This window comes from Aeromonas bestiarum, from assembly GCF_028751155.1.
Classification (GTDB): Bacteria; Pseudomonadota; Gammaproteobacteria; order Enterobacterales; family Aeromonadaceae; genus Aeromonas; species Aeromonas bestiarum.
Genome location: NZ_CP064746.1, coordinates 4,150,270 through 4,204,926, shown reverse-complemented (window position 1 = coordinate 4,204,926; position 54,657 = coordinate 4,150,270). Strand labels below are relative to the sequence as shown.

63 protein-coding genes, 2 pseudogenes and 1 riboswitch (2 of these 66 cut by a window edge) are annotated in these 54,657 nt (G+C 60.3%); of the genes and pseudogenes, 19 read left to right on the top strand and 46 right to left on the bottom strand.

Features of this window, described 5'->3' with window-relative positions; translation table 11 throughout:
* Together IU367_RS19485 and IU367_RS19480 are read right to left on the bottom strand one after the other, a co-directional pair.
* Positions 1-135, bottom strand: the start of a protein-coding gene (locus IU367_RS19485; protein ID WP_274452860.1) for a B3/B4 domain-containing protein. It extends 558 nt beyond the left edge of the window; only the first 135 of its 693 coding nucleotides appear in the window; it begins with the start codon at positions 133-135; its stop codon lies beyond the left edge, outside the window.
* A 335-nt stretch (positions 136-470) separates the two neighbouring features.
* Positions 471-1,484 carry a chemotaxis protein gene (locus IU367_RS19480; RefSeq protein ID WP_043554378.1) on the bottom strand — a complete coding sequence of 338 codons (1,014 nt, stop codon included), beginning with the start codon at positions 1,482-1,484 and terminating at the stop codon, positions 471-473.
* 208 nt (positions 1,485-1,692) lie between these two features.
* Between IU367_RS19480 and IU367_RS19475 the strand changes: the two genes are divergently transcribed.
* Complete coding sequence (locus tag IU367_RS19475) at positions 1,693-2,412, top strand: SDR family NAD(P)-dependent oxidoreductase (RefSeq protein WP_274452858.1); 720 nt, start codon at positions 1,693-1,695, stop codon at positions 2,410-2,412.
* Here IU367_RS19475 and IU367_RS19470 read toward each other — a convergent pair.
* Both IU367_RS19470 and IU367_RS19465 read right to left on the bottom strand, forming a co-directional pair.
* Positions 2,399-4,462 carry a tRNA(Met) cytidine acetyltransferase TmcA gene (locus IU367_RS19470; protein ID WP_274452857.1) on the bottom strand — a complete coding sequence of 688 codons (2,064 nt, stop codon included), beginning with the start codon at positions 4,460-4,462 and terminating at the stop codon, positions 2,399-2,401. The two genes, IU367_RS19475 and IU367_RS19470, sit on opposite strands and share 14 nt — an antisense overlap.
* On the bottom strand, positions 4,459-4,773 hold the full coding sequence (locus IU367_RS19465; protein ID WP_274452856.1) for an HlyU family transcriptional regulator: 315 nt from the start codon (positions 4,771-4,773) through the stop codon (positions 4,459-4,461). The genes IU367_RS19470 and IU367_RS19465 overlap by 4 nt, the downstream gene beginning before the upstream one ends.
* A gap of 137 nt (positions 4,774-4,910) precedes the next feature.
* Here IU367_RS19465 and IU367_RS19460 point away from each other — a divergent pair, with 137 nt between their 5' ends.
* From IU367_RS19460 to IU367_RS19445, 4 genes are all read left to right on the top strand, one after another.
* Positions 4,911-5,117, top strand: a complete 207-nt coding sequence (locus tag IU367_RS19460) for a bacterioferritin-associated ferredoxin (protein WP_274452854.1) — start codon at positions 4,911-4,913, stop codon at positions 5,115-5,117.
* 145 nt (positions 5,118-5,262) lie between these two features.
* Positions 5,263-5,742 carry a bacterioferritin gene (gene bfr / locus IU367_RS19455; protein WP_005314068.1) on the top strand — a complete coding sequence of 160 codons (480 nt, stop codon included), beginning with the start codon at positions 5,263-5,265 and terminating at the stop codon, positions 5,740-5,742.
* A 203-nt stretch (positions 5,743-5,945) separates the two neighbouring features.
* On the top strand, positions 5,946-8,051 hold the full coding sequence (locus tag IU367_RS19450; protein WP_241279613.1) for a DUF885 domain-containing protein: 2,106 nt from the start codon (positions 5,946-5,948) through the stop codon (positions 8,049-8,051).
* An 88-nt stretch (positions 8,052-8,139) separates the two neighbouring features.
* Positions 8,140-8,598: a methylglyoxal synthase gene (locus IU367_RS19445; protein ID WP_043554384.1), complete on the top strand. Its 459-nt coding sequence runs from the start codon at positions 8,140-8,142 to the stop codon at positions 8,596-8,598.
* 213 nt (positions 8,599-8,811) lie between these two features.
* Here IU367_RS19445 and IU367_RS19440 read toward each other — a convergent pair whose 3' ends face one another.
* The gene (locus tag IU367_RS19440; protein ID WP_042868087.1) at positions 8,812-9,399 is read right to left on the bottom strand and encodes a superinfection exclusion B family protein; all 588 of its coding nucleotides are present in this window, start codon (positions 9,397-9,399) and stop codon (positions 8,812-8,814) included.
* Between the two features lie 203 nt (positions 9,400-9,602).
* Positions 9,603-9,710, top strand: a riboswitch (yybP-ykoY riboswitch).
* Between the two features lie 88 nt (positions 9,711-9,798).
* Here IU367_RS19440 and IU367_RS19435 point away from each other — a divergent pair.
* The gene (locus IU367_RS19435) at positions 9,799-10,785 is read left to right on the top strand and encodes a sodium:calcium antiporter (protein WP_043554385.1); all 987 of its coding nucleotides are present in this window, start codon (positions 9,799-9,801) and stop codon (positions 10,783-10,785) included.
* A 95-nt stretch (positions 10,786-10,880) separates the two neighbouring features.
* On the opposite strand, the gene ansB is transcribed toward IU367_RS19435, so the two are convergent.
* From ansB to IU367_RS19420, 3 genes and pseudogenes are all read right to left on the bottom strand, one after another.
* Complete coding sequence (ansB, locus tag IU367_RS19430; protein WP_043137257.1) at positions 10,881-11,939, bottom strand: L-asparaginase 2; 1,059 nt, start codon at positions 11,937-11,939, stop codon at positions 10,881-10,883.
* Between the two features lie 131 nt (positions 11,940-12,070).
* On the bottom strand, positions 12,071-12,265 hold the full coding sequence (locus IU367_RS19425; protein WP_043137256.1) for a heavy-metal-associated domain-containing protein: 195 nt from the start codon (positions 12,263-12,265) through the stop codon (positions 12,071-12,073).
* Between the two features lie 210 nt (positions 12,266-12,475).
* Positions 12,476-13,426: pseudogene (locus tag IU367_RS19420) on the bottom strand (AEC family transporter).
* 282 nt (positions 13,427-13,708) lie between these two features.
* Here IU367_RS19420 and treR point away from each other — a divergent pair.
* The 5 genes from treR (at position 13,709) to IU367_RS19395 (ending at position 19,308) form a co-directional block, all read left to right on the top strand.
* A complete protein-coding gene (gene treR, locus IU367_RS19415) occupies positions 13,709-14,656 on the top strand; it encodes a trehalose operon repressor TreR (RefSeq protein WP_274452853.1) in 948 nt (315 codons plus the stop codon).
* Positions 14,657-14,847: 191 nt separating this feature from the next.
* Positions 14,848-16,278 (top strand): PTS trehalose transporter subunit IIBC, encoded by a 1,431-nt coding sequence (gene treB / locus IU367_RS19410; RefSeq protein WP_274452852.1) that lies wholly within the window; start codon positions 14,848-14,850, stop codon positions 16,276-16,278.
* Between the two features lie 66 nt (positions 16,279-16,344).
* The gene (treC, locus tag IU367_RS19405; protein WP_274452851.1) at positions 16,345-18,006 is read left to right on the top strand and encodes an alpha,alpha-phosphotrehalase; all 1,662 of its coding nucleotides are present in this window, start codon (positions 16,345-16,347) and stop codon (positions 18,004-18,006) included.
* A gap of 3 nt (positions 18,007-18,009) precedes the next feature.
* Positions 18,010-18,633: a sugar O-acetyltransferase gene (locus IU367_RS19400; protein WP_274452850.1), complete on the top strand. Its 624-nt coding sequence runs from the start codon at positions 18,010-18,012 to the stop codon at positions 18,631-18,633.
* A gap of 342 nt (positions 18,634-18,975) precedes the next feature.
* Complete coding sequence (locus IU367_RS19395; RefSeq protein ID WP_274452849.1) at positions 18,976-19,308, top strand: hypothetical protein; 333 nt, start codon at positions 18,976-18,978, stop codon at positions 19,306-19,308.
* A 203-nt stretch (positions 19,309-19,511) separates the two neighbouring features.
* Here the strand turns inward: IU367_RS19395 and IU367_RS19390 are convergent, their stop codons facing one another.
* A complete protein-coding gene (locus IU367_RS19390; protein WP_274452848.1) occupies positions 19,512-20,111 on the bottom strand; it encodes a Yip1 family protein in 600 nt (199 codons plus the stop codon).
* A gap of 330 nt (positions 20,112-20,441) precedes the next feature.
* On the opposite strand from IU367_RS19390, the gene coxB reads away from it, so the two are divergent.
* The 4 genes from coxB to IU367_RS19370 are packed head-to-tail and all read left to right on the top strand — an operon-like array spanning position 20,442 to position 24,676.
* Positions 20,442-21,632, top strand: a complete 1,191-nt coding sequence (gene coxB / locus IU367_RS19385) for a cytochrome c oxidase subunit II (RefSeq protein WP_337999323.1) — start codon at positions 20,442-20,444, stop codon at positions 21,630-21,632.
* 9 nt (positions 21,633-21,641) lie between these two features.
* On the top strand, positions 21,642-23,228 hold the full coding sequence (ctaD, locus tag IU367_RS19380) for a cytochrome c oxidase subunit I (protein ID WP_098981988.1): 1,587 nt from the start codon (positions 21,642-21,644) through the stop codon (positions 23,226-23,228).
* Positions 23,229-23,237: 9 nt separating this feature from the next.
* Positions 23,238-23,792, top strand: a complete 555-nt coding sequence (locus IU367_RS19375) for a cytochrome c oxidase assembly protein (protein WP_274452847.1) — start codon at positions 23,238-23,240, stop codon at positions 23,790-23,792.
* A gap of 2 nt (positions 23,793-23,794) precedes the next feature.
* A complete protein-coding gene (locus IU367_RS19370) occupies positions 23,795-24,676 on the top strand; it encodes a cytochrome c oxidase subunit 3 (RefSeq protein WP_043554395.1) in 882 nt (293 codons plus the stop codon).
* A 7-nt stretch (positions 24,677-24,683) separates the two neighbouring features.
* Here IU367_RS19370 and IU367_RS19365 read toward each other — a convergent pair whose 3' ends face one another.
* Complete coding sequence (locus tag IU367_RS19365; protein ID WP_043554396.1) at positions 24,684-24,893, bottom strand: DUF2909 family protein; 210 nt, start codon at positions 24,891-24,893, stop codon at positions 24,684-24,686.
* A gap of 27 nt (positions 24,894-24,920) precedes the next feature.
* Here IU367_RS19365 and IU367_RS19360 point away from each other — a divergent pair, with 27 nt between their 5' ends.
* Genes IU367_RS19360 through cyoE form a run of 4 tightly spaced genes read left to right on the top strand, consistent with a single transcriptional unit; the run spans position 24,921 to position 28,027 of the window.
* Positions 24,921-25,637, top strand: a complete 717-nt coding sequence (locus IU367_RS19360) for an SURF1 family protein (protein WP_274452846.1) — start codon at positions 24,921-24,923, stop codon at positions 25,635-25,637.
* On the top strand, positions 25,630-26,109 hold the full coding sequence (locus IU367_RS19355; RefSeq protein ID WP_274452845.1) for a hypothetical protein: 480 nt from the start codon (positions 25,630-25,632) through the stop codon (positions 26,107-26,109). The genes IU367_RS19360 and IU367_RS19355 overlap by 8 nt, the downstream gene beginning before the upstream one ends.
* A complete protein-coding gene (locus tag IU367_RS19350; RefSeq protein ID WP_274452844.1) occupies positions 26,106-27,125 on the top strand; it encodes a COX15/CtaA family protein in 1,020 nt (339 codons plus the stop codon). Before IU367_RS19355 ends, IU367_RS19350 begins: the two co-directional genes overlap by 4 nt.
* Positions 27,122-28,027: a heme o synthase gene (gene cyoE, locus IU367_RS19345; RefSeq protein ID WP_274452843.1), complete on the top strand. Its 906-nt coding sequence runs from the start codon at positions 27,122-27,124 to the stop codon at positions 28,025-28,027. Before IU367_RS19350 ends, cyoE begins: the two co-directional genes overlap by 4 nt.
* Before the next feature lie 113 nt (positions 28,028-28,140).
* On the opposite strand, the pseudogene IU367_RS19340 reads toward cyoE, so the two are convergent.
* The 36 genes and pseudogenes from IU367_RS19340 to IU367_RS19165 all read right to left on the bottom strand — a co-directional run.
* Positions 28,141-28,416, bottom strand: a pseudogene (locus IU367_RS19340) (aldehyde dehydrogenase family protein); the annotation flags it as partial.
* A gap of 113 nt (positions 28,417-28,529) precedes the next feature.
* Entirely contained in the window at positions 28,530-31,052 is a 2,523-nt protein-coding gene (locus IU367_RS19335; RefSeq protein ID WP_274452842.1) for a hypothetical protein, read from the bottom strand.
* A 2-nt stretch (positions 31,053-31,054) separates the two neighbouring features.
* Positions 31,055-31,636: a YmfQ family protein gene (locus IU367_RS19330; RefSeq protein ID WP_274452841.1), complete on the bottom strand. Its 582-nt coding sequence runs from the start codon at positions 31,634-31,636 to the stop codon at positions 31,055-31,057.
* On the bottom strand, positions 31,621-32,688 hold the full coding sequence (locus IU367_RS19325; RefSeq protein WP_274452840.1) for a baseplate J/gp47 family protein: 1,068 nt from the start codon (positions 32,686-32,688) through the stop codon (positions 31,621-31,623). Before IU367_RS19325 ends, IU367_RS19330 begins: the two co-directional genes overlap by 16 nt.
* Positions 32,678-33,130: a phage GP46 family protein gene (locus IU367_RS19320; RefSeq protein ID WP_236267648.1), complete on the bottom strand. Its 453-nt coding sequence runs from the start codon at positions 33,128-33,130 to the stop codon at positions 32,678-32,680. The genes IU367_RS19325 and IU367_RS19320 overlap by 11 nt, the downstream gene beginning before the upstream one ends.
* Before the next feature lie 6 nt (positions 33,131-33,136).
* A complete protein-coding gene (locus IU367_RS19315) occupies positions 33,137-33,679 on the bottom strand; it encodes a phage baseplate assembly protein V (protein ID WP_274452839.1) in 543 nt (180 codons plus the stop codon).
* Positions 33,673-34,752 (bottom strand): phage baseplate assembly protein, encoded by a 1,080-nt coding sequence (locus IU367_RS19310; protein ID WP_236267651.1) that lies wholly within the window; start codon positions 34,750-34,752, stop codon positions 33,673-33,675. Before IU367_RS19310 ends, IU367_RS19315 begins: the two co-directional genes overlap by 7 nt.
* Positions 34,745-36,151, bottom strand: coding sequence for a DNA circularization protein (locus IU367_RS19305; protein WP_274452838.1), 1,407 nt, complete (start codon positions 36,149-36,151; stop codon positions 34,745-34,747). The genes IU367_RS19310 and IU367_RS19305 overlap by 8 nt, the downstream gene beginning before the upstream one ends.
* A gap of 11 nt (positions 36,152-36,162) precedes the next feature.
* A complete protein-coding gene (locus IU367_RS19300) occupies positions 36,163-37,920 on the bottom strand; it encodes a phage tail tape measure protein (RefSeq protein ID WP_274452837.1) in 1,758 nt (585 codons plus the stop codon).
* A 139-nt stretch (positions 37,921-38,059) separates the two neighbouring features.
* Positions 38,060-38,431 (bottom strand): phage tail assembly protein, encoded by a 372-nt coding sequence (locus tag IU367_RS19295; protein WP_274452836.1) that lies wholly within the window; start codon positions 38,429-38,431, stop codon positions 38,060-38,062.
* 2 nt (positions 38,432-38,433) lie between these two features.
* On the bottom strand, positions 38,434-38,790 hold the full coding sequence (locus IU367_RS19290; RefSeq protein WP_274452835.1) for a phage tail tube protein: 357 nt from the start codon (positions 38,788-38,790) through the stop codon (positions 38,434-38,436).
* 10 nt (positions 38,791-38,800) lie between these two features.
* On the bottom strand, positions 38,801-40,291 hold the full coding sequence (locus IU367_RS19285) for a phage tail sheath subtilisin-like domain-containing protein (RefSeq protein ID WP_274452834.1): 1,491 nt from the start codon (positions 40,289-40,291) through the stop codon (positions 38,801-38,803).
* A 2-nt stretch (positions 40,292-40,293) separates the two neighbouring features.
* Positions 40,294-40,476, bottom strand: a complete 183-nt coding sequence (locus IU367_RS19280; protein ID WP_274452833.1) for a DUF2635 domain-containing protein — start codon at positions 40,474-40,476, stop codon at positions 40,294-40,296.
* A gap of 8 nt (positions 40,477-40,484) precedes the next feature.
* A complete protein-coding gene (locus IU367_RS19275) occupies positions 40,485-41,102 on the bottom strand; it encodes a hypothetical protein (RefSeq protein ID WP_274452832.1) in 618 nt (205 codons plus the stop codon).
* Positions 41,099-41,656, bottom strand: coding sequence for a phage virion morphogenesis protein (locus IU367_RS19270; RefSeq protein WP_274452831.1), 558 nt, complete (start codon positions 41,654-41,656; stop codon positions 41,099-41,101). Before IU367_RS19270 ends, IU367_RS19275 begins: the two co-directional genes overlap by 4 nt.
* Complete coding sequence (locus IU367_RS19265) at positions 41,656-42,090, bottom strand: gp436 family protein (RefSeq protein ID WP_103259304.1); 435 nt, start codon at positions 42,088-42,090, stop codon at positions 41,656-41,658. Before IU367_RS19265 ends, IU367_RS19270 begins: the two co-directional genes overlap by 1 nt.
* Positions 42,091-42,093: 3 nt before the next feature.
* Positions 42,094-42,642, bottom strand: a complete 549-nt coding sequence (locus tag IU367_RS19260) for a hypothetical protein (protein ID WP_274452829.1) — start codon at positions 42,640-42,642, stop codon at positions 42,094-42,096.
* 34 nt (positions 42,643-42,676) lie between these two features.
* Positions 42,677-43,186 (bottom strand): tail needle knob protein, encoded by a 510-nt coding sequence (locus IU367_RS19255; protein ID WP_274452828.1) that lies wholly within the window; start codon positions 43,184-43,186, stop codon positions 42,677-42,679.
* A 3-nt stretch (positions 43,187-43,189) separates the two neighbouring features.
* The gene (locus IU367_RS19250) at positions 43,190-43,444 is read right to left on the bottom strand and encodes a hypothetical protein (RefSeq protein WP_274452827.1); all 255 of its coding nucleotides are present in this window, start codon (positions 43,442-43,444) and stop codon (positions 43,190-43,192) included.
* Between the two features lie 111 nt (positions 43,445-43,555).
* Positions 43,556-44,455 carry a Mu-like prophage major head subunit gpT family protein gene (locus tag IU367_RS19245; protein WP_274452826.1) on the bottom strand — a complete coding sequence of 300 codons (900 nt, stop codon included), beginning with the start codon at positions 44,453-44,455 and terminating at the stop codon, positions 43,556-43,558.
* 15 nt (positions 44,456-44,470) lie between these two features.
* Complete coding sequence (locus IU367_RS19240) at positions 44,471-45,421, bottom strand: phage protease (RefSeq protein WP_274452825.1); 951 nt, start codon at positions 45,419-45,421, stop codon at positions 44,471-44,473.
* Between the two features lie 351 nt (positions 45,422-45,772).
* A complete protein-coding gene (locus tag IU367_RS19235) occupies positions 45,773-46,564 on the bottom strand; it encodes a phage head morphogenesis protein (RefSeq protein ID WP_274452824.1) in 792 nt (263 codons plus the stop codon).
* A complete protein-coding gene (locus tag IU367_RS19230) occupies positions 46,557-48,125 on the bottom strand; it encodes a DUF935 domain-containing protein (protein WP_274452823.1) in 1,569 nt (522 codons plus the stop codon). Before IU367_RS19230 ends, IU367_RS19235 begins: the two co-directional genes overlap by 8 nt.
* Positions 48,122-49,717, bottom strand: coding sequence for a terminase large subunit domain-containing protein (locus tag IU367_RS19225; RefSeq protein ID WP_274452822.1), 1,596 nt, complete (start codon positions 49,715-49,717; stop codon positions 48,122-48,124). Before IU367_RS19225 ends, IU367_RS19230 begins: the two co-directional genes overlap by 4 nt.
* Positions 49,717-50,295: a DUF3486 family protein gene (locus IU367_RS19220; protein ID WP_274452821.1), complete on the bottom strand. Its 579-nt coding sequence runs from the start codon at positions 50,293-50,295 to the stop codon at positions 49,717-49,719. Before IU367_RS19220 ends, IU367_RS19225 begins: the two co-directional genes overlap by 1 nt.
* 2 nt (positions 50,296-50,297) lie before the next feature.
* Positions 50,298-50,429, bottom strand: coding sequence for a hypothetical protein (locus tag IU367_RS19215; RefSeq protein WP_265344171.1), 132 nt, complete (start codon positions 50,427-50,429; stop codon positions 50,298-50,300).
* Positions 50,426-50,665 carry a hypothetical protein gene (locus tag IU367_RS19210; RefSeq protein ID WP_274452820.1) on the bottom strand — a complete coding sequence of 80 codons (240 nt, stop codon included), beginning with the start codon at positions 50,663-50,665 and terminating at the stop codon, positions 50,426-50,428. Before IU367_RS19210 ends, IU367_RS19215 begins: the two co-directional genes overlap by 4 nt.
* Positions 50,666-50,682: 17 nt before the next feature.
* A complete protein-coding gene (locus tag IU367_RS19205; RefSeq protein ID WP_337999321.1) occupies positions 50,683-50,979 on the bottom strand; it encodes a VpaChn25_0724 family phage protein in 297 nt (98 codons plus the stop codon).
* Between the two features lie 11 nt (positions 50,980-50,990).
* Positions 50,991-51,314, bottom strand: a complete 324-nt coding sequence (locus tag IU367_RS19200; RefSeq protein ID WP_274452819.1) for a DUF2730 family protein — start codon at positions 51,312-51,314, stop codon at positions 50,991-50,993.
* On the bottom strand, positions 51,304-51,546 hold the full coding sequence (locus tag IU367_RS19195; protein WP_274452818.1) for a TraR/DksA C4-type zinc finger protein: 243 nt from the start codon (positions 51,544-51,546) through the stop codon (positions 51,304-51,306). Before IU367_RS19195 ends, IU367_RS19200 begins: the two co-directional genes overlap by 11 nt.
* Positions 51,546-52,151 carry a hypothetical protein gene (locus IU367_RS19190; RefSeq protein ID WP_274452817.1) on the bottom strand — a complete coding sequence of 202 codons (606 nt, stop codon included), beginning with the start codon at positions 52,149-52,151 and terminating at the stop codon, positions 51,546-51,548. The genes IU367_RS19195 and IU367_RS19190 overlap by 1 nt, the downstream gene beginning before the upstream one ends.
* Positions 52,139-52,453: a hypothetical protein gene (locus tag IU367_RS19185; protein WP_103259292.1), complete on the bottom strand. Its 315-nt coding sequence runs from the start codon at positions 52,451-52,453 to the stop codon at positions 52,139-52,141. The genes IU367_RS19190 and IU367_RS19185 overlap by 13 nt, the downstream gene beginning before the upstream one ends.
* 1 nt (position 52,454) lies before the next feature.
* Entirely contained in the window at positions 52,455-53,036 is a 582-nt protein-coding gene (locus IU367_RS19180; protein WP_274452816.1) for a glycoside hydrolase family 108 protein, read from the bottom strand.
* Positions 53,037-53,199: 163 nt separating this feature from the next.
* Positions 53,200-53,667 (bottom strand): Mor transcription activator family protein, encoded by a 468-nt coding sequence (locus IU367_RS19175; RefSeq protein WP_274452815.1) that lies wholly within the window; start codon positions 53,665-53,667, stop codon positions 53,200-53,202.
* A gap of 89 nt (positions 53,668-53,756) precedes the next feature.
* The gene (locus IU367_RS19170) at positions 53,757-54,227 is read right to left on the bottom strand and encodes a hypothetical protein (RefSeq protein ID WP_236267756.1); all 471 of its coding nucleotides are present in this window, start codon (positions 54,225-54,227) and stop codon (positions 53,757-53,759) included.
* Between the two features lie 23 nt (positions 54,228-54,250).
* Positions 54,251-54,657: the 3' portion of a gp16 family protein gene (locus tag IU367_RS19165; RefSeq protein ID WP_274452814.1), read on the bottom strand. 220 nt of this gene lie beyond the right edge of the window; 407 of the gene's 627 nt are visible here — the last part of the coding sequence; the start codon falls outside the window, past its right edge; its stop codon occupies positions 54,251-54,253.

The window sequence follows — 54,657 nt, the reverse complement described above, 5'->3', positions numbered from 1 at the left end:
GGAGGCTTGTTCCAGAGCCCGCGTCCCCACTGTGGGGTCTGCAATGGCAGCCGCCTGGACAGTGATGCTCAAGGCCCGGAATCCGGGAGCCATATCGGTTACTTCAGGGGTGATTAACGGCTTGAACAACGGCATAGCGACTCCAGGAGATCCATTGATAGAGACGACATTTGATGTCTCGATAGCGCATGGCATCAGCCACATCAAACTCAATTTGAGAGCCATCTTGCTTGGGCGATGGCAATAAGAAAATTTACAAAATCTTAAGGCCAATAAGGATTTGGAATGACAAGCAGCCTGTCAGTGAAGGATTGGCATGGGAGCTCGATCCAGTAAAGAAGCTCTGCCTTTTCGTTGATCTCTCGCGAAATGGGATGAGCGGCTCAGGAGCGCTATCTCTGATGCTGCTGAAAAACATCAACAACAAGGGCGCCGAGGCGCCCGTTTGCTTGAGTGTCAGGCTGACGACATTACAGATTGCCCGGTTTGGGGATGGGGATGCCGAGCAGGAAGTTGTCCATCATGCCGACCATGCGTCCCAGCTCGGGTTTGGTGATGGTGTCGTTGGCCCCCAGCTGCAGCGCCTTCTGGCGGTTGTCGTCACTCATCAGCGACGAAAACATGACGATGGGGGTGGTCTTGAAGGCAGGGGTATCCCGCAGCCGTTTGAGCAGGTGCATGCCGTCCATGCGGGGCATCTCGACGTCTGTGATGATGCCGCTGACGAACTCGGCCACCGGGATCTTCTCCTCCTGCGACAGGCGGTCGAACTCCATCAGCATCTCCAGCCCGTCGCCCCCATCCTTGGCGGTCACCACGTTGTAGCCCGCGGTGCGCAGCGTGGTCTCTATCATCTTGCGGATGAAGGCGGAGTCGTCGACCACCAGCACCGTCTTGGCCTGGCGAAGTGCCATCATGCGATCGTCTATGAGGACCTTGCGATCCTGGGTCACATCGTACTTCTCCATGCTCAGCTCTGGGTTGATGTCGGCGATGATCTTCTCGAAGTCGAGGATCATGATGAGGTTGCCATCGCGCCTGACCACGGCCACCACGCAATCATTCTCGCCCGCCTCCAGAAACTGGCTGGGGGACTCCACATCCTCCCAGGAGACCCGGTGGATCCTGCTGACACTGTCGATGAGGAAGCCGTTCGCCATCTTGTTGAAGTCGGTGACTATGACCACCTTGTTGTTGGGGTCCGGGTTGGTCTTGATGCCAAGCCAACCCGCGAGATCCACCAGCGGGATCAGCCGCTCGCGCAGGGAGAAGACACCCACCATGTGGCGCTGGGCATTGGGGTAGTCTGTGGTGTCAGGTACCCGGATCACCTCGCGCACCTTGGCGACGTTGATGCCGTAATAGGCGATCTTTTCCCTGCCATCGGGTAGCTGCTTCTTGAGGTGAAATTCGATGATCTCGAGCTCGTTGGTACCGCTCTCGGTCAGGATGGATTTACGCTCTTCCCCGTCTTTGGACATCATGGCGACTCTCGTGCTTCTGGTTGCGCTGGCAGCACCGGCTGCGGTTTTCCCTCAGTATAGGAATGGATCCGCCCACACCGGGGAGATCCACACAAGATGGCCCTCATAACTGCTTGATCCGGCAGACAGGAAGGCGCGTAACAGCTTAACAGGGAAAGAAAGAGGTGATGGAGAAGGGCATCACACTCACCGCAAACAGGAGCCGAGCATGAACGAGGGCATGGTGGTGATAGGAGCCGGGGGCGCTATAGGTCAGGCGCTGGTGGCCCACTGGCTGGCGACTGGGGCCGGTTCCGTCATGGCGGTCAGCAGGCAGCCGGCCCCAGTCGGGTGTGAGGATCCCCGCCTGCATTGGCTGGCTTGTGATTACAGCGATCAGCAGATGGCTGACGTGGTGGCCCGTATCGCCACTCTGGCCCCGAGGCCGCAGCGGCTGGTGATCTGCAATGGCATCCTGCATCAGGGGGAGATCAAGCCGGAAAAGCGGCTGGAAGCACTCGATGTCGAAGCCATGACCCGCCTCTACCAGATCAATGCCTTGCTGCCGCTGCGCTGGATCAAACAGCTGCTCCCGCTGCTTGGCGCCACGCCCTGCACCCTGGCGGTGCTCAGCGCACGGGTCGGCAGCATAGGCGACAATCGGGCGGGGGGCTGGTATGGCTATCGCGCCTCCAAGGCGGCCCTCAACATGCTGCTCAAGTGCGCCGCCATCGAACTTGCCCGGCGAGCCCCGGGCGTCAAGCTGCTGGCGTTTCATCCGGGTACAGTGGATACCCCTCTCTCGCGCCCGTTTCACGCCAATCTGCCGGCCGGCAGCTTGCAGACGCCAGAGCAGGTAGCCCGTCAGCTGGTGAGTCTGATGGCGCGGCTGACGCCGGATGGCGAGCTGAGCTACCTCGACTGGCGAGGCGAGCCTATCGAGTGGTAGGGGTATCCAGCAGGCGAGCCAGCAGGGTGCGCAGCGCCTTGATGATGGCCGGCTTGCCCGCCAGTTGCAGCCGATTGGCCAGATGCCCCCAGTCCGCATATTGCCAGATGGTGCCGATCAGCAACTGACGCTCGGCGGGGGTGAGCGATGCCAGTCGTGGCAGATTGCCGGCCAGCCAGCGCTGCAGGCTGGCTTGGCACAGCTCGAACGGCTTGTGGTGGTGAGCGAAGCACACCAGCTCATCGCGCTCAAACTCATCCTGCATCGGCACGGCAGGGCTCCCCTCCAGAGCTTGCCACACCAGTTCGGGTTCCAGCCCTTTCAACTCGCCTGCCAGCAGGGTCGGCAGCTGGCACGCGAAGCGCTGGTGCCACCGGGCCAGCTCGGCTTCCCACTCGGGTTTCAGCGCCTTGAGCAGCAGGGCGGCATGGCTGCCGCTGGCGGCATCCCGTTGCAGGCCGATGCGCAGCACCCGCAGCCCGGCCCTGCGCCAGAAGGGCAGCAGATCGGCACTGGCCGAGAAGGCCGAGCCCAGATAGTCGAGCCCTTCCTCCCGGTAGTAGTCCTCCAGCTGGCCGAGCAGTCGCGAGCCGAGCCCGTGGCGATGCAGCGCCGGGTGGATGGCGATGCGCATCACCCGGGCGTAGCTGCGCGCCCCTGCCGTCTTGAAACCGGCGTGGGCCAGCAGGGACTGGGGCAGCAGATGGCCGCGCGGGCGCCGTCGGCCCGCCCAGATCTGTTCGGCCAGCTCGGGAGCTATGTTGCCCTCCCGTGCCACCAGCGCCACCCCGAGCAGGCTCTGCTCCTGCTCCAGCAGGTGGATGTCGAGATCCGGGCTCTCCAGCAAAGACCTGAGATCGCTCGGCGTGGTCTGGTAGTGCGCCAGCACCAGCAGGCCGAACAGCTGATTGAGCAGTCCCTCGTCGTTCACCAGCGCATCCTGCCCGATCAGCCGCCAGCCCGGGCTGGTCGGTGGCAGGGGCGGATCCACCTCGGCATTGAGGCCAAGCAGCCGGAATACCAGCGGCTCCAGCGGATCGCCAGGGCTCCAGCGGATCGGCTCGGCCAGGTGGAGCTCCTGCCAATCCGGCGTCTGACGGTCCAGCACTCGCTTGAAACGCAGGTGAAAACCGCGCCCCGTGCCCTCGTAGCCGTGCTCCGTGGTGGCGAAGACGATACGGCTGTGGCGGGCCAGCATGGCCTCCAGCAGCGGCGTGGGGATGGCGGCGGCTTCGTCCACCAGCAACAGATCGGGTTGCAGGGCTTCCTGTACCAGTCGGGCCGGTGAGCAGAACTCGAGGCCAGCCAGCTGTTCTACCTCTGTACCCAGCGACTGTGCCGCGTGGGCAAACAGGGTGGCAACCGTGGCCTGGGAGGGGGCCGTTACCACTATCTTGAGGTCGGGTTGCTGGCGCAGCAGCTCGGCGGCGGCGAGGCCCAGCAGGCTGCTCTTGCCACGCCCCCGATCGGCGCTCAGCACCAGGGGGCGGCGGCGATGGCCGTGCAACACCCTGTGAATGGCGGGCAGGGCGCCGGCCTGATCATGGCTCAGCCGCCGCTGCTCACCGATCGGCTGCCAGGGCTCTGGGCTGGTGGGCGGGAGCAGGGAGAGCGCAGGATCCCCCGCCAGCAGGTGCACCTGTCGGGCGATGAAGCCGTGGCCGGCCCGGTTCGCCTCTTCTGGCTGGGCGACCAGCCGCATCCTGTCGGGATCCGGATACTCGGGCCATTGCGCTCTGGGGGGCGTCAGCAGCAGCAGCAGGCCGCCCGCCCTCAGTGTGCCCGCCAGTGCGCCGAAGGCGTCGGGATGAAAGCCGCTGAAAGCGTTGAAGACAAGGGTGTCGCACTCCTGACCGAGCCGTTGCAGCGCCTTGGCGGCGGGAACGGGCCCATGGCAGGCCGGACCTTCTCCTAGCCAATAGATGACGCCGCCCAGCAGCGCTTCGGCACGGGCGATGCAATCGGCCTCGTCCCCTTCCAGCCAGACCAGACGCCGTTCACCTGCCCGGGCCAGGGCCTGGCGCAGGGCTTTCACCTCGGCAGGGCTCATGAAGCTGAACTGTCGCCCGCTTTGACGCGGGGTTCAAACATGCGATCCCCCATCTGATCGATGAAGGTGTGCGCCTTCTGCACCATGAAACGCTCCGCATCGGCCGGATTGGCGAACAGATCGGAGCGGATGAAGATGTGGGTCTGCAGCGCGCCATCCATCTCTTTGGTGATGCGACCCGCCAACCGGTACTGGCTCCCTTCCGCCATGGGCTCGGGGTAGATGAGGTAACCGGCGTACTCGGTGGGAGTCACCTCAACGACAGGGGCGGGCTTGCTTGCGAACAGGGTTGTGAACAGTTTCTTGAGCATGATGTTTTCCTCTGTGACGGGACATTGTCACCAAGGGGTTGATGGCTGGCAAGCAGGGGATCTTATTACTAATTGTTATTTGCACTACGAACCATTCTCATTTAGATTTCATGGCATTCCAGCACGAGGTAAACACTATGTACGTCTGTTTGTGCCGCGGCATCACAGATACCCAGATCCGCAAGGCGGTACAGGCAGGCAAGACCGAGTTCCGTCAGCTCAAGCAGTCGCTGGAGGTGGGGGCCCAGTGTGGCAAGTGTGTGCGCATGACCATGGAGATCATCGCCACCGAACTCGACAAGGCCGAGCTGGAACAGGCCCCGCTCTACTACGAGGTGGCCTGACCCGGACCGATCTTTTTCTGACTCGACCCGCCAACAGGGTCACCCTTCCTCTCAGGCGAGCTGGCTCGCCAGACCTCTTGTTGTCACTTTTCTGGACTAAGCTCTAACGATCGAGGCCTCAGGCACGAACCAAGGAGCACTGTCGATGAAAGGAGATCCCAAGATCATTGCCCACCTCAACAAGGTGCTGGCCAATGAGCTGATTGCCATCAACCAATACTTCCTGCACGCCCGCATCTACGATGACTGGGGCCTCAAGGCGCTCGGGCACAAGGAGTATCACGAGTCCATCGATGAGATGAAACACGCCGACGAACTGGTCAAGCGGGTGCTGTTTCTGGAGGGGCTGCCCAACTTGCAGGACTTGGGCAAGCTGCGCATCGGTGAAACGGTGGAGGAGATGCTGCGTTGCGATCTGTCGCTGGAGATGGATGCCATCCCGGACCTGAAAGTGGCCATCGCCTACGCAGAGTCGGTGCAGGACTACATCAGTCGCGACCTGTTCCAGGACATTCTGGAAGATGAAGAGGAGCACGTGGACTGGCTGGAAACCCAGCTCGATCTCATCGATCGCATCGGGCTGGAGAACTACCAGCAGTCCCAGCTGCATCACGGCTCATCCTGAATAGTTATGGCATGAAAAGCCGATTCAAAAACCCGCTCAGGCGGGTTTTTTTATGTCCGGCTGCATAGCTTTTCATGATTCTTATCATCATGAAAAGTAAGCTTATTTTTGTTAGTCAGGTCGCAAAAAAGTACGCGGGAGAGATGCACTATTGGAGCCCCTGATCGGGGGCACACAATAACAACAGGTTAAAGGACTACACCATGCACTTCTTGCCCAACAAGCTGGCGCTTGCCTGCGCCATCGCACTCTCCCTCGCTGCCTGCAACGACAACAGCTCCAACGCGCCGGCGGATCCCGCCGCGACCAAGGCCTCCCTGATGCAAACCATGGACGAGGCCCTGCGCGAGAGTCAGGCGCTGGATCCCTACGGTTTTGCCATCGATGCGTCCAGCATTGCCAAACGCAAGGCGCTCGACAGTGCGCTGCTCAGCCGGCTGGATGCCCTGGACCCGAGCGTGCTGAGCGAGCGGGACCGGTTGTTCTACGACATGATCCGCTGGGATCTGCAGATCAATCTGGCGGGCTACGAGCTGCCCCAGTCCCAGATCCCGATCCACCACTTCCGCAACCAGGTGGTGGAGCTGGCCGATGACGTGGGGATGGCTCCCGCTAGCGGCAAGGCCGCCCGCACCGTCAGCAGCGGCTTCGATTACTTCGAGCAGAGCTCGGCCGAGCGGGTCGCGCCTGGAGATGCCGTCTGGCGGCGGGATCTCGACCGCCCGGCCAAGGCCCCGGCGCTGGCCACTCAGGCCAGGGCAACGACGGCCCCGCTGGCCTGGTATCAGGAGCACCTTGTCTGGCTCAAGGCCTATGACGGCTACCTGGCCGAGGTGAAGCACCAGTTCGAGCTGGGCAGCGCCCAGGGCAACACCTTGCCGGACGAGCTGGTGGACCGGCTGCTGGCCCAGCTCAACAGCAAGCTGGATGGCGAGGCGATCGCCGGTGCCTACCTCGGCTGGCAGCAGTTGCCGGGAGAGGCCGACGAGGCGCTGCGCACCGAGTACAAAGGGGTGCTGGACAGCATCAACGGCCGCTATCTGGCACTGCGGGACTATCTGGATTACCAGCATGGCGGCGCCTATGCGGTGCGCCTTGGCAGTGGCGAGTGTGACGACGGCTTCTGCGGCATGACCAATGGTCGCGACTGGTATCGCTGGCTGCTTAAGAAGCACACCACCACCAATATGACGCCGGAGCAGGTGCATGAGCTGGGGCTGAGCGAGGTGGAGCGGATCTTCGGTGCCATGGTCAAGGTGTGCCATACCGTCGGCAAGTGCGACAGCGATGAGGTGGCCCAGAGCAAGCAGAGCGGCCAGATCTATGACTTCTTCCGCTATCTGAACGAGCCGGCCTTCTTCTACCAGAATCCGCTGGCTGTCTGGTCCGCCAATCTCAACCCGGGCAATGCGGCCGGCGCGGCCCTGAGCGAGCCGCAGCAGCAGGCGCTGGCCGAGCATGAGCGGGCGTTGCGGGAGTACAACGGCTTCAAGAGCAAGGCGGCGCTGGTGTTGCCGGACTTCTTCGATGCCGAGCGCACCATTCCCAAGCTGGATTACGAGGTGGTGCCCGTCTCCTATGACGAGGCGCCTTATGGCGGGGTCGCCTGGTATCAGGACGGCAACCCGCAGACCGGCCGTAAAGGGCAGTTCGTCCTCAACACCTACTATCCCTATGGCCTGCAGAGCTGGAACATCAGCACCCTGCTGGCCCATGAGGCGGCGCCGGGCCACCACTTCCAGATCACCATAGCCCAGGAGCTGGCGGCCAAGGATCCCGACTTCCCGCAGTACGTGGCGAATGCCTCCTATACCGCCTATGCGGAGGGCTGGGCGCTCTACACCGAATACCTGGCGGATCACGACATGGGGCTCTATCAGGGGCGCGGCCTCTATGATCCCGCCGTGGGGGATGTGAAGGTCGAGGGCTCGTCCGCCTTCAACAACCAGCTGCAGTACTTCGGCCGCCTCAACGAGGAGATGCTCAGGGCCATGCGGCTGGTGGTGGATACCGGCATTCACTGGTACGGCTGGAGCCACGACAGGGCCGTCGGCTACATGAAGGAGAACTCGGCACTGGGGGCGGGGGACATCAGCTCGGAGGTGCCGCGCTACATGGCCTATACCGGTCAGGCGACCTCCTACAAGGCTGGCCAGCTGGCGCTGATCCGGATGCGCGAATCCGCCGAGCAGGCCCTTGGCGGCCGCTTTGACCTCAAGGCGTTCCATCACCATGTGCTGGAATACGGCATGTTGCCCATCTCCGTGCTGGAGCAGAAGAACCAGCAGTGGATTGAACAGTCGAAGTGATCACAGTTACGGCGCCCGGCAAGGCAGCGGGCGCCGCTTTCGATTAGGATACGGCTCTCTTCCCATCACAATGCTACGGATGAATTCCATGGAACTGATTGCACGTGAGATGGCGCCCCACAAGCGGGTGGCGCTGGTGGCTCACGACAACATGAAGACCCCTCTGCTGAACTGGGTGATGCGCCGCAAGGAGGAGCTCAAGCTCCACCATCTCTACGCGACCGGCACCACAGGCACCATGCTCGGCAAGAAGGCGCAACTGCCCATCACCTGCCTCTTCTCCGGCCCCATGGGGGGCGACCAGCAGCTCGGTGCCCTGATTGCCGAAGGCAAGATAGACGTGCTGATCTTCTTCTGGGATCCCCTCAATGCGGTGCCCCACGATCCGGACGTGAAGGCGCTGCTGCGCCTGGCGGCCGTGTGGAACATACCGGTTGCCACCAACGAGGCCACCGCGGACTTCATCATGGACAGCCCTCACATGCAGCAGGCGTTCAGCGTGCAGATCCCGGATTATGCCGGCTATTTGAAGGCCAGAACCGAATAAGGGCAGATCCGCCAGTCTGCGCCGGCTATTTGAAGGCCAGAACCGAATAAGGGCAGATCCGCCAATCTGCGCCGGTTATTTGAAAGCCAGAACCGACTAACGGCAGATCCGCCGGTCTGTACCGGTTGTCTCAAGGGCAGAACTGAATAAAAACAGCCAGATAGCAAAGGGCCGGACACAGTCCGGCTCTTTTATTTGAAGGATGGCAGCAAGTTAGCGCTGGAAGCCCTTCTGGGCGAACTTGGGTCTGGCGCTCATGATCTGCTCCACCTGCTCGTCGCTCATCTTGCCACGGGAGAGGCCCAGCACCTTGTAGGTGAGCAGCGGCCGCGCGGGCAGCGCTATCATCAGCGCCCGGATCTGGTTCTCGTCCTCTTTCTCCCGCACCGGTTTGCCGTAGGCGTAGGTGAGTACGCCGGCGTCCATCAGGTTTTTGACGGCAGGCTCGGTGATCGGCAAGTTTATGACGCTTTTGCGTTGCAGCACGAACTCGCGCAGCACCGCCTTCTCGTTGAAATCGAGGAAGGCGATCATCTGGGCCAGCTGATCCTGCTGGCGGCGGGATTGCCATTCGTCACAGGCCCACTCCCAAGCTATCAGGAAGCCCTGGCTGCAGAAGTAGGAGATGGCGATCAGCATGCCAACCCCGAGCCAGGCGGCGTGGGTCGTGGCCCACTGGCTGACGGCTCCCTTCATCAGGCCGGCCGGAAACAGCAATATGATGCTGCAGCAAAGCAGCAACCAGACCATGAGCCAGTTGAGGCGGTTCAGTTGATAGAAATGTTGGATCCACCGTTTCATCGTTCATCCTTCCCAAACTATTGTGGACAGTAGACAACTCATAGCAATCGTTGTGCCAAGGCGTGGATGCCGGGGGCAAGAGTGGGGATCCGGACGGAGAAACCGGGGGCGCTGACCGAGGGGGCGTTACATTCTCTTACAACTTATTGAGTGGATGATCATTAATTTGCCTTGTGAGGCGGCGGTCAACTTGGTAAAAAGCCCGCACTGTCATTGGGGAGTAGCAACCCGCCCGTGATCCGGGCAGGGCTCATGTCAACATTCTTGGATCTGTCGATCCATGGCATGAGCGGCGATAGCATCTATCGCTCTGCAAGACCTTTGGCCTCGATACGCAAGCCAGCCGGGCGAGCCGTATCGGGTCCATCGGTTGTTCTGCTCGCCTGGCGGTTGCCTATTATGTTGATCACCCTGCTGTTGTTTCTGCTCTCTGCCGTCACCATCTACCTGGCCTGCGAATATTTCGTCAATGGTATCGAATGGACCGGCCATCACTTCAAGTTCTCCCAGAGTGCCACCGGCTCCCTGCTGGCGGCCCTCGGCACTGCCCTGCCCGAATGCATAGTTACCCTGACCGCGCTGCTGATGGGGGATGCCCCCGCCCAGCAACAGATTGGGATAGGCGCCGCCCTCGGTGGCCCCCTGGTGCTCTCCACCATAGGCTATGCCGCCGTCGGCGTGACCCTGCTGCTGTGCATGAGCCGTGAGCACAGGGTCATAGATGGCGAGGTGCAGCGCGAGATAGGCCGGGATCAGGCCTGGTTTGTCGGTATCTTCCTGGTGGCGGTGGCCCTCGGCATGGTGGCCTTCACCGGCAAAACCTGGCTGGCCCCGCTGTTCGTGCTGGTTTATCTGGTCTATGTGCGGCGCGAGCTGAAACAGACCGACAGCCACGAGGTCGAGTTGCCAGAGCCCCTCAAGCTGGATCCCAAGGCCGAGATCCCGGCGCTCGGCAAGGTGCTACTGCAGACCCTGGTGGCGCTGGTGGTGGTCGCGCTGGCGGCCCAGCTGTTCGTTCATCAACTGGAGAGCATGGGTGAGCTGTTCGGCCTCTCTCCCGTGCTGGCGGCCCTGCTGCTGAGCCCGGTGGCGACCGAGATGCCGGAGCTGATGAACGTGCTGATCTGGGTGCGTCAGGGCAAGAACCGGCTGGCGCTGGCCAACATCTCCGGTGCCATGATGATCCAGGGCACCATACCCAAGGCGTTCTGCCTGCTGTTCACCCCCTGGTTGCTCGACAGCACCATGATGGTCTCCTCGCTGGTGACCCTGCTGGCTGTGGTACTGCTGTGGTGGGGCTTCAGCCGTGGGCGGATGACGGCGGGAAGGCTGGCCTGCGTGGGGCTGGTGTACCTGGGTTTCTGCGGTTGGCTGATGGTGAGCTGACGGCGCGCGCTATGTGAAGATGACGCCATGAGCAAGGGCAGGATCCGATCCTGCCCTTTTTTCATGGATTTACGTTAGCGGGTTGAACCCCGGGATCAGAACTGCTGGAACCAGCGCTGGATCTGGGCCGGATCCTTGCTCTGGGTCAGGGAGAGCATCAGCAGGATGCGCGCTTTCTGCGGGTTCAGGGTGCCGGCGGCCACGAAGCCGTACTTGGCGTCGTCGATCTCGGCATCCAGGGTGGTGGCGCCGGTCGGCACGCGGGCGGAGCGCACCACGCGGATGCCATCCTTGCTCGCCTTGGCCAGGGTGTCGAACAGTGTGTGGTAGAGGTTGCCGTTGCCCACCCCGGCGCTGACGATGCCGTCAAACTTGGCATCCACCATGGCCTTGGCCGGCAGATCGGTGGCGTTGGCATAGTTGTAGACGATGCCCACTTGCGGCAGCTTGTCGAGCTTGCTCACGTCGAACGGCGTCTTGCTGGTGTGCAGGCGGGCCGGGCTGCGCTGGTAGTCGATCTTGCCGTTGTGGATGTAACCCAGCGGGCCGAAGTTGGGGGCGGCAAAGGTCTGCACCCCTGTGGTGTTGGTCTTGGTGACGTCGCGGGCATCCAGCACGGTATCGTTCATGGCAACCATGACGCCACGGCCCTTGGAGCTGGGGTCGGAGGCGGTGACCACGGCGTTGTAGAGATTCAGCGGGCCATCGGCACTCATGGCGGTGGAGGGGCGCATGGCGCCGACCAGCACCACGGGCTTGTCGCTCTTGACGGTCAGGTTGAGGAAGTAGGCGGTCTCTTCCATGGTGTCGGTGCCGTGGGTGATGACGATGCCGTCCACGTCATCCTTGGCCAGCAGCTCGTTGACCCGCTTGGCCAGCTTGAGCCACACCTCGTCGTTCATGTCCTGGGAGCCGATCTTGACCACCTGCTCCCCCTGCACGTCGGCCACGTTCTTCATCTCGGGCACGGCGGCGATCAGGGTCTCGATGGCCACCTTGCCCGCTTCATAGTTGGATTGGGTGGCGGACTGTCCCGCACCGGCTATGGTGCCACCGGTCGCCAGGATATGAACCTGCGGCAGGGCCATGGCCAGGGGGGAGAGGGTCAGGCCAACGACGGCGGCGAGCAGTGTCTTGCGGATAGGGAGAGTCATGCTGCAAATCCTTCTGAGTGATAAAAATTGCAGCAAGTTTGCGCTTTCTGTTGAGGGGGTCTGTGATGACTCTCACCAAAAAACAGCTGGATACAGAACCTTAACCTGTTTTATACCTCTATAGAGATAATTTAACTTGCCGAGAAGCCCTTGGCTTCAATCAGGGCGATCAGCTCCGCCTTGCTCAGTTCGCTCTCGATGACGGCCTTGCTGCTAGCAAAATCCACCTGGGCCTGGGTTACTGCACTCTGGGCCAGCAGGGCTTTTTGCAGGCTGGCGGCGCAGCCACCACAGGACATGCCGGACACAGTGAGTTCGATGGTCATGGGATATCTCCTCTGTTGATGTGTTGTCAGCCTAAAGCTGCCGCCCGCGGCAAGGTCAAGGGGGTGATGAGGGGATGAGAGGCAGCACGTTTTCTGCTGGCTATCCCATCAACCCGAGGTAGTTCATCAGAGCGGCACCCAGGCTGGTACTGATCAATGAGCCCTGGGTGGTGGTGGCGATGAGAGTGTGGATGGCCAGCACGCTCCCCACTAGCCCATCAACCCCAGGTAGTTCATCAGGGCGGCGCCCAGGCTGGTGCTGACCAGAGAACCCAGCGTGGTGGTGGCTATGATGTTGGCTGCCAGCACGCTGTCGCCGCCCATGGCGCGGGTCATCACATAGCTGGCGGCGGCTGTGGGGGTGGAGCTGATGAGAAACAGTATGCCGAGGGCCTGCGGGCTGAAGCCGAGCGCCCAGGCCCCCGTTACCAGCAGCACAGGGATAAAGAACAGCCGGTTGGCGGTGGCCCAGCCGGTCAGCATGGCGCCGCCGCGCAGGGCTTTGAGGTTGAGGCTGGCGCCGGTGCAGAGTAGGGCCAGCGGCAGCGTCATGTTGGCGAAGTAGTTGCCCGTTGTGATCACCAACTGGGGCAGCTCGATACCGAGCAGGCCGAACGGCAGGGCGGAAAGAATGGCGATGATCAGCGGGTTTTTGGCGATCCCCTTGAGGATCGGCTTGATCCCCTTGCCGCCTCCCAGACTGCGGGTCAGGGTGATCACGGCGAGTATGTTGTAGAGCACGGTCACCGAGCCCACCAGCAGGGCGGCGGCGCCTATCCCCTCGGCGCCATAGGCGTTTTGCACGTAGGCCAGCCCCATGATCCCCATGTTGCCGCGAAAGCTGCCCTGTACGAAGATGCCGCGCTGATGCCGCTCCGGGATGAAGCGGGCAGCCAGTGCCTCAAGGATCAGAAAGCCGGCTAGGGTGCCGAGCAAGCCGTAGAGGATGAGCCAGGGGCTCGGCATGGTGGAAAAATCGGTGCGCACCATGCTGAGGAACAAGAGGGCCGGCAGTGTGACCTGAAACACCAGACGGGAGGCGGACTCGACGAAGCTGTCGGGCAACAGACCCAGCTGCTTGAGCTAGATGCCGAGCAGCAGCACCACGCAGATGGGGCCCGTGATGGAGAGGGAGAAGTGCAGACTGGCCAAGAGACTCATAATGGATGTCCTGTGCGATAGACGGGGCCGGTGATGGAGAGGAAGAAGATCAGACTGGCCAGCAGACTCATGATGGATGTCCTGTGCGATAGACGGGGCCCGTGACGGAGAGGGATAGAAGCAGACTGACCAACAGACCCATGATGCGCGTCCTGTGCGATGGCGAGCGGCACGACGTTCGCCGGGGCAAAAAAGGCATTCTAACGCCATGGGCTTGTATTCACAGGGCTTAATCACAACAATGTGGGCAATTCCACCGCCGAGCCTCCTGTGAGCCAATTCATGGACAAGAAACTGACCATCCTCGATATCGCCCGCCTCTCGGGCGTCGGCAAGTCGACCGTCTCCCGGGTGCTCAATCAGGATCCCAAGGTGAAACAGGCGACCCGTGAGCGGGTGGAGCAGGTCATCGCCGAACACGGCTTCGTGCCGAGCAAGTCGGCGCGGGCCATGCGCAGCCAGAGCCAGCAGGTGGTGGGGATCATAGTCTCCCGGCTCGACTCCAGTTCCGAGAATCAGGCGGTGCGGGGCATGCTGGAGACCCTCTACCGGCGTGGCTATGACGCCGTGCTGATGGAGAGCAAGTTCTCCCCCGCCAAGGTGCAGGAGCATCTGGCTGTGCTGGATCGGCGCGGGGTGGATGGCATCATACTGTTTGCCTTCAACGATCTGGACTACGACGCCATGGTGCCGCTGAAAGAGAAGCTTGTGCTGGTGGCCCGGGACCATCCCGGGTTCTCCTCTGTCTGTTTCGACGATGCCGGGGCTGTGCGCACCATGCTGGCCGAGCTGGCGACCCGCGGCATTCGCGACATTGCCTATCTGGGGGTGGATACCTCGGATCTCACCACGGGTCAGCGCCGGCTTGATGCCTATCTCGGCTACTGCGCCGAACAGGGATTGACGGCGCGCAGTGCCCTCGGCGATCTCAGCCTGCAGAGCGGCTACCGGCTGGCGGCCGAGCTGCTCACCCCCGCCACCCAGGCGTTGGTCTGCGCCAGTGACACCCTCGCCATAGGTGCTGCAAAATACCTTCAGGAACAAGGGCGTAGCGAGGTGCTGGTAACAGGCCTTGGCAACAACCCCATGCTCAGTTTCCTCTTTCCCAACGCCCTCAGTCTGGATCTTGGCTACAAGGGCGCGGGGGAGCAGGCGGCCCGCCAGCTGCTCGGCCAGATCGAGCAGGATCACCGCCCGCTGGCGACCATAGCCCCTTGCCACACACTGTGAGCCCCATCACTTAGTCCTGCACAAAAAACGCGCTTTTTGTGATGTTGACCACGAAATGGGAACGTTCCCATTTCGATCCGTTCAAATTGGCTGCATGCTAAATGGGAACGATACCAAAAACGCTCAGACCAGCAGACTGGTTCAAAAGGGCGATGCAGACCAATATCAATGGAGTCACAGAGGGAAGACTCATGTCCAAGATCAACGCACAGCAGCTTGCCACCCTGATCGACAAGATCGGCGGCAAGGAGAACATCGCCACCGTCAGTCACTGCCTGACCCGATTGCGCTTCGTCCTGAACGATCCGGCCAAAGCCGACAGCAAGGCCATCGAAACCATACCTGCGGTGAAGGGGAGCTTCACTCAGGGCGGCCAGTTCCAGGTGGTGATCGGCAACGAGGTGGAGCAGTGGTACAAGGCGCTGACCGAAGAGATAGGTGTCAGCGGTGGCAGCAAGGATGCCGCCAAACTGGCTGCCCGTCAGAACATGAATCCGCTGGAGCGCGGCATCTCCCACCTGGCGGAGATCTTCGTGCCCCTGTTGCCCGCCATCATCACCGGCGGCCTGATCCTGGGCTTTCGCAACGTCATCGGCGACATCAAGATGTTCGACGATGGCACTCATACCCTCACCGAGATCAGCCAGTTCTGGGCTCAGGTCCACGCCTTCCTCTGGCTGCTGGGCGAGGCCATCTTCCACTTCCTGCCGGTCGGCGTCTGCTGGTCTGCGGTGAAGAAGATGGGCGGCTCCGAGATCCTCGGGATAGTACTGGGTATCACGCTGGTGTCGCCGCAACTGATGAACGCCTATGGCATTGGTCAGCAGACCCCAGAGGTGTGGGACTTCGGTCTGTTCGTCATCCAGAAGGTGGGCTATCAGGCGCAGGTCATTCCGGCCCTGCTGGCGGGGGTATTCCTCGCTTGGGTGGAGACCAACCTCAAGCGCATCATTCCGGCGTACCTCTATCTGGTGATTGTGCCCTTCGTCTCGCTGCTGTTGGCGGTGATAGTGGCCCACGCCTTTATCGGCCCGTTCGGTCGCTGGATTGGTGAAGGCGTCGGCTTCGCCGCCAAGGCGGCCATGACCGGTTCCTTCGCTCCCATAGGCGCTGCCCTGTTCGGCTTCTTCTATGCGCCCCTGGTCATCACGGGTATCCACCACACCACCAACGCTGTGGATCTGCAGCTGATGCAGAGCATGGGTGGCACCCCGATCTGGCCGCTGATCGCCCTCTCCAACATAGCGCAAGCGTCGGCAGTGGTGGGCATCATACTTATCAGCCGCAAGGAGAACGAGCGGGAGATTTCCGTGCCTGCCGCCATCTCCGCCTACCTGGGCGTGACCGAGCCGGCCATGTACGGCATCAACCTCAAATACAAGTTCCCCATGCTGTGCGCCATGGTGGGTTCCAGCCTGGCGGCGCTCATCTGCGGCTTCGCCGGTGTGATGGCCAACGGCATAGGGGTGGGCGGCCTGCCGGGCATCCTCTCCATCCAGCCCCAGTATTGGGCCGTCTACTCAGTCGCCATGCTGGTGGCCATAGTGGTGCCAGTGGTGCTGACCCTGCTGCTCTACAAGCGCCAGCAAGCGGCTGGCAAGCTGGCCCAGGCCAGCGCCTGACTCAACGCATCAGGGCGACCAGCGGGTCGCCCTCTCCATTTCATATTCGAGACAAGAGAAAGACCCATGAGCCAAACACCCTGGTGGCAGAGCGCCGTGATTTACCAGATCTATCCCAAGAGCTTTCAGGATTCCGCTGCCCGTGGCACCGGCGATCTCAAGGGGATCATGGCCCGCCTCGACTATCTCAAGACCCTGGGGGTCGATGCCCTCTGGCTGACTCCGGTTTACGTCTCCCCGCAGGTGGACAACGGCTACGACATCGCCGACTACCTGGCCATCGATCCCGCCTACGGCACCATGGCCGATTTCGAAGCGTTGCTGGCTGCCGCCCACGCGCGCGACATCCGCATCGTGATGGATATCGTAGTGAACCACACCTCCACCGAGCACGCCTGGTTCAAGTCGGCGCTGGGGGATAAAAACAGCCCCTACCGCGACTACTACATCTGGCGCGATCCGGTCGATGGCGGTGTGCCCAACAACTGGCAGTCCAAGTTTGGCGGCAGCGCCTGGGAGCTGGATCAGGCCACCGGTCAGTATTACCTGCACCTGTTTGCCCGCGAGCAGGCGGATCTGAACTGGGAAAACCCGGCGGTGCGCGCCGAGGTGAAAAACATCATTCACTTCTGGGCGCAGAAGGGGGTAGACGGTTTCCGCCTCGACGTCATCAACCTCATCTCCAAGGATCAGACCTTCCCGAACGACGAGATGGGCGATGGCCGCCGCTTCTACACAGACGGGCCGCGCATCCACGAATTCCTGCAAGACGTTAGTCGCGATGTCTTTGCCCCCGTGGGGGCCATGACGGTGGGGGAGATGTCATCAACCAGTCTGGAACATTGCCAGCGCTACGGCGCCCTGGATGGCTCCGAGCTCTCCATGGTGTTCAACTTCCACCATCTGAAGGTGGATTACCCCAAGGGTGACAAGTGGACCAAGGCGCCGTTCGATTTCCTCGAGCTCAAGCGCATCTTCAACCACTGGCAGAGCGGCATGCACGGCAAGGGCTGGTCGGCGCTGTTCTGGTGCAACCACGATCAGCCGCGTATCGTCTCCCGCTTCGGCGACGAGGGCGAACATCGCGTGGTCGCCGCCAAGATGCTGGCCAGCACGCTGCACGGGTTGCAGGGCACTCCCTACATCTATCAGGGGGAGGAGATCGGCATGACCAACCCCGGCTATCAGTGCATCGACGACTATCAGGATGTGGAGAGCCGCAACATCTTCGCCATCAAGCAGGCCGAAGGCATGGCGGAGGCCGAGATCCTCGCCATTCTCGGCGCCAAGTCCCGCGACAACTCCCGTACCCCCATGCAGTGGAGCGCCGCCTCCAATGCCGGTTTCACCCAAGGTTCACCCTGGCTCAAACCTGCTGCCAATTACCCCGAGATCAACGCGGAGGCGGCACTGGCCGACCCGAGCTCGGTGTTCTGGCATTACCGTGACCTGATCGCTCTGCGCAAGGCGTACCCAATCTTCACCCAGGGGGATTATCAGGAGCTGCTGGCGGGTCATCAGCGGATCTGGGCCTATACCCGCAGTGCCAACGGCCAGACCCTGCTGGTGGTGAGCAACTTCTACGGCGAGCCAGCCACCTTTGCACTGCCGGACGAGCTGGCTACCGGCAAGGGGCACCTGCTGCTTGGCAACTACCCCGATAGCCCGGCCCGGCCGCAGTCCTGTATGCTGCGCCCTTATGAATCCCTTATCTGGCTGGTGGAATAGACGATGACACAGGCAACGCCCATGGCGGCAACAGAGGCTCGGCAAGCCGTACCTGGCCCCGAGTGGCAGAAGATGGTGGCGGGTCAGCCCTATGATGCGGGCGATCCCGAGCTCAAGGCGGCGCGCGAGCGCTGTCGTTTCCTCTATCACAGCTTCAACACCAGTTGGCAGGAGAAACCGGCGCGGGACGCCCTGCTGCGGGAACTGCTCGGCAGCCGCGGCGCTTCCTGTGCCATCAACCCGCCCTTCTTCTGCGACTATGGTGCCAATATTTTCGTGGGGGAGAACTTCTACGCCAACGTCAACTGCACCATCCTCGATGTTTGCGAGGTGCATATCGGTGACAACGTGCTGCTGGCGCCCGGGGTGCAGATCTACACCGCCGCCCACCCGGTGGCGGTAGTGCCGCGGGTGGCCGGGGTCGAGTTCGGCAAGCCGGTGCGCATCGGCAACAACGTCTGGATCGGTGGCAGCACCGTCATCTGCCCCGGCGTCACCATAGGGGACAGCAGCGTCATAGGTGCGGGCTCTGTGGTCACCAGAGATATTCCGGCCAACGTGGTTGCCGTCGGCAATCCCTGCAAGGTGCTGCGGCCCATGACGGCAGAGGAGCTGGCGGGCTGCTAGTGCTTCCGCCAGCGCGTACTTTCCAACACCAAGGGCAGGCTCTCCTGCCCTTTTCTTTGGCCGTTGTTCGCTGAACTCGGGATGTACATCCACTTCAGATTTTTTGAACATCTAGGCCAGTTTATCTCGCTAACAAAGGTCGGTAGAGGTGTTTAATATTCACTCAACGCTTAGGCAGGAACGCCAAGCGGCCAAATAACAGGTCGTTCCAGGCTGTGACACCATCAAACAGAGTGTCGGATGTCAGTGAAAGAACAACATACTATTTGAATAACCTCTTGCACGGATGCATTGATTCAGGCCGAAACGGCCTTGGCAATGACATAAAAACCAAGAGAGTGAATGAACATGAAAAACGTAATCAAGATGCTGGCCGTTGCAGGCCTGATGACAGCCGGTTTTGCTCAGGCTTCCGTCCCCGCTGACCTCAACGCAGCCCCGGGCGTGCTGTTTGTAAACTGGCATGCGACCGCCGCCGTGGAAGGCAAGGCCAACCCCATGCTGGAAGTGCGTGACGAGTCTGGCGATGTCGTGGCCTCAGTCCACGCCAATCTGGCGGGTACCCAGCAAGTTCGCATTCCAAGCCGCGCTCAGGGCAACCTGACCGTGAGCCTGGGTGAGCAGAGCAGCGACTACCGCATCCCGTTTGGTATCGGCAGCGGCAAACAGCGCTAATTGTCGTTATCCACCCGGTGGCTGATCAGCAAGGTCATTGGAGTGAGACAATGTCTGGGTTGTTTGAGGTTGATCGTAGCTCTGTCGCAGTCAATGCCGAGGCGAGTGATGCAATTCAGCCCAATAACAAAGGCGCCATAAAGGCGCCCTTGTCATTTCTGGTGATGGCTGACCATAGAGCGGATGCTGCTGTGGCCAGGGTGCTATTGCGTAAAGACGGGGCCAAAACCTGAACCCCACAGAATGGCCGTGGTTGCCAGCACGCAGACCAGCAGCACCAATCCGACCGTTACCACAGAGCTGGCATAGATGAACCCTTGTTCCTTGGGGATGTGCATCAGTATTGGCACGCCGACGTAGAGCAGGTAGATGGAATAGCTCAGCCCTATCAGGCCAATGATCATGACAAACCAGAGGTGCGGGAAAAAGGCCGAGAAGCCAACCATAAACAGGGGGGTAGAGGTATAGGCCGCCAGTTCGAGCGCCGTCGTATAGCTGGGATCTGAGCCAAAGGTGTGTCCCATCCAGTGTGCCAGATAGGCCAGTGCAAACACGCCAGCGATGAGCGCGATATACATGGCTACCGATAGCATGAATGCACTCTCTGCGGTCAGGGTAATGGGATCACTCACACCGATACTCCAGCCGATGTGAACGGCGGAGTAGTAGGCACAGACCGAGGGGATAAGGGCCACGACAAGAATATGGGTCAGACTGTTTCTGAAGCTGTCGTGACCTTCGTCTATGGTATGCCATTCGGTGTGAGGATGGGCATACAATCCCCATAAGTGATTTAATATCATAGCGTTATTCCTTCTCTACTTGAGTTTGTGGATCGTCGTATCCCGTTTTTCTCCTCTGTATCAGGTTGGCATCACCGGGTGAGCCATTCATATGCAGCCGCCACTGACAGTTTTAAATAAAGCTGTCCCAGCCCCCCTACGTCAAGGTTCCCACCTCCAATCCCTGCTGTTGATGTTTATTGCCATCCTGTGAGCCATGAATTGATACAAACTGCTCTGATGAGTCCAGGATCATCGACATCATGGTGGCTTTTTCAAAATATGGACTAATACTTGTTTGTGAGAGTGATTTTAATAAATTCATTATTTTCATATGGTTAGATGCTTTACTTGGCGAGGTTTGCGGTCCTTTCCAGCGTGCACAGGGAGTGCAAAGTGGGAAAAAATGCGATCAGGCATGGCGTGTGGATAGTGTGCCTTGCTGGCAAGAGCGTTTTTGCCAGCGAGATAACATTCAACATGACGCGGGGGGCGACGGCCATCAGCCAGCAGGTCTATGACCTACATATGACCATCTTCTATATCTGCTGCCTGATCGGTCTGCTCGTCTTTGGCGCCATGCTCTGGTCCATTATCCATCATCGAAAATCACGTGGCGCCCAGGCCGCCCAGTTTCATGAGAGCACCCGGATTGAATTGTTGTGGACTGCCATTCCTGTGTTGATCCTGGTGGCGATGGCAACGCCGGCCACGTCGACGCTATTGAAGATGGAAGATACTTCCAAAGCCGATCTGACCGTGCTCATAACGGGATCGCAATGGAAATGGCACTACAAATACCTGGAGCATCCGGTGGCGTTTTACTCCTTGCTGGCGACCAGCAAGAAGCAGATCTCCGGCGATCAGCCCAAGAGTGACACCTATTTACGGGAGGTCGATCAGCCGCTGGTGCTGCCTGTGGGCAAGAAAATTCGCTTCTTGATGACATCGGATGATGTCATTCACTCCTGGTGGGTGCCCGCCTTCGCGGTAAAGAAAGATGCCAATCCCGGCTACATCAATGAGTCCTGGACCAGGATAGACAGGCCCGGCACCTATCGGGGGCAGTGTGCTGAGCTATGCGGCAAGGATCATGGTTTCATGCCCATAGTGGTGGTCGCCAAAACCGCCGAGGAGTTTGAGGGCTGGATTGCCAGAACGGCGGAAGCCCAGGCTGCTGCCAAGGCTCAGCAGCGGGAGCAGGCCAGTACGATCATGACCCTGCCGCAGGCCATGGCGTTGGGAGAGAAAATCTTTTTGGGTCATTGCTCGGCCTGCCATCAGCCAGGAGGAACCGGATTACCCGGGATCTTCCCCGCGTTGAAGGGCAGCAAGATCACTACCTTGGCGGAAAATCGTGCCCAGCACCTGAACCTGGTCCTGCATGGCAAGAGCGGGACCGCCATGCAGGCATTCGGCAAGCAGCTCACGGTTCAGGAGCTTGCCGCCGTGGTGACTTATGAGCGCAATGCCTGGGGCAACAACACGGGCGATGTCATTCAGGCTGCGGATGTGCAGTCCATTCTGAAAAATGACAAATAAGGAGTCGGCATGAGCGATGGCATCATCGAGACCCTGCACGCAGGCCACTCCCATGGACCGGCAGCAGGACTGAGGCGCTGGTTATATACCACTAACCATAAAGATATTGGCACCCTCTATCTGCTCTTCGCCCTGACCATGTTCTTTACCGGTGGCACCATGGCCATGGTGATCCGGGCCGAACTGTTTCAGCCCGGGTTACAGCTGGTCGAGCCCCTGTTCTTCAACCAGATGACCACAGTGCATGGTCTGGTCATGGTCTTTGGCGCCGTGATGCCGGCGTTCACCGGCCTGGCCAACTGGTTGATCCCCATGATGATTGGGGCCCCTGACATGGCCCTGCCCAGGATGAACAACTGGAGTTTCTGGATCCTGCCATTTGCCTTTCTGATCCTGTTGTCGAGCCTGTTCATGGATGGTGGTGGGCCGAGCTCGGGTTGGACCTTCTATGCCCCCTTGTCGACCAAATACAGCGGCAACAGTACGGCGTTGTTTGTCTTTGCAATCCATATCATGGGCATCTCATCCATCATGGGGGCCATCAATGTCATCGTCACCATCTTCAATTTACGGGCACCAGGCATGACCTGGATGAAGATGCCGTTATTTGTATGGACCTGGTTGATCACGGCCTTTCTGTTGATTGCTGTGATGCCGGTATTGGCAGCGGCCGTCACCATGGTATTGACGGACAAGTATTTTGGTACCAGCTTCTTTGATGCCGCAGGAGGGGGGGATCCTGTGATGTTCCAGCATATATTCTGGTTTTTTGGTCATCCTGAGGTGTACATCATGATACTGCCCGCCTTTGGCATAGTATCCAGCATCATTCCCACCTTCTCTCGCAAGAAACTCTTTGGCTATCGCTCCATGGTTTATGCCACCAGCAGCATAGCGATATTGTCTTTTCTGGTCTGGGCTCATCACATGTTTACGACGGGGCTGCCCGTGGTCGCCGAGCTCTTCTTCATGTACGCCACCATGTTGATCGCGGTGCCGACCGGTGTGAAGGTATTTAACTGGGTGGCGACCATGTGGCGAGGTTCCTTGACGTTCGAGACCCCCATGATGTTTGCCATCGCCTTTATTACCCTGTTTACCATAGGCGGTTTCTCGGGGTTGATGCTGGCCATGATCCCGGCCGATTTCCAATATCACGATACCTATTTTGTCGTGGCCCATTTTCATTACGTATTGGTTACCGGGGCTGTATTTTCCATTCTCGCTGCGGCCTATTACTGGCTGCCAAAATGGACCGGCCATATGTATGACGAGCGACTGGGACAATGGCATTTCTGGTGCTCACTTATTTCGGTCAATGTGCTGTTCTTTCCGATGCATTTCGTCGGCCTGGCGGGCATGCCTCGTCGAATACCCGACTATGCACTGCAATTTGCAGACTTTAATGCGCTGATCAGCGTTGGTGGTTTTGCTTTCGGGTTGTCACAGTTGCTGTTCGTCTGGGGTGTCATCAAATGCATCCGTGGTGGCAATAAGGCTACGGCACAGGTGTGGGAAGGTGCGGAAGGGCTGGAATGGACCTTGCCCTCTCCGCCCCCTTATCACAGTTTCCAGTCACCACCAGATATCAAGTAGGAGGCGCATATGACACAAATCAATCATGGGCCTTTGCTGAAAAAGCTGGTCCTGGTCATCGCCGTCATGTTTGGTTTTGCATTTGCGTTGGTGCCGCTGTATGACGTTCTTTGCCGGATCACAGGCCTCAACGGCAAGACCGCCGAGCAGCCGGCCAGCGCGGATCGCGCCGTGATCGACAGCAAACGTACCATACAGATGGAGTTTCTTGCTCATGCGGACACCCAGATGCCATGGCAGTTTACTCAGGAGACAGAGCGGCTATCGATACGGCCTGGCGAAATGAAACTGGTCAATTACCGGGTATTCAATCCGACGGATCGCACCATGATTGGCCAGGCTGTCCCATCAGTCTCCCCCGGACCCGCCGCCGCCTATTTAAAGAAGGTGGAATGTTTCTGCTTCCATCGTCAGGAATTGCGGGCAGGGGAAAGCAAGCTGATGCCACTCAAGTTCTATGTCGATCCCGCCCTGCCCTCCGACATCAACACCATCACGCTCTCTTATTCGCTCTATGACATTACGCAGTCCAAGCCAGCCGATGCGTTGGCGCAGAGGAAATAATCATGGCCAAGGTGAACTCGCATTATTACGTCCCTGAGCAGAGTCATTGGCCCATTATCGGCGCCCTGGCACTGTTTCTCCTGGCCTTCGGTGCGGGCCATCTGGTGAATGAAATAGCACACAAACAATCAGGCATTGGCCGCTATCTGATGATGGCGGGCGTCATATTGCTGGTGTTCATGTTGTTTGGCTGGTTCCGCCATATTATCCATGAGTCCATGACGGGGTTGTACAGTCCCCAGATGGATCGCTCCTTCAGGCAAGGGATGGTCTGGTTCATTTTTTCCGAAGTGATGTTCTTCCTGGCATTTTTTGGTGTGCTGTTTTATGCCAGACAACTCGCCATGCCATGGCTGGATGGTGCAGGAAACAAGGCAATGACGGCGCAGCTGTTGTGGCCGGACTTTTCCGCGCACTGGCCCATGCTCAAGACCCCGGGAGGCACCCAAACCCAGGCCATGCCCTGGCATGGGATCCCGCTCGTCAACACCCTGGTGTTGCTGAGCTCCTCCGTGACGCTGCTGTTTGCTCATACAGGGTTGGAGCAGGGTAAAAGAGAACGGCTCAAATGGATGCTGCTGAGTACAGTGTTGCTTGGCCTGACCTTCTTGTGGCTGCAAGGCTACGAATACATGCATGCATACCGAGAGCTGGGTTTGCGGCTGGACTCCGGAATATATGGCAATACCTTCTTTATATTGACCGGCTTCCATGGCTTGCATGTCACCTTGGGGACTGTATTCCTCCTGATCATCTGGCTGCGCATCGTGCTGAAGGATCATTTTACCGCCGAGCGGCACTTCGCCTTTCAGGCCGCCGCCTGGTACTGGCATTTCGTTGACGTTGTCTGGCTATGCCTCTTTGTCTTTGTGTATCTGCTCTGATATTCGTCTAGTAGGGGCGTGGATTGGGCTCAATCCAGCCCATTGCCAGCGAGAGCAGCAAGATGGCGACCACCAGCAGAGAGAACAGGACGCGGCGACCCAGTGGAACCGACATCTTCCGAGCGGCCTGACCTGTGCTCAACATCAGCCAGAGAGCATGGAACAGCTGCCCTATGATGAGCAGCAACATGAGCACCAGCACTATCTTGATCAACATGTTAGGGCCCTCCAAAAGATGCGCGACATGGCGACGTGGCATAAGCAGCGACCATTCCATCACAGGCGCTGGATTCTGCTGATATTCACTCTGGGTGTGTCTGCCGGTTTGTGCAAGCTGGCGCTCTGGCAATGGCAGCGTGCGGCCGAAAAGGAGGAGTGGCTGGCCCATGTGGCCACCCTGCAGCAGGCGGTACCATTGACGCTGACCGAGATCGACTGGCGGCAGGCTGAGCGTCTGGACGGTGCACCATTGCGGGGAAAGGTGGAGTGGGTGGCCCCCTATATCTGGCTGCTGGACAATCAGCTGGTCTCGCATGAGGCCGGATATGATGTGCTCATCCCGGTGCGTGCCGACAGCCACTCCCCTCCATTGCTGGTGAATCTGGGCTGGCTTCCTGCCCCTGCGCAGCGCCAGCAGTTGCCACTCCCTGTCATTCCGGCAAGGTTCGAGCTTAACGGCCTGCTGCGGATCAAGCCCGGCGGCGTCTTGCTGGGACAGAACATAGAAGCGGGTCCCTATCCGAACCGGCTGCAAACCATCAGGGTGGATAGCCTGAACCGGATCAGTGGCTTGTCCCTCGTCGATGCCGTTTTTTACCAGCAGACGTCTCCTTTTATCTACCACTATCAACAGCATGTGATGCCGCCAGAGAAGCACAGGGCCTATGCGGTGCAGTGGTTGGGACTGGCGCTGGTAACGCTGTGCGGCGGTTGGGTGTTGAGCAGGAGGTCCGATGGATAAGTGGAAGGTGCCTGTTGCATTCGCGTTGGTGATCCTGTTGCCTGTGGTGCTGGCCGCACTGACGTTGCGACAGGGCTGGTATGAACCCGGCACTCGCAACAAGGGACAATGGATGAGCAAAGACGTCTACCTGCTGCAACCACTCCCGCCGAGCCAGACCAAATGGCGGCTGGTTTATCTGGAAGCCAGGCAGTGTGAGGCTGTATGTCGGCAGGTGCCGATGCTGATGCAGCGGATCCGGAGCGCATTGGGCCGCAACCTGGACAAGCTGGCGCTGGTGCAACTGGTTGATGAGCCAGCGCCCGAGGCAGGCGCAGAGATCAAAACGGGGGACATCATGCTGGTGGACTCACAGGGGTTGGCCATACTGCGTTACGAGGTGCCTGCCAACACGGCCCAGTGGCCGCTGTTTGGCAAGGCAGTGCTGTCGGATGTGCAACAGTTGCTCAAATATCAGCGAGGCCCTGAATGAAGAGTCAGAAGATGCTGGCGTCGATCGCCATCGCCCTGGCGACGCTGGTCATACTGCTCGGCGCCTATACCCGGCTGACCGATGCCGGACTCGCGTGTCCCGATTGGCCGGGTTGTTACGGCTCGCTGGCCGTCCCTCAATCTGCGCATATCGAGCGAGCCGCCCAGCTTTACCCGGAGAGCCCGCTGGAGCCCCGCAAGGCGCGCAGTGAGATGGTGCATCGCTATTTCGCCGGTGCATTGGGCTGCGTCATTGCGCTCCTGTTCATGCTGAGCTGGCGTTGCAAACAACGCCTGCGCCGCATCGCCAGCGCGCTGCTCATCCTGGTGCTGGGTCAGGCCATGCTGGGCATGTGGACTGTGACGCTGGCCCTGCATCCTCTGGTCGTGATGGCTCATCTGCTGGGTGGATTCGCCATCCTGACCCTGCTGTGGTTGTATCGGGTCGACGTGACGACCGACCCCGCCAGGGCAAGCCCTGTCATCTGTGGTCAGGGTTTGCCCTGGCTGGGCAATCTGGCGTGCGCCGTGCTGCTGGTGCAGATTGCCTTGGGTGGCTGGACTTCGGCCAACTATGCCGCCATGGCCTGCGTCGAGTTGCCAGTCTGCCAGGATGGCTGGCAAAACCAGCTGGCGTGGGGAGAGGCTTTTCATCTGCCCCTGGGGCATGGCAGCTATGAGTTTGGCGTGCTGGGCAAGGAGGCGCGTCAGACGATCCACATAGCTCACCGCCTCGGAGCTCTGGGCACTGTCTTGCTGGTCGGAGCCTTCGCGCTCGGGCTGATCCGCCAGGGGCACCTCTTACGCCCCTTGGGGGTATTGTTGCTGGCCTTGTTGCTCATGCAGATTGCCCTGGGGCTGGCGAACGTCCATCTGGCCCTGCCACTGGCCAATGCTCTCGCGCACAACCTGGTGGCGGCACACCTGCTGGTGCTCTGTGTGCTGGCCCGTGGGCGGCTCTCTCGCCCCCATCTTTCCCCCTTGCTGTCGCCCGGGGTGATCAGGAGTCAGACATGAACAGCAAGTCATTGGCCCGCATCATAGACATCCGGTTGCTGCGGGACTATTACCAGCTGACCAAACCCAAGGTGGTGGCACTGCTCCTGCTGACGGCCTGGGTCGGCATGTTGCTGGCTGAGCCGACGGTGGCCTCGCTGGACAACATGGTCTCCGGGTTGGTGGGGATAGGGCTGTTAGCAGCGGCGGCGGCGGCCATGAACCATATCCTGGACCGTGGCATTGATGCACAGATGCGCAGAACGCGCTGGCGACCGGTCGCCACTGGGCGGATCGGCACCAAACCGGCGATGGCGTTTGCACTCTGGCTGGCCCTGCCGGGCTTTGCCTTGCTCTATTGGGGCGTGAATCCTCTGACCGCCTGGCTGACCCTGGCCAGCCTGTTTGGCTATGCGGTCGTCTACACCCTGTTGTTGAAGCGGGCCACACCACAGAACATAGTCATCGGCGGGCTGGCGGGAGCCATGCCGCCGCTGCTTGGCTGGACCAGCATCACGGGGCAGCTCTCGGCCGAGCCCTGGCTGCTGGTGATGATCATCTTCGCCTGGACGCCGCCTCACTTCTGGGCGCTGGCAATCCATAGACGAGATGAGTATGCCAGCGCCAAGATCCCCATGCTGCCGGTCACCCATGGCATTGCATTTACCAAGACGGCGATCCTGCTCTATTTGCTGATGCTGACCCTGATCTGCCTGCTGCCCTATCTGATCGGCATGTCGGGCCTGCTCTACCTGATTGGCAGCCTGATGTTGAACCTCTTGTTCTGCTGGCACGGCTGGTTGCTGAAGTACTCGGAGCGGCCCGGTCAGGCGATGCGGACTTTCCGTTTCTCCATCTACCACCTGATGCTGCTGTTTGGTCTGCTGATCCTGGATCACCATTGGCTGTGGCGGCTGTCCTAGGGAGAGCCATCTGCCTTTGAGTTTCAGGGGCTTGGAATAGGGACAATTCAGGGGCGCAGTGCGGGGGAAACGGCTCAAGTGACAAGGCTGGCCCAGGGCCAGCCTTGTCGTTTTCAGAGCTTGACCATGATGTGGCGCGGCACTGTGTAATCCTCCAGCGCGTAGAGGGAGAGATCCTTGCCGTAGCCGGACATCTTCATGCCGCCGTGAGGCATCTCCGAGGTGAGCATGAAGTGGGTGTTGATCCAGGTGCAGCCATATTGCAGGTGGCTGGCCACCTTGCTGGCGAGGCCCAGATCCCGGGTCCAGACCGAGCTGGCGAGGCCGTAGTCCGAGTCGTTGGCCCACTGCACCACCTGCTCGGCGTCGCTGAAACGGGTCACAGACACTGTAGCGGCGCGGGTGTAATGAGCACTGGAGGCTAGTGAATTGATCATTGCCATGACTGATCAATTCACTAGCGGGGTGGCGTAAAGGTAATGCATCGCTCAGAGAGTAGGCGTCATGCAGGGGCTCTACCAATGTGAACAAGAGCCACATCAGTCATGCCGACAGAAGGGGGGTTATTAAACGCGGCGGCAGGAAGAATACCAATGCGCAATGAAGCACAATTTGCCGACACAACCTTATGCCTAGTGATGTACTTGGTCCAGTTCACAGGTGTACTAGAAAGCGTCTTGAAATGGCTTGCAATGAGAGTACCGGAAGCATCATATTCCTGCACGAGAACGCCACAGGCTGTTGCTGTATTTCTCTTTATGAACAGGGAAATGAATACAATTTCATTTTGCAGTGCCGGATAAAAAGCGTTGACGACATGCTCAAGATTGGCGGAAGTCGAGTCGTCGTTGATAGTGACAGCGTTGGTCGCGCCAGCCGGTTTAGTTGCTGCCAGCACAACTGTCCTGGGGCAAGACCAGTCAGCTATTCCAGTTCCAGCCGCATCCAGCTTCAACTGAGGGTTAGGGTTGAAATTGTCTGCACGAGATGTTTGCTTGAATGGGGCATACTCGGATGCGGCAACGAGCAGCGTGTCACCACCGCCAAGGTAGAGCGACTCATTCCCGAACTCGTCGGTATTGCTGCCGAGTATCGTGCCGAAAGTGTTACGGACGGAGAGTGGGAGTCCAACATTCCTCTCAGTATTCCCTGCGTATTTGTTACCCCTCGCGGTTAGCGGAAGCCCAGTAACAGAATCATTTCGTGCCGTGCCACTTGACTGGGCGAGGCCGTGAGATGTAGCGTTTTTCGCACAGTTGTTTAGCCACTGACAATCAAGATTATTGATGCCGTTGAACATGTTCTGAGTGACGTTCTTGCCTTTGTTGCCAATGACAGACACCCCGACAGAACGGTGGCCTACGTTAGTAACCGTGGTTCCATTGCCTTCTTCAGGCATACCGTAGTCAGTGACATTAATCATTGATGATGTAGCGTTACCACCATCAAACTCATTTACCTGAATTGATATGTCCTCCCCCTGAACCTCAATCATATTAGGGCGAGCGCCGAGAGAGAAACCAGGTTCATTGCGGCCGATATTTCCCTGAATGACACCATCAAACGAACCATCAACAGAATGATGGCAATCGAGGCAGTTAACCGTGATGTTGTTCATGATGGAAAAATTTTTGCATCCCCGTTTGAAATCGGAGACGGTTCTGATCAGTTTCCCCTCGCAGCCAAAGGTTCCGCAATCAAAGAATACGTCGACACCGTAGGAGGTGTTGGGGTCGGTTCTGTTCCACAGCCTAAGCCCGTTACCTGATGAAATCAGCGGGTTCCCGGCCAGGGACAGTTTTTCTGTATCGGTAGAAAAGCCACACAACTTAGCCTTCACGTTTGTGACTTTTGCTGTGTTGCTGTATGCAGTGACATTGATGAAGTCCTCTTGCGCATTTTTCATATCGAGGCGATACGCGAGGATATTCTCTACCACTTCATTGCCGTTTACCTCGATGTAACACATATGGTTGTACGGCGATGTCGGGTTGGCCTTGCGCTGGCCGTCATAGGCGAACCCAATAAACTGCACGTTACTGAGGTCACCAGGGGCTTTGTAGAAACCTCCAGTGGTGGCGTCAGTCGGTTGAACCTGTTTGAGGATGCAGCCAATATTATCGTCCCCCTCAAGCGCAAAGTTACTGCGCAGCTTAATCTTGCGGAAGACCCATTCATCTACTGTCATCCTGGCATGATTGGTGCTATCGATAGCTTTCTGGAACGCCAGATCATTCAATACGCCAGGGACACAACCCCAGCCATCGATATAGCCCGCGTCGCGTCGCCGCTTTACGTCAGTGCTGACAAACTCAAACACCCCTGCATTGGTGGTGACGTCATACCCTGCGAACTGGTTCGCTACTGCGGAATTAAAGGTGAATGGATAGGTAACGCTATCCCATGCCTGCACAATGACGGACTTCCCACCTACTGAGATGCGTAAGTATGTAGTACCAGAGGAGACTACATCCCCATCGACAATGGTGTCATTTAGGTTCGATGGATAGACGACACCATTCACCAGTTCGTTGCGCATGTGCTGCGTTGCGTCACGCAGTATGACACCAGACTTATCGACAAAGTCCGCTGTTGACGGATCCGTATCAGGATCTACATCCTGTGGGAACGGCCCAATACCAGCGAAGGCTTTACCACTAGCCATATGGATGAGTACATCATTGGGACCAGTTAAGGTTCCACCGGATTCAAAACTCTCAGGCCTTGGCCGTAAGAGATAACCAGCTTCAAGATATGAACGGCGCAATGCGTCATAGGAACCTTCGGCATTAGAAATGCTCTGGATCGCCTGCAACAGTTGGTCATCATCGGCCTTGCTCGGGTCGATGCCGGCGGCGGCCAGCACGTTCAGGAGCTCGTTGGTGATCTGGTTGAACCAATCGCCGCCCGGGACGGTTGGCGCTTGGCCGAGGCCACCTTCAGTGAAGAATTTGCGCACTGCAGATGCAACGGGTTTACGCGCAGGCTCGACATCAACGCCGGTTTGGGTATCAGGCCAGTACATGGTCACACCTCATAGTTAAAGTCATAGTAAAAACCAGCCAATTTCAGGCGATTGAGCACGCACTCGAGCACGAGTGGCGCAGTACCTCTGAGCGGGACCAGCACGTTATCCAGCACGGTGAAGCGGTCTTCTGGCATGCCAATCACATCGACGCGCAGCACGAAGCGAGTTGATGAGGGGTAAAGGGGATAGGAGACGTTCCTGAGCACGTGGTGCGGCCACTGCTCGGACACCTTGATGGTAAAGCCGAGCGCAGCGGCGATCTGCTCGATCATCCAGGTCTGCAGGCCGCCTTTACGGTGGTACTTCTCGACCACGGCAGCGCGGCGGCGCTCGAACGATTGCTCTGTTGCCTCGCACTCCGGCAGCGCCAGATAGGCTTCCCACTCGGGCAACAGGAGGTTGGTGGTCTCGGGCCGCATCTCCAGCAGCAGCTGGTCTGCACTGAGTTCCAGATCGGCAAGGCGCTTGGCAAAACCCATGACGTACTTCGGCAGGTCAGCATCGACATCACGCGGCCAGGCGCGGCCACGGGGCATCTGCTGCTGGAGTGATTCACCCCATTGCTCTACAGAGTGGGCCATGTGATCACCCCGATGACGTTCAGCTCATCGATATCAGCCGGCACATCAGCAGCCAGATCAAGGGTGTAGTTATTCACCCCGGCCGCCGAGCCAATAGCAGTCTGAATTTTGGTGAGCAACAAGGTATCGCCTGGCTGGAGCGTGCGCTCATAGCCATTCAGATTGGCCTCGATAGCGGCGCGGATCTCGGCACTGTCAGGCATCGGCGTGATGGCCAGATCCGTGACCTTGAGCAAGGGGCCGATGAAGACTGGCTCGATGCCACCAGGGCGGCCGACCAATACACCGGTGGCGGGGTCAGGATGGCGGAACAGGTACTCCATCATGAATTGCTGGTCTGTCGGGGTCGGCAGAATGTCGATACGGTCATCGAAAACCCAGCCGATACCCACGGTGCCGCCGCCCTGCCAGACGTCATAGGCCCATGCCCTGGTCACGCCAGATACTTCACGCATCCAGGCCACGTAATCGGCTACAGCTCCCCCCATTGGCGGGTTGCGCTTGCGGAACAGCAGTCGCTCCAGCAGCTCGGAGATGGGCTCGATATCGGCCCCACCGCTGATGTCACCGCTGGTGCCATTGGCCTGCAGCCCGGGGACGGGGGTCACCAGGGTCAGCACCTCGCCGGCGGCGAGATTGCCTTCTGCCCCCACAGCAATGGCCTGCACCTGCACGGCGACAGTGCCACTGCTGGGGCTGGCGCTGGATGTCACCGCATACTGGCGTCCATCCTTGTGCTGCAGCACGGTACCGACCGGTGCTGGCACGGTGCCATTGAGGGTCGCAGGGCCAGCGGCATAGGTGGCTTGCTTACGGATTACCCCTTCAAACTGGGCCGTCTCGATGATGGTCTGGTCGTCAGATTCGGTGGTGGGGATGATCTGGCGAACGATCCACATCTGGTGATCGTAGGCATCACGAATACCCGCACTGACGGAGGTGTTGAGCGCCAGTTCGATGCCGAACTTGGGCAGCACAGTGCCTAGGCTGGATTCAAGATCCAGCGCACCGCTGGCGATAATCTGGCGCAGAGTGGGGACGTTAAACGGCATTGGCTTGCGCCTCCCAACGCTGCTTGATGCTGATGCTCAGCTCGCTGCCATCAGGCCGAGTGATGGCGATATCGAGCTGCAACATCTGGAATTGCGGAATGGACCCGGTGACGGTGACCAGCTTGGCGTAATCGGGCTTTAAATGGCGGTCGAGGGCGGTTTGCGCATAGGTCACTGCCTTGTTGCGCACGTCTGTGGTGAGCTTTGACCGGTCGAGCAGCCAGAGCTTGCTGCCCCAGGGTTCGTCCGCGAAGGTGTCCCCCGGCCAGCCACGGCGATCGTTGGTGCCATCAGGCAGCACATCGGACTCGTCGGCACGGGCATCGGTGAAGAGGATCTGCAGGACCATGGTTTCCAGGCCATCATCCTGACGCAAACCGGCCGAGGTGATCTCGATATCGCCTCGGCCGGTTTCGTTGTTCCAGATGATTGCTGTGGTCATCGCCCCTCACACGGGGGCGCCAACCCCCTCTTCATGGTCATGACCGCTGAGTGAGATACCTGCCGCCGTCACATCTTCATCAGAGGTGATGGGGCCGGTGACATGCAGCGGACCTTGAATTTCGTTATCAGAGGAGATGATGGTGAATTTTTCAGTGGCGGTGAGAGTGACGGTTTTCGCTGCTATTTCAATGGCCCCATCCTTGCGCAGGATGATGCGGTGGCCTTCAAGATGGTACAGGCAGTTGTCACCCGCCTCCAAGTCTTTGGGGCGCACTGACTTGTCTTCTACCGCGATGGCCACCAAGCCGGCACGGGCGCCACCGATGCCCAGCACGATGGCCTCAGACCCTGCTGGCGGCACGCTGGTGTGACCGTAGTTCTGGAAGCGCTCCACATCATCGGCCGTCTCGTCGGCCAGCACCTTGAGCTGCAACCCCTGCCGCTGCAGCGAGTCTGTCACCATGGTGACAACAGCCCGGTCTGCTATCAGGCGTAGGCGGCGCATCATGGGGGCCATCAGCTTCTGCACATCGCGCATGCTTACCATGTGGTCACCTCCTTGGTCTGCTTCTTCACGACCTCGGCGGGGATGAGCATAGCTTCACGCGGGGTCAGGTTGATGATGGCCTCCCGGCCGTTCTTGTCGTCTTCCATCAGGGTCACGGTGACAATCAGCCAGCTCTCGTCCAGGCCCTGGATCTCGTCCTTGATGGGGCACATACGGTTGATGCGCCAGAGCGGCCCTGTGCTGCCTTCCATGCCCTGAGTGCGCCAGCCGGCGACGGTGATTTCGGTCTGGGTACCTTCTCCGATGCTGCGCTGTTTCTGCCACTGCCCACGCTTGCTGGCGCCAGCCACTGTGGTGACGTCCTCGGCGATGATGATGCGGGGGCGGTAGCGGGTGACATCAGGGTCTTTGATGACTGCCTTCTGGCCACCGATGGTGGCGGGGGCCGCGTTATCCCAGGTGGCACCGCCCGCATAGCTACTACCCTTGACGATCCATTCCGATGCCCGATCGCGCATGCTGAAGTTGCCCCGGGCGGCCAGGATGTTCTCGCCAAGGATGAGGCTGGCCCCCATGGGGGTCTCGCTGGCCTGGGTCAGCACCAGCTCCCCTTTTTCGTTGGTAGTGAGCAAGATGCCACGCTGCTTAGCCAAGCGGTCAAACAGCTCGAAACAGGTCTCCCCCTGCTCGATGGCCACGCGAGGGAAGGCATCGCCCAGGTCACATTCCACCACGACGTCAATCCCGAACGGGGCGCAGATATCGCGGGCAACCCTGTCCAGGGTGACGTTCGTCCATTGCCCTGTCTTGTAGATGGCCGAGCAGTCCACCAAGTCGCTGGTCTTGCTGCGGCCACTGACCACCCAACTCACCTCGCGGGCGTCATAGCTGGGGATGAAGTCATCGACGTAACCGGTCAGCACCAGGTCATTGCCAATATGCACGGTGCAGTCGCTGAGCGGTTTGATGACCATCTCGCTGGCGTTCGTCCACTTGCGGGTCAGACTCAGTTCGAAATCGCCGGCGATATCGCGCAGGCTGCGGGTGATGCGTACCTTCTGCCAGCCTTCATAGATCTGGCCATCCACTCGCAGGGTGATGGGTTCAGCCATTGTTCACCTCGTCGAGCACATCCACCCTGGTGCTGGGAGTGATGAAGGCGGGATCACGCAGATTGTTGTTGCTGACCAGCCGATCGCGGTACTCGGCATCGCCATATTGCTGCCACGCCAGCAGGGCTGACGGCGTGGTGGTGGCCAGCACAAGCTGGCGACGGCGCGGCAGCTGGGTGCCACGTTCGCGGCTGTCGTTCAGCACGGCCAGGCGCAGATCGCGCAGGGATCGCCAGACATCGCTCTCGCCTGCCTCTACCGCATCCATGGCCAGTTCAGCCAGTATGGCGGCCAGCTTGTTGGCCATGGCTTCCAGGTCATCGGCAGTGAGCAGCAGGTTGCGGTCAGCACCGACCACACCATCCATCACCACGGGGCGGCTTAGCGGGTTGTTTACCTGGTCACCAGTCAGGGACTGGCCAATGGTCACTGTGCCGTCTTGGGCCGCGGTGAAGTCGCGATCGCTGCCCAGGTTGGCGCTGGCAATGGCACTGGCCGCGGCGGCTGCCGAGGCCCTGGTGATCAGCGCGGTGAAGGCCGCGCCGTTGGCCATGGCAGCATCCTGCTCTGTCGGGGTATCGATGGTAGGCACGGATGACGCACTGCCCGCTTCAGCATCGCTGAGGATGCCGGTGGGTAGGCCGCCAGTGATGGCCAGCTCGGCCCGCATTCCTTCCCATCGGCGGCTCACCTGGTCATAGACAGAGAGCGCCCGGATAGGGTCGGTGACGACGCCCTTGATGTCTTCGACGATACCCGTTACCTCGCGGGCCAGCTCGCCCGGGTAGGCCAGCAGGGCACCGACGCTGTCCTTGGCCCGCATCAGGCGGTCTGTCCACTCGCGGAACTGGTCAGGCAGAGTCGGCAGGCCTCGGGTCAATTCGTCCAGGTCATCCAGGAAGGTGTCTACCATGGGGCCCATGTTATCGATACCGGTCAGGAAGCTGTCCAGGAAGGATTGCTCGGTAGCACCATTGGCGGCATCAGCGGCATTGCCCAGGGTGGCGGCGGTGTCGATGGCGGCGGCAGGGAACAAACGCTTGCCAGCCTCCCACACCGTGAAGGTGACATAGGCGACGCCGTCTTCTTCGTTGTCCAGGCGATGGCTGACTTCGCCGACCTGCACGGTGCGCACGCCCCACCATGGGTGAACCATCTCGCCGGTACCCGGCTGGTTCAGGGCATCGAGCAAAGTGCGCAGCTTGGCCAGATAGTCGTTGCCGACCAGCTTGCCGGTGATCTGCTCGTTGGTGAGGATGGCGCCGTTGTCTTCTGTCCAGCCGCTTTCGCGCTTGGGGTACTCGCGGGGGATCGCGCGGCGGCCACCTTTCCCGTCCACGGTGTTCAGCAGGAATTCCACGCCCCGGATGGAGGCGGTCAAACGCTCTTCAAAGCTCATTCAAACCCTCCTTACGGCATCAGTGACGGGCCGTTATCCACGCGCACCGTCATGCCTGGGGCCGCGTCGCGGGCACGGACAGTGACCCGGTCATCGCTGACGCGGATATCGAGGGAGGCGGCCAGGTTGTCAGGGCGGGGGCTGGCCGTCACCCCTTCAGGGGCCAGCATATTGAATGCGGCGCTGCCTACATCACCCAGGGTTGTGCTCTTAGCCCACTTGCCGAAGGCGGTATCACCGATGGCCAGCTCGGCGGCATAGTCCACTGCGGGATAGAGCAGAGAACCGGCCAGCACATTGGCGAAGGCTGACTTCACCTTGCTGCCCTTGCCCCCCTTGCCGGGTTCGGTGCCTGGCATATCACCAGGCCCCATTCCGCCACCGCCAAACCCACTCCCAGGCATATTGACCACATAGACAGGCGTGGCACCCAGGTCTGCCATGGCACCACCCAAGCCGCCTGCGCCGCCCTTGCTGGGCTTGGCTGCATCCCAGACGCCCTTGGTCCACTTGACCGCATCGATCCCCTTCTTGACGGCCACCAGGCCACCCACGACCAGGGCGATGCTCTTGCCGGTCTCCAGCCAGTTCTGGACAGCATCCGGTTCCAGGCTGTTGATGGCATCGGCCAGCTCGGCAATGGGCTCGGCCAGTTGCTGGTTGGCGAACTGGCTCCAGCTGTTGCTGACCAGTTGCAGGCTGGCGGCGAAGTCACCCGCCGCCACGGCGGCATCATTGAGGGTTGTGCTGCCATCGCCGGAGAGTTTCAGGAACTCGTCGAATGCCTTGACGTCACTGGTCTGCACGAACTCGGCGATCACTGGCTTCAATGCTCGCTTGGCTTCATCTGTCAGATTCAATCCAGCCAGATTGCTAGAAAGACCTTTTGATTTTTTGACGATCTCTTCAATCAGCACCGGCAGCGAGCGCATGACCTCCTTGCCCTCCTTCAACTGCTCGGGTTCGAACACCTCAATGCCGCCCAGCTGCTTGAGCTTCTTGACAGTCTCAGGACGAGTCAGATCGCGGATGACGGACTCGAAGGCCGTGACTGCCTCGGCGTCAGATCCCACACCCTGGCGGATCACCTGCAAAGCGGCACCCAGCTCTGTCACCGCAGCGGCACCTTGGCGGCCTGTTGCGGCATAGGCGGCGAAGATCTTGGGGCCCTCCTTGGCCATGTTTCCCAGGGTAAAGGCCCCACTCTTGCCCTGCAGGTTGAGGGTATCGATGGCCCGCATGGCCATTTCGTTGTTGGTGATGGCCAGCTTCTTGAACTCGGTGAAGATGCCGCCGACCTCAGTACCGCCAGCACCGGTGGCCTGGATCACCGCCGCGATGTTGGGCAGGTTGGCCATGGCGTATTCCAGGTCGCCGGTCTTGGTCAGGATCTCTTCAATGGCGGAGGTTGCTTCGTTCGGGTCAATGCGGATGCCTTTGGTGTTGCTGACGGCATTGATCTCGTCTTTCAACGCCTTGGCCTTGTCGCGGCTGATCTCGGCGGCGATGGCGATGCGGGAGATCCGGCGGTCCAATTCGGCATAGCCTTTGACCGTCGCGCCCCCCACCACGGCCGCACCCAACGCCATATAGCGGCTGCCCATGGCATCGATACCCCGGCCAGCCGCTGCCGTCGACATCTTCAGCATGTTCATGGCCCGCTGATTATTGGCGGCGAACTGGCTCATGCTCTGAGAATATTGCCGTGACTTGGTGGCCAAGTTCCCCGCAAGGTTGATGACAATATCGGTGACGAGTTGCTTGGCCATGGCGATTCCTGTTTATTTTCTTGGCGTGATTGCTTGCTTTAATTGGTCAAAACGGCGCAGCAAGTGGCGCAGTGGCAAATATTTCAGCTCGGCTGTGGGGATATATTTGCTCATGGCCAACATGATCCCCATGACCGGTTCAGCCAGCTGAATCTTGTCGCCCCCGCTTGGCTAATTCTTCTGTCAGAGCCATGTCCAACTCCTGGGCTTTGCTTTGCAGCAACCCGAAATCTTCGACATGCAATTTCTTGATCATATTGATGGTGAGCGGCCCCGGTAATTCGCCGATATATTCCACCTGACGGCAAAGCAGGTTCAGGCCATAGAGCACATCGCTGGTATACGCCACCGCTTTGCCGTTCTGCACCACGACCTTTTCGGCATCGATCTGGGCATCAATCAGATCAGCGGCGGTCAGTTCGCGCAGGCCGACTTCACGATAAAGGAGCGGCTCATCGCCGCTCCCCATCGCCTTCAGCCCGTGTTCGAGTTGGAAGGTGATCAAGGCCATGGTCAGATCCTCACTACCTTGTCACCGAAGAAGGTGGCGGCGATGTCGCCAGACTCTTCACGCAGACTGGCAGGCTCTGCCACTGCAGAACCGGTCATCATGTAGCTGACCCCATTATCCCCTTCCCACACCAGGGTGGCGTTCTCGATGGCGTTGATCTCCATGACATCGACGTCTTCGTCGGCGGCGATCACCAGCTCAATGCTGGGCGCGGTGTAGCGTTTACTCGTGCCGCGCACTTTGCCACCACCGGTGTGCTGAGTACGGGTAAATCCGCCCGGGTTGAGCACGGCTCCGGTCTTGGTTTTCAGTTCTTTACCATTCGCTCGAATGGTCACTTCACCCAGGATCATTCCCATGGTGCTCTCCTTACAGTTTGAACTGGATCAGGGCTGCAAAGACGCGCAGCTGGTTGACAACGTCCGGGTGGCAGACGCAGTTGAGGCGGTTGCGATCGCTGGTGTCGCGGGTCACATCCAGGGTTTCTTTGAACAGGTCAAAGTTTTCCATCAGGCCCGCACTCACCCAGCCGAGCGCCACTTCCAGGATTGCCTGACGCATCAGCTCAGGCGTGACCACCGGCTGGGCAGGGTCGAGCTGGGGCAGCACGTTGTCATCGGCCAGCTTGTGGCGCGGGTAACGGTTGGTGACCATCACCTTCACGTCATAACGCATCTTGCCCAGGGTGGCCGGGGTGGTGATGTCCAGGTAGCTGGGGTCGGGGTCGCCGTAACTGTTGAGCTGGTACATCGAGATCTCGCGCTCGATGGCCACCACGTCGCCTGGCTGGATCTGGTGGGTCGCGATGCCTGACTTGAGCAGGTTGTTGCGCTCGTCAAAGGCGAAGCGGTCGGCTTTGGCCGGGGCCAGGATGCCGGGCAGCACCAGGGTCTGCAGCGGCCGCGCCGGATCGATGGCCAGGTGATAGGCCGCGATGCCGCAATAACTGGCGGCCCACTCCCAGATCGGGCTCGGCGACTTGCTGGTGCCGATGCAGGAGATCAGGAAGTCGTTGCGCCCCTCGCCGAAGGTGATGGTTTCGCCGTAAGTGCCCCGGAACGCGGTATAGGCGATCGCCTCGCTCATCTTGAGCGGCCCCCAACGTTCGAGCAGCTCGTCACGCAGGGTGTTGAGGCTGGCCGTATCGTTGAACGGCATCATCATGTGGTTGTACCACTCATCCGGCATCGCGCTGATGACGGCCGCCATGTCGGGCGCGCCGGATCCGCCGGTCATGGCCACGGTGGTGATGGTCACCCCGGGCGGCAGCTGTTCGCCGGCGTTGTAGTTGTAACGCAGATCGATACTGTTGCCGGTCAGGCCCTTCCATTTCGCGGTGATGTTGACCTTGGCGGTATCGACCCCATCCACGGCGGCGGTCACCGTCAGGTTCTTGGCGGCGTTGACGGCGGCGGCCACGTTGGTGGCGATGGTGGCAGCGGTGGCAGCAGCAGCCACGCCCACCTGCAGCAGCTGGCCGGCGATCAACAGATAAAGGGTTCCCGCCTGGGTTGCAGGGCCGGTGAACTTGAACGAACCGGCAGCAGCCGCGCCTGCGCTGATATCGCCGATGGGCAAGGCGAAGGTGCGGGTGTAGCTGTTGGCCTTGCGGTAGCGCTTGGCGGCCAGCGCCATCATGGAGCCGACGCCGAACAGGCTATCGATGGCCGACTCGCTGACCGGCACCTCGACCACCTGCAGCGGCGTGGCAGTACCGGCGTCTCCGCCAGCGTCGATCATCTGGCCGAACAGCATCACGTTCTGATCCTGGGCGATGTTGCCGCTCAGGGCCTGGCTGTTGTCGATCTCGATATAGACGAGCGGCACGCGCACGTCATTGGGGATGGTTCCGAGAGCCATGGTCACTCCTTCACTTGCGGTTTCTTGGTGGCCTTGGCGGCCGGTTTCACTTCGACGACATCACCATCGGCGAGCCGCTTGAGCCAGAAGCTGGTGCGCGGTACCCGCTCACCTGCTGCGGCCAACTTGCTGCCATCCGGCTTGCGGATGGTCAGCCCTTCTTTCGGTTTCAGGTGCAGTTCCACGATTGCTCCTAGGGGGTGGGGCCAGGCAGGTTGATCGTTGCCTCGCAGACGGGGGCGCCATCGGCCTGTTCGGCCTTGAAGTTGAAGCGCAGGAAGTCGTCCAGGGTGGTTTCGTCAATGGGGTCATCCAGCGGCCAGTCCTGACGCCAGGTGACCCCCCAAATTGCCAGCCCCAGCTTGTCGATGGCGGTGGTGTAGAGATTGTCAGATCGCACCGCTTCCGGTGCCGAGCTGGCACCGGTACCGACCCAACCGCCCTTGAGCATCAGGGCCTTAGCCAGACGACCTGCGATCACCTCGGCCCGCTGGTCTTTGGCGTAGGCGAACAGATCGGCACAGAAGACGAAGGCGGCAAATTCGACGGTGCCGACCAACCGGCTGCCCTGGTTCTGCATGGCCACCACCCGCTGGGCGCAGATACGCACGCCGCCATCCTTGCCACTCATCCAGCGCTTGATGTCGTCCGCCTCATTGAAGCGGCCGATATGGCGCTCCACGGTCTGGACGCGGTCGATCTTGCGATCGGCACCGGGTCCGGTCGCTTCCAGGTAGGGCTTGAGGTACTGCACCACGGCTTCGCAGGCCGAGACGGTGCTGCCGATGGTGCCAAAATCCGGGCGGCTCATAGGCCTGCCTCCTTCATCACGTCTTGCCAGAAGTCGCCGATCACGGCGAGCAGCTCGGTCTGGTTGTCACTGGAGAGACCCAGGAACTGGCGTTGGGGGATCTCCATCTGGCGGGTGAACGACCCCACCGACTGATAAACCGGGAAGGCCAACGCCTTGCCGAACGCCTGGGTGATGCGGCGGATATGGGCTGGCACCTGCACGGCACCGCTGAATCCGTCTTGATGCACCCCGGCATAGGCCAGCGCCGAGCCCACCCGCACGCTGTTGCGCTGTACCTGGTATTCGATGCTGTCGAGCAGATCGCCATCGCCCTGCAGCAGGCTTTGGTTGCCGTGGCGGGTCTTGGCGTAGTCCGCCGACCAGGGTGCCCAGGGCGTACCGTCCGGTGCGGTCTTCTCGTCACTGATGCGGCGGCGGGTCTGGCTTTCAGCCACGGCGCCGATGCTTTCCAGCAGCTCGGCCTTGTGGTCGCTGCGCCCCAGGGTATCGAGCAGGCGCTGATAACGGGCCAGCTCGACGCCATGGGTTGAGACCTCGACCGAGACGGCCATCAGAGCACCCCACGCAGCGAGTCACGGGTGAACAAGCGCTCGCCCTCTTGCACCAGCTCCACCTTGCCGACCGCGCCCTCTGGCGGCATGTCAGGGGTGGGCAGGCCTAGATCCACCTTGCCGGCAGCAATCTCTTTGACCTTGGCGATGGCCCGGTCGTATCGGTCTTGCAGCAGGTTGGTGACCTGGGGATCGCGATCACCCAGCCAGTAGAAGGCGATGACGATGGCCTGGCGCTTGAGCAGATCCGGCACGGTCGGCAGCGGCAGCACAAAGCGACGAGACAGGTAGCCGTTGATCTCGTCATCAGCGGCCGTCAGCGCCTCATCGATCCAAGTGTCGTTGAGGGTGTCAGTCGAGCGGTCGAGGGCGAAGTTGTAGAGCATGCCCTCGTCACGGTCGATCAGGTCCTGCTTCGTCGCATAGATAGCCATGGGTTAGTCCTTGGTCACTTCACTGTCGGGTACCACGGTCAGCCAGGATTCCTGGTGAACGCGCTGTGCTTCTTCCGGGGTCAGGTAGCAGCACGGGATAGCGCAGTCGTGGTCGTGGGGCACAGCGGCCTTGTTCTCGACCACAAACACCCGGGTGGGGCTGGAGTGCAGGAAGTGCACCTGGCAGCGCCAGAAGCCAGCCGGCGACTTGGCCTTGACGTCGAACTGGCCGAGCAGCCAGTCGGGCAGATCGCTGGTCACGGCGTCGCTCAGGTTCGCCCCTGGCGCGCTGGATGCGCCGATAACTGCGGCACTACCCTGGTCACCGGCGTTCTGGGTGGTCGCTGCTGCCGCTGCAGCTTCTGCGGCCAGCCGCGCCTCTTCGGCGGCCTGCTGCTCCGCTTCCAGGCGGGCGGCTTCTGCGTCCGGGTCTACCAACACAGCCCCGTCTTTCTTCTGTTCGGCTTGCGCTTGCACCTGCTCGGTACCTGCGCCCACTGCTGCCGCTGCCAGCGGCTGGCTTTTGTCGTCTACTTGCTTGCGAGGTGCCATTTCAATGCTCCTGTAAAGGGGTGGTAAAGGCGACTTACACCGCCGAAATTTGGGTTTGCCTTGTGGCCTGCTCGGCAATGATCAGCACGGCTGTGGCCGTGAATGAGCCGTTGTTAGAGCGGATCACCGGCTTGGTGCCGTTGGTGGCGATATAGCCGCCAGCATCAATGGAAAGTGGGGCGGTCAACGTGATGACATCTTCCGTCACCTGCACATCTCGACTTTCAACCAGTCGGTTACCGTTGGTACCGATGAAGTCGAGCTGCATCGATCGCTGGGCCGAACCACCGGACCAACTGCCCACCAGGTTGAGCTTGAACGTCAGGGTGTCATTGCTGTTGAAGGCGTTCAGTTTGCTGCTGGTCGTATTGAAGAACGGGGCCAGCGTGCCTGACTGCGGAGCAGGTAAGGCATTGAGCCACGCGATCAGGTCTACGTTGGTGTCGGCTGCCAACACGGCGGCCGGCCCAGTCAACGCAGTCCACGACACTTCGCTCTTCTTGCGCTTGGGTGCCAGGTAGACGAATGCCTTCGCTAATGGCATGGCTTAGCCCTCCGTCACTACCAGCACGCCGCTGCCCGAGATGGGCAGCCGCGCGTACAGGTTCTGGGGGGGATCAAAGCTCCAGGCCTCACGCTGGCCACGGCCAAGGTGATGGCCAACCGTCACGCTCGGGGCAGGCAGCGCAGCATCGGTGCGATAGAGCACGATCTGGTTGGTCTGGTTCTCCAGGGTGCCGCTACCGGCCGCGGAAACCAGCACCCAGGCATCAGCACTCAGCGCTTTGGTGATCGTGGCCATGGGGTTCTCCAGGGGGCCTGGGCTTCGACGCTTGGAAGCTCCACCCAGGCCTGGTTGATGGATGCCTGGGCTTCATCGCAGTGAAGCTCTGCCCAGGCCAACGGGCGCCGGTTACACGAGGTAACGGGAGACAACGATCTCGACGTTGTTGTAATAGATGTTCGACTCGCCGTTTTCGAGGTACTCGCGACTGACAATCTTGCGGGCTGCCGCTTCGTTGCTTGGCCCTACCACCAGGGTGGTGGCCATGGTGCCGAGCGGGGTTCCGTTGGACTTCTTCATGCTGGCCAGCTTGGTCTTGGCCGCCTCGAAGTTGGCCGCATCCAGCACAGTCTTGGAGCCGATTGCCGTCTGCGGGAAACCGAAGCCATAGCCATGACGACCGTCAACCCCCTGTGCCACCATGTTGTTGAACCAGGCGTATTCGCTAGTCGCGCCAACGAAGTCCAGCACTATGGGTTTCCGTTCCTGGAAGATGACCGGCAGCAGGATCTGGCTGTTATCCAACAGGAACCAGGCAGCACCGGTATCGGTGCCCGGGTCACCAATCACGTTGGAGAAGGTGCTGGCCGGGGTGGTATCCAGCGGGTGGTCGGTGTCGAAGAAGTTCTGGCCGTCATAGCAGAGGGTGCTGAAACCCGCCGCCAGCAGGGCATAGGATTTTTTATCCGGGAACAGGCCGCTTTCCTGACCCCAGGCGCGAGCCAGCACCGAATACTTTCCGATCTTGTCATCGTCGAGGTCTTCGCGCTTGATCTTGATCGAGGCTTCATAGGTGACGTTGGGGATGGCATAGCCATGGGAACCCAGCTCTTTGAGCATCCGGTCACCGACCCATTCTTCGATACCAGGCAGGTCTTTGAGCCAGCCATAAAACTCGCTGGAACCAGAACTGGGAACCTTGGTGGCAATCTTGTCCCACTGCGGCGTGGCACGGTTGAGCCCTTCAACGAAGGCGGCATTAGAGCCGACGGTCAGGGCTTCGATAATCTGCGCTTCAGTAAAAGCCATGGTCAGACTCTCCGGTTAGTAAGTTGGCTTGTGGTGGCGGTTGGCCAACCAGGTTTCAGGCTTGACGCCCATCGCGCGACACAAGGCCAGCTCTTCCTTGCTCAGGGCCCCGTTGTTTTGCTGGGTGGTGGTGCTCACCTGGCTGGCATCGGCGATGACCGGCGCGGCCTCGACGAACTTCTTGAACTGCTCGACCCCGCCTTCGGCACGGCACATGCCGAGGAACATCTCTTTATTGGCCGGGGCGATCTTGCCGGCGGCGATGGCATCATCGACCAGGGCGCCCAGCTTGGCCTCTTCGGTCTGCTTGACTTTGTCCTCGGCGGTGGTAGCGCGATTCAGGGCCAGCTCGTAGGTCTCTTTCGGGACGAACTTGGTCAGGTCAGGGCCTGCAGCGGCACGGTTCAGGGCCAGCTGGTGATCGGCCTTGATGGTATTGATGGCGGTGAGCGCGGACGCAGTATCCGCATCAGCACCCAGACCCAGGGCTTGGGTCAGTTCAACGGGCAAGGGCATTGGAGTTTCCTCACGGTTCAGGGCAGGGAGTTGATCGAGGTTGGGCTCGTTGGTCAGGCCGACGCTGGCAATGCTCAGCACGGTACCGGCGTCGTCGAAGGTGAAGGCCGGGGAGTAGAAGGCATATTCCTTCTTCTCCAGCATCTCGCGCCCTTCGCTGTTCCAGTCCACCATGCCCCACACTTCGCCGCCGATATTCTGCAGGGAGAGGATCCAGCCGATGGCCGGGGCCTTCTCGCCCTTGGGGCCTTTGATGTGGGTGGCATGCTCAACGTCGAACGGACGTTTCTTGGTGAACGCGGCTACCACGGCATCCGGGTTGCTGTTGTTCCAGGTACGCCCGTCATTGCCGCTGAATACCCCGGGGGGAACCAGCGGAAGCCAGACCTGTTCGTTGCGCACGGTCTGGCGCGACAAGTCAAAGCAGAGGGCAAGGTGGATCTTGGGCATGGCTCGCTCCGTCACATAACAACCTCCCGCCAGGTGGCTGTGGGTTGAATGGAACACGGTATGTGTGTGGACGTTGAGAGCATGGCGCCACGGGTCATGGCGATGTGAGTGACGGTTTTCGCCGGATGGCGGCATGGGGTAACGAGGAAGAGATGCCCGGTGCGGGGTGATGACCGGACATCAACAGGGTACACAGGATCCTGACGGACGAGAAGAGGGGCAATCCAGCACAGGGTGAGGCGGGGCCATTATCGAGGGTTCTCCACCGCCTCACACCATCTTTAAACCACCTTTAAACAGCGCCAGATTCTATTTGGGCCAGTTCATGAATACGCTGGTAGCCCAAAACGCTCACAGCGGCTCTGAGAGCGCCTTACGCATGGTTTGTTCCTTGGCTGCCAAGTCGGCATTGAGGGCCTGCTCGCGGCTCTTGCCCGGGTTGTAGTTCCATCCCGGCTCGATCCCCTTTGGCAGGGTCTCCACTTCCCCGGTGCGGGTGTTCACCCATTCCTTGGTGCCATCTGCCGGCGCGGCGAACTGATAGCCCTGGGTGTCTTCGAGCTTGGCGTATTCAAACTTGCTGATCTGGCGCACCCAGCAGTGACAGCCCCAGCCGTTGGGCGGCATGTGTGTTTGCCACCAGGGATCGTCCACCGGCAGGGTGATGCCGTTCCAGCTGACATGCAGGGCGCGGTGCTCACGGGCCGGACCGAGCTGGTAGACCAGATAGGGCATGGCCCGCTTGGTGCGCTCGATGCGCTGCCACTGGCCAGCGGCGCGGGCGGTGCGCATGTTGGTGCGGTAGATGGTCTTGATGCGCCCCTCGCTGCCGAGCTGCACCCGCTTGGTTTCACCGGTGGCGGGGTCGTCCATCTCCTGGATGCCCCACCACCCTGACTTCACCAGCAGCGGCTTGATGGCCGCCGCGAACTGCTGATAGGTCTGGCCCTCGGCCAGGGCTTGTTCGACCAGGGCCCGCACCTCGACCAACAGATCGGCGTTGAGCATCTTGGCCACGGTGAAGGCGTTGGCCTGCTCCTCCAGCCACACATCCCGATAATCGAACCCGGGCTGAATGCCCTTGGCCTTGAACCAGTCCAGCGCCGCCTGGGGCGGAAAGTTGGTAGTCTTGGGTTCAGGCATCTTGCGCATCCCCCATGCCGCGCATCCTGAACAGGTAATCGGCCAGTTGCGGGGTGAAGGTGTCGGCGCCCAGGGTCTCCTGCAGGGTCAGCAGACCCGCGTTGAATTCCTCAAAACTGGTTGCTGTCTTGGCCAGCTCGATGAGCGGGTTCATGAAGTCCTCGCCGCCCACCTCGACCCAGTCGCTCATCGCCTCGTCGGTCAGCTGCTCGATGGCCTGCTCGCTCGGTTGCTGGATCCGGTTGATGGCGAGGCGCTGGGGTTGTCGCCTGTTCATGGCCAGCGGCTGCATGGCCGGCAGCTGCATGGCGCTCAGCGGCTGCAGGGTGGTTTCTTCAGGCTTGGGCGCCGCCAGCCCGAACTTCTCTTGCATCGCGCTCTCGCTCACCTTCATGCCGCGATCGATCAGCGGCATCAGGCTATCGACCAGCAGCTTGAGGTCTTCCGGCTCCGGCACCCGGATGCAGACGCGCGGGTATACCTTCTGCACACCCCAGTTCAGCACGATGAAAGGCTTGACCAGGTACTCGTTGATGGTGGCTTCGAGCTGGCGGGCGTCCCACTTCGCGATGTCCAGGCGCACTTCGTTGTGCACCGTGGCCTGGGCGCGGCTGCTGCCATCGTCGGTGGTCATGGTCTGGCCCAGCACCGCCTTGCTGGTCTGCTCGTCTGCCCAGCGGGCCATGTTCTCGAACAGGGTATCGCCGCCGTTCCCCTTCGCCGTTTCGACCAGCTCCACCATCATGCTGTCAGGGATCACCGCGCCGGCGTCGCTGGCGATGGTGGCGATGGCGTTCTTGAGGGTGGCGATCTGATCGGTGGTGGCGTTGGGGCCGTACTTGCCTACCCGGATGGGGATGCCGAACACTTCGGCGAACGCCCACCAGTCCCGCACCGTGAAGCTTTTCAGCATGTACATCACGGCGCAGAGGCGGGTCAGGCCGTTGCGCCAGATGCTGCCGCTCTTGGTGCGCGGCAGGTGGATGATGAACTTGTATGGCTCCAGCGCCTTGCCCTGTGGGGCGTCGTCACTGATAAGCAGGATCTCGCTCAGGGTCTCGGCATCCGGCCGCAGATAGCGGGGGTCGACCCATTTGTAATCCTTGTGCACCCAGGGGGTGACGGTGGTATCCCACAGGATCTGGCACACCCCCATGCCCTTGCCCAGGCCATCGAGCAGGTCGAAGAACAGCTCGGGGATCTGGTCACTCTCCATCAGCAGGCGCACTTCGTCTGCCAGCTTCTTGTCGAAAGCATCCTCACTGGCGGCCTCGACACTGGGCGGCAAGGCCGCCACGGCCAGCTTGCGGGTACGCAACACGGATGCGTAGTGCAGATCCCGCTCTTCGATCTCTTCGGCCAGGGTCATGTAATCCTGGGGATTGTTGCCATCGACCACCGCGCGCAGCAGCCCCGCCAGACGCTGGGGGGTAATGGTGCTGGCCACGCTGTTGGGGCGCGGGTTGCGCACGCTGGTGGTGTGGGCCAGTGCGATGTCTTCACTCAGCGCCGGCTTGTCGGGTTTGATGGGGTTGCCCCGTGCATCGAGAATGGTGGTCACAGTAATCCGCCTCCGTTACGCAGGCCACGGGTCAGGTTCATCTGCCGCTGGCCATCGTTGTCTTTCTGGGGGGCACCCACCTTGGCGATGCGGTGCAGTTCGTAAACATGGCTCTCGGCCCGGCTGGCCAGATAGGCCAGGAAGATGGCGACCGCCGAGTCGCCGTGGCGCTTGTTGCCATCACTGCCCTGGGTGCGGCTGTCGTCAATGCCGGGGGTGCCCCGGTAGATCTGGATCTGCCCCAAGTCGGTGATGATGTCTTCGTGCTTAGGCAGCGCCAGCTCGTCATCTTCAAAGGCCGCCTTGAAGCGCGGCATGTTCTCGCGGTAGAAGCCGACCGAGAGCATCACCTGCACCACCTCTTGGCCGTAGCGGTAGGCGGCCTGTTCGGCCAGGTACTGGCCATTGCCACGGGCATCGAGCCAGATGCCATCGCGGCGCGGCAGGCGATCGCAGATGAAATAGAGCGCCTGCTCCTGCTGTTTGAACGGGGTGTTCTTGAGCTCGACGGTGAAGGGCACCCGGCGGCGGGTATCCGGCAGCACCTGGATCGGGGCGAACACCGTCAGATCACCGGAGCGGGCGAAGTCTTCGCCCAGGGCGTGGCGATGGCTGCGATCCAGCTTCATCAGTTCGGGGAAGGCTTCGGCCTCCAGCCATTCCTGCATCTCGGCGTTGCGCTCCGATTCGCTGGCGCTGTTGAAGGTGGCCGACCCGGTAAAGCGCAGCACAGGCCCCTCGACCCGGCAGGCCCGTTCGCGCAGGCCACGGGGCAGATAGGCACCGCCGCCGCTCTTGGGCTCGCAGTAGTATTCTTCCCGGGCGTCTTCTTCGGTGGCACAGTCTGACAGCAGTTCTGCCAGCCATTTGCGCTCGCCCTCTTCGCTCCACGCCTCTTTCTTCTTGACCTGACAAATCCGCTTGTAAAGCCCTTCATTACAGGCGGTTTCAATATCGATGCGGTGAATGGAGTAGCTTTGCCGCTTGCCTGCTCGGGTTTCCATGATCAGGGTATTGAACAGGTTCTCGATACCGTTATGGGTCGAGATGATGCGCACCTTGCTGCCCCACATGGTCAAGGCGTTGGCGGCCTTGAGGATGGCGGCCAGGTCTTTGTGAAACGCCCCTTCATCGATCACCACGTTGCCCTGCATCCCCCGCAGGTTGCTGGGGTTCGAGCTGAGCGCCTTGATCTTGAAGCCGCTGGCGAAGTTGATGACGTAGACCAGGATGTCTTTGTCTTCGTTCTCCAGCACCTCTTCGCCGATCTCGCTGGCGGCAAAGTCGTAGGCCTTGGCCCACATAGAGGCGGCCTCGATAAACTCGCGGGCCATATCCTTGGTGGTGCCGACATAGAAGGTGTCGCAACCGCCGGCGGCAGTAGACATGGAGCCATTGAGCGCAGCATCGGCCGCTTCTGCCCAGGTCAGACCGGTTCGCCGCGACTTCTCGGCGATCTTGATTTTGGCCTGGTCAGCTATCCAGCGCTTCTGATAGGGCAGCAGCACCTCATTGGGATCGAACTGGCCGCCGATAATGGCGGCCGCTGATTGGTTGCGCAGGGCGTTTTCGGCTGGGGTCAGGTGGTTCATCACGCAATCCCCAAGATCTGCTGTTTAATCTGGGCGGCGGTCTCGGCCGTCAGCCCTGCCGACTTCACAATCTTCTCGGCAGCATTGGCGGCCTCGGCAGCGAACGCGGCGCGGATCTCCTTCTCCAGTTTCTGGTTCAGGATGGAAGATTGAGAGATCCGCTGATAGGCAAGGGCCAACTGATTGAACTGCTTGATGTCGATCATCTCGCCGTCTTCCGTGGCTTCCATCAACGCCATGGAGGTTTCCCATGCCATGGTCTTCATGTTCTCGGCCATCAGGTTGCCGATCTGACTGGTTGGGGCATCCCCCAGTTTTGACGTCAGCACCTCGGCCATTTCTCTCGCCTTGGCGATGCGGCTACCTGCTGCCTCTACCTGCTTCGAATAACGGTTCAACCCGGTGCGGCTGATCTGCTCTTCCGGCGGCAAGCCAGCTTCCAGGATCAGCTGATTGACCTCGGCCAGAATATCTTTCTGCGACATGTCGCCAGAGCGCAACATGGCCGCCAGCTGGCTGCGGATATCGGCTGGCAGCTGCTGGATCTTGCTCTTGGTGTTCTTGGTCTTGGTGGTCATGGTTACCCCAGCAGCTTGTCAACGAGCGGGGCCGTGCAGCCCCAGAGCGCATGGACCGGATCGCCAACGATGGGCAGGGCCAGCAGGTAGCCCACGGCCATCATGGCGGCGATATCCAGTAGGCGGGCTTTCATGCGTGGCCCAACCGGCGTGCGCGGCGGGTGGCCCGCCTGGCCTTGGCCTGACGCTGGGCCCGCTTGACGGACGGCAGCCCGCCATTGAAGGCGGGGCGGTAGCGGCTGGCGCGTTTCACTTGGCGGATGGCCTTATCGATTGGCGTTGCAGCCAGGGTTACCCCATCTGGCCAGTCTCTTATCATGGCGCTCAGGCCACCCAGCATCAGCCCCACCAGGGCGCGTTTCATTTTCATCAGCAGCTCCCTCATGGTCACACCGGACGCGGTTTCTTGACGCCATCGACCACGGCCTGGCCAGTGGCCACGTCGTCACCCCGGCCGGTCAGCTTGGCCACCAGGGTTTCGCCCACCTTCTCGACGGTGAGCAGCCCCTGCTCTTCCAGCCAGCGCATCTGGGTGCGCACCGCGTCGCGGCTGATGCTATGGCCATAGGCTTCCAGGCACGAATCCAGAATCGAATCGTTGGCCGAATAGCCGGTCATTTCCCGCAAGCTGCGCAGGATCAGCAGGCGCTGGTCCTGAACCACAACTTCTTTCATAGACGACATATAACCCCCGTTTATTTCTCGTTTAAACGCTGCTCAAGCAGCAGTTGAATCAGGTGATTTGCAGGTTTGAGCTGGGCGGTGAGCGCCTTTACATCCCCACGAAGCTCTTCGAGTTGAATGCCAAGGCTGTTGATTTGCTCCTGCGTAGGCAGGCTATCGACACGGGTTTCGAGGCTGGAAACGCGGGTGGTCAACTCGTCCATGGCAGTGCTCACTTCTTTCAGTTCTTCGCGGCGGGCAAAGGTCTTGCTCAACCACAACATGACGACGGTGGCCAGAATCGCCACCCCGGTGGTGATGACGCCCCACCACTTCGGGATCCAGTCAAACTCCATGGCGATGCCTCCCCAGTGTCTCTTGCCAGCTCTGGCAGGGGACGCAGCGCACGGCGTCTGGCGCTGCCTCCAGCCGCTCACTGGCAATCTGTTCACCACAGCTCAGGCAGAAGCGGTTGCCGGCGGCGTCCTGGTCTGGGGTTTCGGTAACACGCCTGGCCAGCTGGTTGGCCAGATCGCGGTCGCGGGTCTCTTGCTCATTTTTCTGGGCACGGTCAAACAGGTCGGTCATCAGCGCCTCGTCAGCAGCTTGGAGACGGCGCCGGTCACGGCGGATTGCACCTTCTGGCCGCTGCTCTTGGGGTGCGGGGCGAAGCCATCCAGGGTACGCAGGCCGAGATAAGCCCAGGCCGGGGTGCTGAGCATGGCGACCATGCTGAGATCGGCACCGGTGCCTAAGTCGGCGACGGCCAGCCCCTCGAACGCCAGCACATAGAGGGCGGTGACATACCAGGACTGACGCGCCATCAACGGCCGGGTGTTGCGCACATAGGTGTCGGTGGCGCCGTCGCCGCTGCGAATGGTCTCCTGGGTCTCGTGCTGCTCGTTCTGCTTATCGGCCAGTTGCAGCTCCATGCGGCGGGTCTGCTCCTTCTCCATCTCGGCCCTGAGCTTATCCAGCTCGAGCAACACGACAGGATCGGTGATGCGGCCGAGTTGTTCTTCGATGCTGGCCTGCTGCTGGGCAGCGGTCAGGTTGATGCCTGATACCTGCTCGACCAGGTCGGCCACCTTGTTGGCGGTGGCGCTGCCGCCAAACATGCCGGCGATCCCACGGATCAAGGCTGGGCCCTGCTGCACCGCGAGCGCGGCCAGGGCTGGGATTAACGGGAGCATGGGGATTCCTTATTGGCGGGGTCGGCGAACAGCGCACGCAGCCTGGCGCAGTGTTCGGCCACCTTGCTGTTGCCGGTGGTGAGGATCTTGAAACGATGCTTGTTGCGGGACTCATACACCTCGGCAGGGGTGACCGAGCGCCAGCCCTTGGCGAACTGGGATTGCATGGTGCCGTCATGGCTATGGAACGGCACGGCGCGATCGACATCGCACTCGGCGATCCCCTGCTCGGCGGCCTCTCGCTCCAGCTTGAGCCGCTGTTCGCGGCCATGGTCGAAACTCCATTGCCAGTTTCGGCCCATGTCAGGCCACCTTGCGATAGTCAGGGTTGGAACTGCCTTCGACCACCTGCCAGCAGGCATCTGACAGGTGCGCCAGCCGGTTGTGCCAACCTTCGAAAAAGCGGCCTTGGGAAGGGTTCTTGATAAGGATGCGGCCATAGAAGCGTGCGCGGCGCAGCAGCAGACGAGCCAGCACCCACTCGGGATCCATGCTGGCGATAGCAGCCTTGGTCTTGGGGCCGATGATGCCGTCATCCTTAACGCCCATGACTTCCTGCAGCATCTTGACCGAGCTGAGCCAGCCATGCTGGACGGCCCCATCAAAGACGGCAAGCGATACGCCGGCGGGTAGCTCGGCGCAATAGGCCTGACGCCAGTAGTCGCGGTGATAGAGGAAGATGGCCCGGTCGAGGGTCAGGTTCTTGATGTCTTCGTTGGGGTAGGCGCGCTTGCTGATGCCGGCCTTGGTCTCACCGCCCCGGTCTTTGGGGTCGTTGACATAGCCCATGTCTGGGCGAAAGGCGCCTTCTTTATCCAGCACGAAATGGATCGCATGCTGGAATGCCAGGCTATATGGCTGATTAAATTGGATGACGTTCGACATATCCACCTCACGGTTAATACGTCGAGTGTGCGGTGGCGGCGGGAATGGTTGGGAGCGACGGGTTTCGCCATGAAATAACAAAGGGCCAACGGGCCCTTTGTTATTTCAATATGGTGCGTGGTGATATGCGGGTCATATTGCCGTGAATTTTTCGAACGTCAAATTAATATAAGCGCCCATGCTTTTTGATTAATGACGGGGCGGCTTGTTCCGTTCCGGCAAACAGATCGCGCTGGCGGGCTCGGTTTTCGAGTTTGCGCATTCTGGCCAGGATATATTGGATCTCCCGCATCGATACCTTGAACTGGCGCGATAGCTCGTAGGTGTTGTTGCCGGTGAAGGCCTTCCAGACCATCATGCTGCGCACCATCACTTCGATGCTCTTGCCCTTGGGAAGATAGAAGCGGGCGCCACCAAAGGTGGTGGCGATGGCCGACAGCAGGATCACCGACAGGGATTCATCATCCCGGTGCTGCTCGATAGTGCGGTCGATCAGGGTGTAGAGATCCCGCAGGGTTTCCGGCCAGGCGGCCTCGGCATCTTCATTAAGCAGGCGGTCAAGATGATGACCCACCTCGTTCTTGCCCACAGCTTCACCAAACATTTCGATCTGCTCTTCGCGATTGCTCATGGCCGCTCCCTCCCGGATAAAACAACACCCAGCATGGCTGGGTGTTGAGATCATAACCTCCTGGATCGGGGCTCCCAAGGGGCAGGCTATCACTCCAGGGTGACGATGATCTGGTCCTTGTCGCTGCTGTACCAGGTGACCCGATAGGGTTGGATGCTCCCGGCCACGGTGGCATTGCACTGGCGAACGTCACCGAAGTCGGCGCTTTCCAGACGCTGCGCCGGGTTGGTGATCGCCATACCGGGCAACAGGCGGCCCAGCACCTCGGTCACTTCTGGCGAGGAGCACGCGGGCAAGGCTTCCTGGCGCATGGCATTGAAGGTGGTAGCGCCTACCAGTACCACCACAAGCGCCAACCCGACCCAGCGATTACTCGGCGCAGGGGCCTTGTCAGCGGGTGCCAGCTTGTTGCGCTTGTAGAGGTAGAACGGGAACGCGATGAACCAGATCACCGCCACGAACACCGCCCACCCAGCAGGATTGCGGGCCCCCTTCTTGTGTGAATCGAACAGCACCCAAACCGCGCAGGCCAGCACCACCAAACCGATCAATAACGTCATAACACCTCCAAAATAAAGGCCCATTATTGGGCCTTGTTGTTCAATTCGTCTATGGTCTCGTTTCCATCCAGCACCATGATTCGCGGCGGGCGCTGGCCCGGGTTTTCATAGGCATCCCGGATCAGGTCATAGCCCGGCTTGGCATCATGCCGATGGCTGAGGGTTTCAGGCACCGATTCACCCCGGGCGATGATGGCATCGGTCATCAGGCGAATGTGCCACTTTTTCAGCGCCTCCAACACCCGCTCTGCCTGGATGGAGGTGAGCCATTCCGCCCGGTTGATGCCCACGCCGCCGTTGGCATTGGCCGTCATCCTGCGAATGAAGCTGCCCAGGGCATCTTCCGATCCGTCGTGCAGCAGGCCGTCCTGCTTCATGGTGATCCAGATAGCCCGCAGCTTGCGCACCTCTGGAGCCTGCACATGGGTGG

Coding starts and splice junctions, on each gene's coding strand:
- IU367_RS19480 (WP_043554378.1), bottom strand. CDS start 1,484: ATGATGTCCAAAGACGGGGAAGAGCGTAAATCCATCCTGACCGAGAGC.
- IU367_RS19475 (WP_274452858.1), top strand. CDS start 1,693: ATGAACGAGGGCATGGTGGTGATAGGAGCCGGGGGCGCTATAGGTCAG.
- IU367_RS19470 (WP_274452857.1), bottom strand. CDS start 4,462: ATGAGCCCTGCCGAGGTGAAAGCCCTGCGCCAGGCCCTGGCCCGGGCA.
- IU367_RS19465 (WP_274452856.1), bottom strand. CDS start 4,773: ATGCTCAAGAAACTGTTCACAACCCTGTTCGCAAGCAAGCCCGCCCCT.
- IU367_RS19460 (WP_274452854.1), top strand. CDS start 4,911: ATGTACGTCTGTTTGTGCCGCGGCATCACAGATACCCAGATCCGCAAG.
- bfr (WP_005314068.1), top strand. CDS start 5,263: ATGAAAGGAGATCCCAAGATCATTGCCCACCTCAACAAGGTGCTGGCC.
- IU367_RS19450 (WP_241279613.1), top strand. CDS start 5,946: ATGCACTTCTTGCCCAACAAGCTGGCGCTTGCCTGCGCCATCGCACTC.
- IU367_RS19445 (WP_043554384.1), top strand. CDS start 8,140: ATGGAACTGATTGCACGTGAGATGGCGCCCCACAAGCGGGTGGCGCTG.
- IU367_RS19440 (WP_042868087.1), bottom strand. CDS start 9,399: ATGAAACGGTGGATCCAACATTTCTATCAACTGAACCGCCTCAACTGG.
- IU367_RS19435 (WP_043554385.1), top strand. CDS start 9,799: ATGTTGATCACCCTGCTGTTGTTTCTGCTCTCTGCCGTCACCATCTAC.
- ansB (WP_043137257.1), bottom strand. CDS start 11,939: ATGACTCTCCCTATCCGCAAGACACTGCTCGCCGCCGTCGTTGGCCTG.
- IU367_RS19425 (WP_043137256.1), bottom strand. CDS start 12,265: ATGACCATCGAACTCACTGTGTCCGGCATGTCCTGTGGTGGCTGCGCC.
- treR (WP_274452853.1), top strand. CDS start 13,709: ATGGACAAGAAACTGACCATCCTCGATATCGCCCGCCTCTCGGGCGTC.
- treB (WP_274452852.1), top strand. CDS start 14,848: ATGTCCAAGATCAACGCACAGCAGCTTGCCACCCTGATCGACAAGATC.
- treC (WP_274452851.1), top strand. CDS start 16,345: ATGAGCCAAACACCCTGGTGGCAGAGCGCCGTGATTTACCAGATCTAT.
- IU367_RS19400 (WP_274452850.1), top strand. CDS start 18,010: ATGACACAGGCAACGCCCATGGCGGCAACAGAGGCTCGGCAAGCCGTA.
- IU367_RS19395 (WP_274452849.1), top strand. CDS start 18,976: ATGAACATGAAAAACGTAATCAAGATGCTGGCCGTTGCAGGCCTGATG.
- IU367_RS19390 (WP_274452848.1), bottom strand. CDS start 20,111: ATGATATTAAATCACTTATGGGGATTGTATGCCCATCCTCACACCGAA.
- ctaD (WP_098981988.1), top strand. CDS start 21,642: ATGAGCGATGGCATCATCGAGACCCTGCACGCAGGCCACTCCCATGGA.
- IU367_RS19375 (WP_274452847.1), top strand. CDS start 23,238: ATGACACAAATCAATCATGGGCCTTTGCTGAAAAAGCTGGTCCTGGTC.
- IU367_RS19370 (WP_043554395.1), top strand. CDS start 23,795: ATGGCCAAGGTGAACTCGCATTATTACGTCCCTGAGCAGAGTCATTGG.
- IU367_RS19365 (WP_043554396.1), bottom strand. CDS start 24,893: ATGTTGATCAAGATAGTGCTGGTGCTCATGTTGCTGCTCATCATAGGG.
- IU367_RS19360 (WP_274452846.1), top strand. CDS start 24,921: ATGGCGACGTGGCATAAGCAGCGACCATTCCATCACAGGCGCTGGATT.
- IU367_RS19355 (WP_274452845.1), top strand. CDS start 25,630: ATGGATAAGTGGAAGGTGCCTGTTGCATTCGCGTTGGTGATCCTGTTG.
- IU367_RS19350 (WP_274452844.1), top strand. CDS start 26,106: ATGAAGAGTCAGAAGATGCTGGCGTCGATCGCCATCGCCCTGGCGACG.
- cyoE (WP_274452843.1), top strand. CDS start 27,122: ATGAACAGCAAGTCATTGGCCCGCATCATAGACATCCGGTTGCTGCGG.
- IU367_RS19335 (WP_274452842.1), bottom strand. CDS start 31,052: ATGTACTGGCCTGATACCCAAACCGGCGTTGATGTCGAGCCTGCGCGT.
- IU367_RS19330 (WP_274452841.1), bottom strand. CDS start 31,636: ATGGCCCACTCTGTAGAGCAATGGGGTGAATCACTCCAGCAGCAGATG.
- IU367_RS19325 (WP_274452840.1), bottom strand. CDS start 32,688: ATGCCGTTTAACGTCCCCACTCTGCGCCAGATTATCGCCAGCGGTGCG.
- IU367_RS19320 (WP_236267648.1), bottom strand. CDS start 33,130: ATGACCACAGCAATCATCTGGAACAACGAAACCGGCCGAGGCGATATC.
- IU367_RS19315 (WP_274452839.1), bottom strand. CDS start 33,679: ATGGTAAGCATGCGCGATGTGCAGAAGCTGATGGCCCCCATGATGCGC.
- IU367_RS19310 (WP_236267651.1), bottom strand. CDS start 34,752: ATGGCTGAACCCATCACCCTGCGAGTGGATGGCCAGATCTATGAAGGC.
- IU367_RS19305 (WP_274452838.1), bottom strand. CDS start 36,151: ATGAGCTTTGAAGAGCGTTTGACCGCCTCCATCCGGGGCGTGGAATTC.
- IU367_RS19300 (WP_274452837.1), bottom strand. CDS start 37,920: ATGGCCAAGCAACTCGTCACCGATATTGTCATCAACCTTGCGGGGAAC.
- IU367_RS19295 (WP_274452836.1), bottom strand. CDS start 38,431: ATGGCCTTGATCACCTTCCAACTCGAACACGGGCTGAAGGCGATGGGG.
- IU367_RS19290 (WP_274452835.1), bottom strand. CDS start 38,790: ATGGGAATGATCCTGGGTGAAGTGACCATTCGAGCGAATGGTAAAGAA.
- IU367_RS19285 (WP_274452834.1), bottom strand. CDS start 40,291: ATGGCTCTCGGAACCATCCCCAATGACGTGCGCGTGCCGCTCGTCTAT.
- IU367_RS19275 (WP_274452832.1), bottom strand. CDS start 41,102: ATGAGCCGCCCGGATTTTGGCACCATCGGCAGCACCGTCTCGGCCTGC.
- IU367_RS19270 (WP_274452831.1), bottom strand. CDS start 41,656: ATGGCCGTCTCGGTCGAGGTCTCAACCCATGGCGTCGAGCTGGCCCGT.
- IU367_RS19265 (WP_103259304.1), bottom strand. CDS start 42,090: ATGGCTATCTATGCGACGAAGCAGGACCTGATCGACCGTGACGAGGGC.
- IU367_RS19260 (WP_274452829.1), bottom strand. CDS start 42,642: ATGGCACCTCGCAAGCAAGTAGACGACAAAAGCCAGCCGCTGGCAGCG.
- IU367_RS19255 (WP_274452828.1), bottom strand. CDS start 43,186: ATGCCATTAGCGAAGGCATTCGTCTACCTGGCACCCAAGCGCAAGAAG.
- IU367_RS19250 (WP_274452827.1), bottom strand. CDS start 43,444: ATGGCCACGATCACCAAAGCGCTGAGTGCTGATGCCTGGGTGCTGGTT.
- IU367_RS19245 (WP_274452826.1), bottom strand. CDS start 44,455: ATGGCTTTTACTGAAGCGCAGATTATCGAAGCCCTGACCGTCGGCTCT.
- IU367_RS19240 (WP_274452825.1), bottom strand. CDS start 45,421: ATGCCCAAGATCCACCTTGCCCTCTGCTTTGACTTGTCGCGCCAGACC.
- IU367_RS19235 (WP_274452824.1), bottom strand. CDS start 46,564: ATGCCTGAACCCAAGACTACCAACTTTCCGCCCCAGGCGGCGCTGGAC.
- IU367_RS19225 (WP_274452822.1), bottom strand. CDS start 49,717: ATGAACCACCTGACCCCAGCCGAAAACGCCCTGCGCAACCAATCAGCG.
- IU367_RS19220 (WP_274452821.1), bottom strand. CDS start 50,295: ATGACCACCAAGACCAAGAACACCAAGAGCAAGATCCAGCAGCTGCCA.
- IU367_RS19215 (WP_265344171.1), bottom strand. CDS start 50,429: ATGAAAGCCCGCCTACTGGATATCGCCGCCATGATGGCCGTGGGCTAC.
- IU367_RS19210 (WP_274452820.1), bottom strand. CDS start 50,665: ATGAAAATGAAACGCGCCCTGGTGGGGCTGATGCTGGGTGGCCTGAGC.
- IU367_RS19205 (WP_337999321.1), bottom strand. CDS start 50,979: ATGTCGTCTATGAAAGAAGTTGTGGTTCAGGACCAGCGCCTGCTGATC.
- IU367_RS19200 (WP_274452819.1), bottom strand. CDS start 51,314: ATGGAGTTTGACTGGATCCCGAAGTGGTGGGGCGTCATCACCACCGGG.
- IU367_RS19195 (WP_274452818.1), bottom strand. CDS start 51,546: ATGACCGACCTGTTTGACCGTGCCCAGAAAAATGAGCAAGAGACCCGC.
- IU367_RS19190 (WP_274452817.1), bottom strand. CDS start 52,151: ATGCTCCCGTTAATCCCAGCCCTGGCCGCGCTCGCGGTGCAGCAGGGC.
- IU367_RS19185 (WP_103259292.1), bottom strand. CDS start 52,453: ATGGGCCGAAACTGGCAATGGAGTTTCGACCATGGCCGCGAACAGCGG.
- IU367_RS19180 (WP_274452816.1), bottom strand. CDS start 53,036: ATGTCGAACGTCATCCAATTTAATCAGCCATATAGCCTGGCATTCCAG.
- IU367_RS19175 (WP_274452815.1), bottom strand. CDS start 53,667: ATGAGCAATCGCGAAGAGCAGATCGAAATGTTTGGTGAAGCTGTGGGC.
- IU367_RS19170 (WP_236267756.1), bottom strand. CDS start 54,227: ATGACGTTATTGATCGGTTTGGTGGTGCTGGCCTGCGCGGTTTGGGTG.